Origin of the sequence: Pseudomonas sp. Pseu.R1 (assembly GCF_045764065.1) — a bacterium.
Classification (GTDB): Bacteria; Pseudomonadota; Gammaproteobacteria; order Pseudomonadales; family Pseudomonadaceae; genus Aquipseudomonas.
In genome coordinates this window covers 2458259-2512066 of sequence record NZ_JBJGEE020000001.1, presented here as the reverse complement: position 1 = coordinate 2512066, position 53808 = coordinate 2458259, and the positions used below count along the sequence as shown (strand labels likewise).

At 58.6% G+C, this 53808-nt stretch carries 59 protein-coding genes and 1 other RNA gene (1 of these 60 running past the window's edge); 38 read left to right on the top strand and 22 right to left on the bottom strand.

Features of this window, described 5'->3' with window-relative positions:
• Nucleotides 1–3 precede the first annotated feature (3 nt).
• Nucleotides 4–873 carry a MurR/RpiR family transcriptional regulator gene (locus tag ACI5GA_RS11570; RefSeq protein WP_421422821.1) on the bottom strand — a complete coding sequence of 290 codons (870 nt, stop codon included), beginning with the start codon at nucleotides 871–873 and terminating at the stop codon, nucleotides 4–6.
• A gap of 242 nt (nucleotides 874–1115) precedes the next feature.
• Between ACI5GA_RS11570 and zwf the strand changes: the two genes are divergently transcribed.
• Genes zwf through ACI5GA_RS11555 form a run of 3 tightly spaced genes read left to right on the top strand, consistent with a single transcriptional unit; the run spans nucleotide 1116 to nucleotide 3983 of the window.
• The gene (gene zwf / locus ACI5GA_RS11565) at nucleotides 1116–2585 is read left to right on the top strand and encodes a glucose-6-phosphate dehydrogenase (protein WP_404633657.1); all 1470 of its coding nucleotides are present in this window, start codon (nucleotides 1116–1118) and stop codon (nucleotides 2583–2585) included.
• Nucleotides 2572–3291, top strand: a complete 720-nt coding sequence (gene pgl, locus ACI5GA_RS11560; protein WP_421422819.1) for a 6-phosphogluconolactonase — start codon at nucleotides 2572–2574, stop codon at nucleotides 3289–3291. The genes zwf and pgl overlap by 14 nt, the downstream gene beginning before the upstream one ends.
• A gap of 32 nt (nucleotides 3292–3323) precedes the next feature.
• Complete coding sequence (locus ACI5GA_RS11555) at nucleotides 3324–3983, top strand: bifunctional 4-hydroxy-2-oxoglutarate aldolase/2-dehydro-3-deoxy-phosphogluconate aldolase (protein ID WP_404633653.1); 660 nt, start codon at nucleotides 3324–3326, stop codon at nucleotides 3981–3983.
• Nucleotides 3984–4327: 344 nt separating this feature from the next.
• On the opposite strand, the gene ACI5GA_RS11550 is transcribed toward ACI5GA_RS11555, so the two are convergent.
• On the bottom strand, nucleotides 4328–4591 hold the full coding sequence (locus tag ACI5GA_RS11550) for a DUF3820 family protein (protein WP_404633651.1): 264 nt from the start codon (nucleotides 4589–4591) through the stop codon (nucleotides 4328–4330).
• Nucleotides 4592–4822: 231 nt separating this feature from the next.
• Between ACI5GA_RS11550 and ACI5GA_RS11545 the strand changes: the two genes are divergently transcribed.
• Nucleotides 4823–5293: a PA2169 family four-helix-bundle protein gene (locus ACI5GA_RS11545; RefSeq protein ID WP_404633649.1), complete on the top strand. Its 471-nt coding sequence runs from the start codon at nucleotides 4823–4825 to the stop codon at nucleotides 5291–5293.
• Between the two features lie 42 nt (nucleotides 5294–5335).
• Here ACI5GA_RS11545 and ACI5GA_RS11540 read toward each other — a convergent pair whose 3' ends face one another.
• The 11 genes from ACI5GA_RS11540 to ACI5GA_RS11490 form a co-directional block, all read right to left on the bottom strand.
• Nucleotides 5336–6832: a sensor domain-containing diguanylate cyclase gene (locus ACI5GA_RS11540; RefSeq protein ID WP_421422818.1), complete on the bottom strand. Its 1497-nt coding sequence runs from the start codon at nucleotides 6830–6832 to the stop codon at nucleotides 5336–5338.
• 294 nt (nucleotides 6833–7126) lie between these two features.
• Nucleotides 7127–7399: an HPr family phosphocarrier protein gene (locus tag ACI5GA_RS11535; RefSeq protein ID WP_404633645.1), complete on the bottom strand. Its 273-nt coding sequence runs from the start codon at nucleotides 7397–7399 to the stop codon at nucleotides 7127–7129.
• Between the two features lie 16 nt (nucleotides 7400–7415).
• Nucleotides 7416–8273: an RNase adapter RapZ gene (gene rapZ, locus ACI5GA_RS11530; RefSeq protein WP_404633643.1), complete on the bottom strand. Its 858-nt coding sequence runs from the start codon at nucleotides 8271–8273 to the stop codon at nucleotides 7416–7418.
• A gap of 2 nt (nucleotides 8274–8275) precedes the next feature.
• Nucleotides 8276–8740 (bottom strand): PTS IIA-like nitrogen regulatory protein PtsN, encoded by a 465-nt coding sequence (gene ptsN, locus ACI5GA_RS11525; RefSeq protein WP_404633641.1) that lies wholly within the window; start codon nucleotides 8738–8740, stop codon nucleotides 8276–8278.
• Nucleotides 8741–8752: 12 nt separating this feature from the next.
• Nucleotides 8753–9061 (bottom strand): ribosome hibernation-promoting factor, HPF/YfiA family, encoded by a 309-nt coding sequence (gene hpf / locus ACI5GA_RS11520; protein ID WP_003377554.1) that lies wholly within the window; start codon nucleotides 9059–9061, stop codon nucleotides 8753–8755.
• Nucleotides 9062–9138: 77 nt separating this feature from the next.
• On the bottom strand, nucleotides 9139–10638 hold the full coding sequence (locus ACI5GA_RS11515; protein ID WP_404633638.1) for an RNA polymerase factor sigma-54: 1500 nt from the start codon (nucleotides 10636–10638) through the stop codon (nucleotides 9139–9141).
• Between the two features lie 186 nt (nucleotides 10639–10824).
• Nucleotides 10825–11550 carry an LPS export ABC transporter ATP-binding protein gene (gene lptB / locus ACI5GA_RS11510; RefSeq protein ID WP_404633636.1) on the bottom strand — a complete coding sequence of 242 codons (726 nt, stop codon included), beginning with the start codon at nucleotides 11548–11550 and terminating at the stop codon, nucleotides 10825–10827.
• Nucleotides 11550–12098: a lipopolysaccharide transport periplasmic protein LptA gene (gene lptA, locus ACI5GA_RS11505; RefSeq protein WP_404633634.1), complete on the bottom strand. Its 549-nt coding sequence runs from the start codon at nucleotides 12096–12098 to the stop codon at nucleotides 11550–11552. Before lptA ends, lptB begins: the two co-directional genes overlap by 1 nt.
• The gene (gene lptC / locus ACI5GA_RS11500; RefSeq protein WP_404633632.1) at nucleotides 12085–12657 is read right to left on the bottom strand and encodes an LPS export ABC transporter periplasmic protein LptC; all 573 of its coding nucleotides are present in this window, start codon (nucleotides 12655–12657) and stop codon (nucleotides 12085–12087) included. The genes lptA and lptC overlap by 14 nt, the downstream gene beginning before the upstream one ends.
• 10 nt (nucleotides 12658–12667) lie before the next feature.
• Nucleotides 12668–13189, bottom strand: a complete 522-nt coding sequence (locus tag ACI5GA_RS11495) for a KdsC family phosphatase (protein ID WP_404634337.1) — start codon at nucleotides 13187–13189, stop codon at nucleotides 12668–12670.
• A gap of 12 nt (nucleotides 13190–13201) precedes the next feature.
• On the bottom strand, nucleotides 13202–14176 hold the full coding sequence (locus ACI5GA_RS11490) for a KpsF/GutQ family sugar-phosphate isomerase (RefSeq protein WP_404633630.1): 975 nt from the start codon (nucleotides 14174–14176) through the stop codon (nucleotides 13202–13204).
• A gap of 312 nt (nucleotides 14177–14488) precedes the next feature.
• On the opposite strand from ACI5GA_RS11490, the gene ACI5GA_RS11485 reads away from it, so the two are divergent.
• The 10 genes from ACI5GA_RS11485 to hisC all read left to right on the top strand — a co-directional run bounded on the left by ACI5GA_RS11485 (nucleotide 14489) and on the right by hisC (nucleotide 22509).
• Nucleotides 14489–15298 (top strand): ATP-binding cassette domain-containing protein, encoded by an 810-nt coding sequence (locus tag ACI5GA_RS11485; protein ID WP_404633628.1) that lies wholly within the window; start codon nucleotides 14489–14491, stop codon nucleotides 15296–15298.
• Nucleotides 15298–16095, top strand: a complete 798-nt coding sequence (mlaE, locus tag ACI5GA_RS11480) for a lipid asymmetry maintenance ABC transporter permease subunit MlaE (RefSeq protein ID WP_404633626.1) — start codon at nucleotides 15298–15300, stop codon at nucleotides 16093–16095. Before ACI5GA_RS11485 ends, mlaE begins: the two co-directional genes overlap by 1 nt.
• A complete protein-coding gene (gene mlaD / locus ACI5GA_RS11475; RefSeq protein WP_404633624.1) occupies nucleotides 16095–16562 on the top strand; it encodes an outer membrane lipid asymmetry maintenance protein MlaD in 468 nt (155 codons plus the stop codon). The genes mlaE and mlaD overlap by 1 nt, the downstream gene beginning before the upstream one ends.
• An 11-nt stretch (nucleotides 16563–16573) precedes the next feature.
• Nucleotides 16574–17230: an MlaC/ttg2D family ABC transporter substrate-binding protein gene (locus ACI5GA_RS11470; RefSeq protein ID WP_404633622.1), complete on the top strand. Its 657-nt coding sequence runs from the start codon at nucleotides 16574–16576 to the stop codon at nucleotides 17228–17230.
• Entirely contained in the window at nucleotides 17227–17532 is a 306-nt protein-coding gene (locus ACI5GA_RS11465) for an STAS domain-containing protein (RefSeq protein ID WP_421422817.1), read from the top strand. Before ACI5GA_RS11470 ends, ACI5GA_RS11465 begins: the two co-directional genes overlap by 4 nt.
• A gap of 114 nt (nucleotides 17533–17646) precedes the next feature.
• Nucleotides 17647–17886, top strand: a complete 240-nt coding sequence (locus ACI5GA_RS11460) for a BolA family protein (protein WP_081565357.1) — start codon at nucleotides 17647–17649, stop codon at nucleotides 17884–17886.
• A gap of 23 nt (nucleotides 17887–17909) precedes the next feature.
• Nucleotides 17910–19175, top strand: a complete 1266-nt coding sequence (gene murA / locus ACI5GA_RS11455) for a UDP-N-acetylglucosamine 1-carboxyvinyltransferase (RefSeq protein WP_421422816.1) — start codon at nucleotides 17910–17912, stop codon at nucleotides 19173–19175.
• Between the two features lie 165 nt (nucleotides 19176–19340).
• Nucleotides 19341–19976 (top strand): ATP phosphoribosyltransferase, encoded by a 636-nt coding sequence (gene hisG / locus ACI5GA_RS11450; protein ID WP_404633616.1) that lies wholly within the window; start codon nucleotides 19341–19343, stop codon nucleotides 19974–19976.
• A 149-nt stretch (nucleotides 19977–20125) separates the two neighbouring features.
• Entirely contained in the window at nucleotides 20126–21454 is a 1329-nt protein-coding gene (gene hisD, locus ACI5GA_RS11445) for a histidinol dehydrogenase (RefSeq protein WP_421422815.1), read from the top strand.
• A gap of 2 nt (nucleotides 21455–21456) precedes the next feature.
• Nucleotides 21457–22509 carry a histidinol-phosphate transaminase gene (hisC, locus tag ACI5GA_RS11440; protein ID WP_421422814.1) on the top strand — a complete coding sequence of 351 codons (1053 nt, stop codon included), beginning with the start codon at nucleotides 21457–21459 and terminating at the stop codon, nucleotides 22507–22509.
• 174 nt (nucleotides 22510–22683) lie between these two features.
• Here hisC and algW read toward each other — a convergent pair whose 3' ends face one another.
• Nucleotides 22684–23844: a Do family serine endopeptidase AlgW gene (algW, locus tag ACI5GA_RS11435; protein ID WP_404633610.1), complete on the bottom strand. Its 1161-nt coding sequence runs from the start codon at nucleotides 23842–23844 to the stop codon at nucleotides 22684–22686.
• 101 nt (nucleotides 23845–23945) lie between these two features.
• On the opposite strand from algW, the gene ACI5GA_RS11430 reads away from it, so the two are divergent.
• From ACI5GA_RS11430 to ACI5GA_RS11415, 4 genes are all read left to right on the top strand, one after another.
• On the top strand, nucleotides 23946–24704 hold the full coding sequence (locus ACI5GA_RS11430; protein WP_421422813.1) for a Nif3-like dinuclear metal center hexameric protein: 759 nt from the start codon (nucleotides 23946–23948) through the stop codon (nucleotides 24702–24704).
• A gap of 374 nt (nucleotides 24705–25078) precedes the next feature.
• Complete coding sequence (gene cysD / locus ACI5GA_RS11425; protein WP_062384278.1) at nucleotides 25079–25996, top strand: sulfate adenylyltransferase subunit CysD; 918 nt, start codon at nucleotides 25079–25081, stop codon at nucleotides 25994–25996.
• 9 nt (nucleotides 25997–26005) lie between these two features.
• Nucleotides 26006–27904, top strand: a complete 1899-nt coding sequence (gene cysN, locus ACI5GA_RS11420) for a sulfate adenylyltransferase subunit CysN (protein ID WP_421422812.1) — start codon at nucleotides 26006–26008, stop codon at nucleotides 27902–27904.
• A 228-nt stretch (nucleotides 27905–28132) separates the two neighbouring features.
• Entirely contained in the window at nucleotides 28133–28615 is a 483-nt protein-coding gene (locus ACI5GA_RS11415) for a hypothetical protein (RefSeq protein WP_421422811.1), read from the top strand.
• A 6-nt stretch (nucleotides 28616–28621) separates the two neighbouring features.
• Here the strand turns inward: ACI5GA_RS11415 and ACI5GA_RS11410 are convergent, their stop codons facing one another.
• Entirely contained in the window at nucleotides 28622–28807 is a 186-nt protein-coding gene (locus ACI5GA_RS11410) for a hypothetical protein (protein WP_421422810.1), read from the bottom strand.
• A 157-nt stretch (nucleotides 28808–28964) separates the two neighbouring features.
• On the bottom strand, nucleotides 28965–29402 hold the full coding sequence (locus ACI5GA_RS11405; RefSeq protein ID WP_404633602.1) for a YhcB family protein: 438 nt from the start codon (nucleotides 29400–29402) through the stop codon (nucleotides 28965–28967).
• A 145-nt stretch (nucleotides 29403–29547) separates the two neighbouring features.
• Between ACI5GA_RS11405 and ACI5GA_RS11400 the strand changes: the two genes are divergently transcribed.
• The 3 genes from ACI5GA_RS11400 to zapE all read left to right on the top strand — a co-directional run bounded on the left by ACI5GA_RS11400 (nucleotide 29548) and on the right by zapE (nucleotide 32712).
• On the top strand, nucleotides 29548–30171 hold the full coding sequence (locus ACI5GA_RS11400; RefSeq protein WP_404634336.1) for an alpha/beta hydrolase: 624 nt from the start codon (nucleotides 29548–29550) through the stop codon (nucleotides 30169–30171).
• Between the two features lie 33 nt (nucleotides 30172–30204).
• Nucleotides 30205–31554, top strand: coding sequence for a tryptophan--tRNA ligase (locus tag ACI5GA_RS11395; RefSeq protein ID WP_421422809.1), 1350 nt, complete (start codon nucleotides 30205–30207; stop codon nucleotides 31552–31554).
• 63 nt (nucleotides 31555–31617) lie between these two features.
• The gene (zapE, locus tag ACI5GA_RS11390; RefSeq protein ID WP_404633598.1) at nucleotides 31618–32712 is read left to right on the top strand and encodes a cell division protein ZapE; all 1095 of its coding nucleotides are present in this window, start codon (nucleotides 31618–31620) and stop codon (nucleotides 32710–32712) included.
• A gap of 163 nt (nucleotides 32713–32875) precedes the next feature.
• Here the strand turns inward: zapE and ACI5GA_RS11385 are convergent, their stop codons facing one another.
• Nucleotides 32876–33772, bottom strand: coding sequence for a GlxA family transcriptional regulator (locus ACI5GA_RS11385; protein WP_421425470.1), 897 nt, complete (start codon nucleotides 33770–33772; stop codon nucleotides 32876–32878).
• Between the two features lie 245 nt (nucleotides 33773–34017).
• On the opposite strand from ACI5GA_RS11385, the gene ACI5GA_RS11380 reads away from it, so the two are divergent.
• A complete protein-coding gene (locus ACI5GA_RS11380) occupies nucleotides 34018–35154 on the top strand; it encodes an acyl-CoA dehydrogenase family protein (RefSeq protein ID WP_421422808.1) in 1137 nt (378 codons plus the stop codon).
• Between the two features lie 115 nt (nucleotides 35155–35269).
• On the opposite strand, the gene ACI5GA_RS11375 is transcribed toward ACI5GA_RS11380, so the two are convergent.
• Nucleotides 35270–36307 (bottom strand): NADP(H)-dependent aldo-keto reductase, encoded by a 1038-nt coding sequence (locus tag ACI5GA_RS11375; RefSeq protein WP_404633594.1) that lies wholly within the window; start codon nucleotides 36305–36307, stop codon nucleotides 35270–35272.
• Nucleotides 36308–36547: 240 nt separating this feature from the next.
• Here ACI5GA_RS11375 and rplM point away from each other — a divergent pair, with 240 nt between their 5' ends.
• The 7 genes from rplM (at nucleotide 36548) to ACI5GA_RS11340 (ending at nucleotide 41510) form a co-directional block, all read left to right on the top strand.
• Nucleotides 36548–36976: a 50S ribosomal protein L13 gene (gene rplM, locus ACI5GA_RS11370; protein WP_108236898.1), complete on the top strand. Its 429-nt coding sequence runs from the start codon at nucleotides 36548–36550 to the stop codon at nucleotides 36974–36976.
• A 14-nt stretch (nucleotides 36977–36990) separates the two neighbouring features.
• Nucleotides 36991–37383, top strand: coding sequence for a 30S ribosomal protein S9 (gene rpsI, locus ACI5GA_RS11365; RefSeq protein ID WP_108236899.1), 393 nt, complete (start codon nucleotides 36991–36993; stop codon nucleotides 37381–37383).
• A 260-nt stretch (nucleotides 37384–37643) separates the two neighbouring features.
• Entirely contained in the window at nucleotides 37644–38237 is a 594-nt protein-coding gene (gene petA, locus ACI5GA_RS11360; protein ID WP_404635728.1) for a ubiquinol-cytochrome c reductase iron-sulfur subunit, read from the top strand.
• Entirely contained in the window at nucleotides 38237–39448 is a 1212-nt protein-coding gene (locus tag ACI5GA_RS11355) for a cytochrome b (protein ID WP_421422807.1), read from the top strand. The genes petA and ACI5GA_RS11355 overlap by 1 nt, the downstream gene beginning before the upstream one ends.
• Complete coding sequence (locus tag ACI5GA_RS11350) at nucleotides 39448–40230, top strand: cytochrome c1 (protein ID WP_404635732.1); 783 nt, start codon at nucleotides 39448–39450, stop codon at nucleotides 40228–40230. Before ACI5GA_RS11355 ends, ACI5GA_RS11350 begins: the two co-directional genes overlap by 1 nt.
• Before the next feature lie 227 nt (nucleotides 40231–40457).
• Nucleotides 40458–41075 (top strand): glutathione S-transferase N-terminal domain-containing protein, encoded by a 618-nt coding sequence (locus ACI5GA_RS11345; RefSeq protein ID WP_421422806.1) that lies wholly within the window; start codon nucleotides 40458–40460, stop codon nucleotides 41073–41075.
• An 18-nt stretch (nucleotides 41076–41093) separates the two neighbouring features.
• The gene (locus tag ACI5GA_RS11340; RefSeq protein ID WP_421422805.1) at nucleotides 41094–41510 is read left to right on the top strand and encodes a ClpXP protease specificity-enhancing factor; all 417 of its coding nucleotides are present in this window, start codon (nucleotides 41094–41096) and stop codon (nucleotides 41508–41510) included.
• Between the two features lie 179 nt (nucleotides 41511–41689).
• Here the strand turns inward: ACI5GA_RS11340 and ACI5GA_RS11335 are convergent, their stop codons facing one another.
• The 4 genes from ACI5GA_RS11335 to ACI5GA_RS11320 form a co-directional block, all read right to left on the bottom strand.
• On the bottom strand, nucleotides 41690–42268 hold the full coding sequence (locus tag ACI5GA_RS11335) for a BON domain-containing protein (RefSeq protein ID WP_421422804.1): 579 nt from the start codon (nucleotides 42266–42268) through the stop codon (nucleotides 41690–41692).
• Nucleotides 42265–42858: a phosphoheptose isomerase gene (locus tag ACI5GA_RS11330; RefSeq protein ID WP_404635740.1), complete on the bottom strand. Its 594-nt coding sequence runs from the start codon at nucleotides 42856–42858 to the stop codon at nucleotides 42265–42267. Before ACI5GA_RS11330 ends, ACI5GA_RS11335 begins: the two co-directional genes overlap by 4 nt.
• A 156-nt stretch (nucleotides 42859–43014) precedes the next feature.
• Nucleotides 43015–43389: a YraN family protein gene (locus ACI5GA_RS11325; protein ID WP_404635742.1), complete on the bottom strand. Its 375-nt coding sequence runs from the start codon at nucleotides 43387–43389 to the stop codon at nucleotides 43015–43017.
• Nucleotides 43386–45200 (bottom strand): penicillin-binding protein activator, encoded by a 1815-nt coding sequence (locus tag ACI5GA_RS11320; RefSeq protein WP_404635744.1) that lies wholly within the window; start codon nucleotides 45198–45200, stop codon nucleotides 43386–43388. The genes ACI5GA_RS11325 and ACI5GA_RS11320 overlap by 4 nt, the downstream gene beginning before the upstream one ends.
• Before the next feature lie 210 nt (nucleotides 45201–45410).
• Between ACI5GA_RS11320 and rsmI the strand changes: the two genes are divergently transcribed.
• The 9 genes from rsmI to mraY form a co-directional block, all read left to right on the top strand.
• Complete coding sequence (rsmI, locus tag ACI5GA_RS11315) at nucleotides 45411–46316, top strand: 16S rRNA (cytidine(1402)-2'-O)-methyltransferase (protein ID WP_421422803.1); 906 nt, start codon at nucleotides 45411–45413, stop codon at nucleotides 46314–46316.
• An 87-nt stretch (nucleotides 46317–46403) separates the two neighbouring features.
• Nucleotides 46404–46761: RNase P RNA component class A (rnpB, locus tag ACI5GA_RS11310), an RNA gene on the top strand.
• Between the two features lie 309 nt (nucleotides 46762–47070).
• Nucleotides 47071–47526: a division/cell wall cluster transcriptional repressor MraZ gene (gene mraZ, locus ACI5GA_RS11305; protein WP_404635748.1), complete on the top strand. Its 456-nt coding sequence runs from the start codon at nucleotides 47071–47073 to the stop codon at nucleotides 47524–47526.
• Nucleotides 47523–48470: a 16S rRNA (cytosine(1402)-N(4))-methyltransferase RsmH gene (gene rsmH, locus ACI5GA_RS11300; protein ID WP_404635750.1), complete on the top strand. Its 948-nt coding sequence runs from the start codon at nucleotides 47523–47525 to the stop codon at nucleotides 48468–48470. Before mraZ ends, rsmH begins: the two co-directional genes overlap by 4 nt.
• Nucleotides 48467–48760 carry a cell division protein FtsL gene (ftsL, locus tag ACI5GA_RS11295; RefSeq protein ID WP_404635752.1) on the top strand — a complete coding sequence of 98 codons (294 nt, stop codon included), beginning with the start codon at nucleotides 48467–48469 and terminating at the stop codon, nucleotides 48758–48760. Before rsmH ends, ftsL begins: the two co-directional genes overlap by 4 nt.
• Nucleotides 48757–50505, top strand: coding sequence for a peptidoglycan D,D-transpeptidase FtsI family protein (locus tag ACI5GA_RS11290; protein WP_404635754.1), 1749 nt, complete (start codon nucleotides 48757–48759; stop codon nucleotides 50503–50505). Before ftsL ends, ACI5GA_RS11290 begins: the two co-directional genes overlap by 4 nt.
• Nucleotides 50505–51968 carry a UDP-N-acetylmuramoyl-L-alanyl-D-glutamate--2,6-diaminopimelate ligase gene (locus ACI5GA_RS11285; protein ID WP_421422802.1) on the top strand — a complete coding sequence of 488 codons (1464 nt, stop codon included), beginning with the start codon at nucleotides 50505–50507 and terminating at the stop codon, nucleotides 51966–51968. Before ACI5GA_RS11290 ends, ACI5GA_RS11285 begins: the two co-directional genes overlap by 1 nt.
• The gene (locus tag ACI5GA_RS11280; RefSeq protein WP_404635758.1) at nucleotides 51961–53331 is read left to right on the top strand and encodes a UDP-N-acetylmuramoyl-tripeptide--D-alanyl-D-alanine ligase; all 1371 of its coding nucleotides are present in this window, start codon (nucleotides 51961–51963) and stop codon (nucleotides 53329–53331) included. The genes ACI5GA_RS11285 and ACI5GA_RS11280 overlap by 8 nt, the downstream gene beginning before the upstream one ends.
• On the top strand, nucleotides 53331–53808 hold the 5' end (the start) of the coding sequence (gene mraY, locus ACI5GA_RS11275) for a phospho-N-acetylmuramoyl-pentapeptide-transferase (RefSeq protein WP_404635760.1). It continues 605 nt past the right edge of the window; the window shows 478 of its 1083 coding nt (coding positions 1–478); the start codon lies at nucleotides 53331–53333; its stop codon lies off the right edge, out of view. Before ACI5GA_RS11280 ends, mraY begins: the two co-directional genes overlap by 1 nt.

Here is a 53808-nt window from a genome sequence, read left to right as displayed (position 1 = left end):
TATTCAATCCAGCCCGTCATCCACCGGATACCGGCTGGCATTGAGGCTTTCCTTGATTTTGCGCAGATGCGGCTGGAAATCCACGCCTCGGCGCAGGGTCATGCCGGTGGCCAACACATCGAGCACCGTCAGTTGGATGATGCGTGACGTCATCGGCATATAAATGTCGGTGTCTTCCGGCAGCGGAATGTTCAGGCTCAGCGAACTGGCTTTGGCCAGCGGCGAGTTGGCGGCGGTCAGGCCGAGCACCGATGCGCCGTTCTCCCGCGCGATGCGTGCCACTTCCACCAGCTCGCGGGTGCGGCCGGTGTAGGAAATGATCACGAACAACTCGCCCGTGTGGGCCACCGACGCCAGCATGCGTTGCATCAGCACGTCAGCGTGGGCGGTCACCGCCAGATTGAAGCGGAAGAATTTATGCTGCGCATCCAGCGCGACAGGGGCCGAAGCGCCGAGGCCAAAGAAGTGGATCTGCCGGGCCTGAATCAACAGGTCGACGGCCTTGCTGATCAGATTTGGATCGAGCACCTGGCAAACACTGTCGAGGGATGCAATGGCGCTGGCGAAAATCTTGCGGGTGTAGGCTTCGGGATTGTCGTCGGCTTCCACCGCCCGACTGACATAAGCCGCACCACTGGCCAGGCTTTGCGCCAGTTGCAGTTTCAGCTCGGGATAGCCGCTGACATCGAACGAGCGGCAGAAGCGGTTGACAGTTGGCTCACTGACCTTGGCCGCCTGGGCGAGCGCCGCGATGCTGAAGCGCGTGGCTTGCTGAGGGTTGCTCAGAATGACCTCGGCGACCTTGCGCTCGGCCTTGTTCAGTTCTTCAAGACGGCTCTGGATCTGCTCCAGAAGATTGCGTACCCGTTCCATTCAAAGTCCTTCTTGTGACGCTGTAACAGGCTGATCTGTGAGGCAATGTGCAAACGGTTTGCAAAAGGTGCTCAACAGGGCCTTTAGCCTGTAGCAAAGGTGGCCTATCGTACTGGGGGCCTGTAGTGATCACCACTCTAATGTGCTTTTTGGGTAAATGTTGTGGTTATTACTACATTTGGCCTTGAGTAACGCCTTTAAAAAAGGTATTTGTAGCTTAACTTGATAAAAGAACCAACATTATGCTCTCGATTACGGTTGAACCGTGCACTTTCGCCTTGTTCGGCGCCTTGGGCGACCTGGCAGTGCGCAAGCTGTTCCCTGCGTTGTACCAGCTGGACCGTGCTGGACTGCTGCATGCCGAGACCCGAATTTTCGCTCTGGCCCGTGAAGCGGGCACGCCTGAAGAGCATCTGGCGTATATCGACAAGAGCCTGCGCCGTTTCGTCCCCGAATCGCAGCTTGAGCGTGAACATGTGGAGCGTTTTCAGGCGCGCCTGAGCTACCTGCACGTGGATTTTTTGAAGGGCGAAGACTACGCCGCGCTGGCCGAGAAAGTCGGCGATGCGCAAACCATGATCGCTTACTTCGCAACGCCCGCTTCGGTATATGGAGCGATTTGCGAGAATCTGGCGTTGGTCGGCCTGACCGATCGCACCCGGGCCGTGCTGGAAAAACCGATCGGCCATGATCTCGCATCGTCCCGTCGGGTCAACGATGCGGTGGCCAAATTCCTACCCGAGAATCGCGTTTATCGCATCGACCACTATCTGGGCAAAGACACCGTACAAAACCTCATCGCGCTGCGTTTCGCCAACAGCCTGTTCGAAACCCAATGGAACCAGAACTACATTTCCCACGTCGAGATTACTGTGGCGGAGAAAGTAGGGATCGAGGGCCGTTGGGGTTACTTCGATCAGGCTGGTCAGTTGCGCGACATGATCCAGAACCACCTGTTGCAACTACTGTGTCTGATTGCGATGGACCCGCCGAGCGACCTGTCCGCCGACAGCATCCGCGATGAAAAGGTAAAAGTGCTCAAGGCACTGGCACCGTTCACCCCGGAGCGCCTGGCGACCCAAGTGGTGCGTGGGCAATACATCGCCGGTTACAGCGAAGGCAAACCGGTACCCGGTTATCTGGAAGAGGAAAACTCCAACACCGCGAGCGACACCGAAACGTTCGTTGCCATTCGTGCCGACATCCGTAACTGGCGTTGGGCCGGGGTTCCGTTCTATCTGCGTACCGGCAAGCGCATGCCGCAAAAGCTGTCGCAGATCGTGATTCACTTCAAGGAACCGCCGCACTACATCTTCGCCCCGGAACAGCGAATGCAGATCAGCAACCGCCTGATCATCCGCCTGCAGCCTGATGAGGGTATCTCGCTGCAAGTGATGACCAAGGATCAGGGGCTGGACAAAGGCATGCAATTGCGCAGCAATCCTTTGCAACTGAGCTTCTCCGACGCATACCACAGCGCCCGAGTCCCGGACGCCTATGAGCGGTTGCTGTTGGAGGTCATGCGCGGCAATCAGAACCTGTTTGTCCGCAAAGATGAGATCGAGTATGCGTGGCAATGGTGCGACCAGTTGATCGCAGGCTGGAAGAAGGCGGGCGATGCGCCCAAGCCTTATGCGGCAGGCTCTTGGGGGCCGATGAGTTCCATTGCGCTCATTACTCGTGACGGGAGGTCCTGGTATGGCGATATGTGAACTTCAATTTCCGGCTGGCCTGAAAGCCAACGAATTCGATAACCCCGAACAACTGGCCAGCGCGCTGGCCGATCACGTGGCCGAGCGTCTGACGGCGGCCATTTCCAGCAATCCGCATGGCATCGCGACCTTGGCGGTGTCAGGTGGCAAGAGTCCGGTGGCGTTCTTCCAGGCATTGGCGCAAAGGCCGATCCAGTGGTCGAAAGTGGTTATCACGCTCGCCGACGAGCGCTGGGTGCCGACCGAGCACGCCGACAGCAACGCCGGTCTGCTCAAGCGCTTTCTGTTTCAAGGACCGGCGGCCGAAGCAGGTTTCTTCAGCCTGTATCGCCCGACGACGACCTTGGACGAAGCGGCAGCGGCTACGGATGAAGCGCTGAAAGAATTGCCGAAAATTGACGTGCTGATTCTGGGCATGGGCGATGACGGTCATACCGCGTCGCTGTTCCCGGGCAGCCCTAACCTCGCCGAGGCGCTGGATCTGAACAGCAACAAACGCTGTCTGCCGATGCTGGCCCCGAGTATCCCCCATCAGCGTCTAACCATGACGCGCTCCCTGTTGGCGTCGGCAACGACGCCAATCCTGTCCATTTCCGGGCAGGCAAAACTGGAAACACTGCGCACCGCGCTGGCAGGCGATGATCTTGCCGAAATGCCGGTTCGCGCGTTCCTCAATTCGTCTCTAGAGATTTACTGGTGCCCATAAGCGATGGATCAGCCGCCATGGAGAAAACCCAAATGACACAACCGTTGAACAGCATGGCGAGCAAAGTTGCCCAGATCGATGAACTCTGCGCGAAAGCGAAGATTCTGCCGGTCATCACCATTGCGCGTGAACAGGACGTGCTGCCGCTGGCCGATGCGCTGGCAGCAGGCGGCCTGACCGCGCTGGAAATTACCCTACGTTCCGAATTCGGCCTCAAGGCCATTCGCATGCTGCGCGACGCTCGTCCTGAGCTGTGCGTTGGCGCGGGCACTGTGCTGGATCGACACATGCTGAAGGCATCCGAAGAGGCCGGTTCGCAGTTCATAGTCACGCCTGGCAGCACGCAAGACCTGCTGGAAGCCGGTGCGCAGAGCGAATTGCCGCTGCTGCCGGGCGTTGCCAGTGCGTCGGAAATCATGATCGGTTACGCGCTGGGCTATCGTCGCTTCAAGCTGTTCCCGGCTGAAATCAGCGGCGGTGTTGGTGCGCTCAAGGCTTTGGGCGGTCCGTTCCCGGAAGTCCGCTTCTGCCCGACTGGCGGCGTCAGCGCGGCCAACCTGAAAAACTACATGGCGTTGCCGAACGTGATGTGCGTCGGCGGCACATGGATGATCGACAACGCCTGGGTCAAGAACGGTGACTGGGGGCGCATCACTGAGGCAACGGCCGAAGCGGTTGCGCTGTTCGGCTGACGCAGGCGTCAGGCGCCCCGTTTATTGATCTTCGACAGCTCCCGTTCATGCGTGAGCTGTTCTAATCGAGAGCATTGAATGCGTTCGAGCGCTGGGGCGCTGCTACAGGAGTCGTTGTTGCATGGCTGTTTAACGGTGTTCCTTTGGTCAGGAGCGCCGTTTTTTTTGCCTGATTTTCAGAAAAAACAGACGCTATAAATATGTACCGCACTCGACCTCAAGCGCTTTCGTATCTTTAGCACTCCTTTGTAGTTGTTTTTCCATGAAGCTCTTTGGCGGCACCGTATTCGTCTGCGGTTGCCGCTTTTTTTTGCCCGATTTTTGGTGGGCGCAGATCAACGCGTTCAGGTGAAGCGGATCGGTGTCTTCAGCGGGCTTTCGCGTAACGGCTCGCGAGGGCGTGTGCGCAACGGATCGAGGAGGGCGGACAGCCCGTTGTGGTCGATCTCGTGCATCAAGGCCAGCAAGCTGCCCAGTTCCCCGGCAGGAAATCCTTTGCGGGCGAACCAGTTCAAATAGTCACCGGGCAGGTCCGCCAGGAGGCGACCTTTGTATTTGCCGTAGGGCATTTCCCGGGTCACCAGCAGTTTGAGTTTTTCGGGATTCATGCCGACTCCGTTTATCGTTTTCAATGAACTTGGACGATACGTGCATTCTGCAAGTACGCCAATGCACTCATCATGCAGAACGCGAGGTTGAACATAATGTTGAATGTTGTAAGTCATTGAAAATAGGGTAGAAATATTTATCAGATTAACTGGCACGCACGCTGCAATAACAGTGTTATCGAGTGTGGACACATCAACCCTTCGATTAACCTGCCAGAAAGGAACTGCAAAATGACAGACATCAACAAAGAAGCGATTTCGGTCCTGAATGATCTGATCGAAACCAGTAAGGATGGCGAAAAAGGTTTTCACACCAGCGCCGAAGACCTGAAAAACCCAGAGATTAAAGCCTACTTCCTTTCTCGCGCTTCGGAATGCGCGTCGGCCGTGCGTGAGCTTCAAGCCGAAGTTCGTGCGCTCGGTGGCGATCCAGAAAATTCCTCCAGCGCTGCAGGTACTGTGCACCGTCTGTGGGTCGAGCTGAAATCGGCAGTCACTGGCAAAAGCGATGAAGCCGTGCTTAATGAAGTGGAACGTGGTGAAGACCATGCACTGAAAGCCTATAAAGAGGCTCAGCAAAAGGCTGTGGAAAAAGCATTTCCAACCAATGTGGTCAGCCTTATTCAGCGTCAATTGGCAGGTGTGCAAGCCAACCACGACAAAGTGAAGGCGCTGCGCGACTCTGTTCGCAGAGCGAGCTGATCGCCAGAGTGATCGAAAAACGCCAGCCTGACTGGCGTTTTTTTATGGGCGCGGTTCGACCCTGTTACGACCGTTTCGTTTGGCTTGGTACAACGCTGTGTCGGCATCGGCCAGCAGTTGCGGTTGCTTGTCTCCTGATCGTGGCCGCTGTGAGGCGACACCAATGCTCACTGTGACGGGATGAGTTTCGCTGGCATAGGGCGGCAGGGACCCTATGGCGATTCTGATCTTTTCTGCCAGTGCATAGGCGCCTCGCAGATCGGTTTCCGGCAATACGACCATGAATTCTTCTCCGCCATAGCGGGCCGCCAGATCGCCCGGGCGACGGATGTTGGCGGCCAGTGTTTTGGCTACATCGCGCAGCGCGACGTCGCCGCCGTGATGTCCGTGTCGGTCGTTGAATGTCTTGAAGTGATCCACATCGATCATCAGCAGCGAGAGCGGGGTGCCGGAGCGCACGCTACGCGCCCATTCTTGCCGTAGGACCATGTCCAGCCGACGACGGTTGGCAAGTCCTGTCAGGCCATCCGTTGCCGCCAGTTCGGCCAGCTCTCGTTCCGCCCGGTGCCGTAACTTCAATTGTTGGCCCAGCAGGTAGGACAGCCACAGGATGCCCAGGCACAACAGGCCGGTTGCGCTCGCTACCAGCAGCGCATTGCGCTTCCAGACCGCGTACACCTCGTCCCGCGACTGTGCGACCACCACGATCAGGGGTAGGTCGCCCACCCGCGAGAATGTGTAGAGCCTGCGTTCGCCATCCAGTTCCGAGACGGCGGTGAAGCTGCCGTTGACCTCCTTGAGAATGCGCTGGAAATTGGGTCGCTGACTGAAATCCTGCCCGATGAAGGTACGCTCGGTTTCCTCCGGTTCCCTGGCGAGCATTATGCCGTCGGCGTTGATCAGATTGATGGTGCCGTGCTGGCCGACGTCCAGTCCGCGAAACAGGCGGTTGAAATACGCCAGACGCATCGATGCGGCTACCACGCCGACGAACCTTCCGTCAGGCGAGGGGATCCGGCGGCTGAAGCTGATACACCAATCCTTGAACCCCCAGCGCGACTTGAAAGGGCCAGCAACCTGCAAGGCCAGAGAAGGGTTATCCCGGTGCCAGGCGAAACTGGCGCGGTCGGAGAAGTTGTCTTCGCGAGGGATGGCTGAAATTGAATCGGCAACGATGGTGCCGGTTTCGTCCAGCACCACCAGATCGCCTTTGTAAGGGGCAGCGGTTGAGCGGTCGAACAGCACCTGCTGACGTAACTGTGCGGAAATCGACATCACCTCCGGCTGCCGCCAAGTGGCGATCATGCCCTGAAGCGATGTGTCGTAGAGGTCTGCGCTGCGTTGCACGTCGGCGTCGATCAACTGCACCACGTTGTTCGCCGAACGCACCGCAGTATCGGTAGCGTTGCCGTACTCGCGAGCAAGCAGTGACGTGACGATCAGCACAATCGCCAACACCGCCAGTACGCTGCCGGTCATCAACATTTTTTCCGAGCGGGACCAAGCCCCGTGAAGCGCCAACGCTGCGGACAGTGTCATCGATCAACTCTGTGAAGGTACACCCGAAAACCCGTCACGCTTGAGTATGGACCTCAGTCGCCACTCAGGCTGATGAACGATTGAGAGTGGATGATGAGCAATGAGGTGTTTCAAAGCGGTGAATTAAAGATCCATCGCCGAGAATGATCAAGTCGGATGATTCCGAGGGTTGGGTGAGGGCGGGGGGATCTGGAGATTGTTGCGACCTTCCCCGACGGGCAGATCAAAAAACCAGAATTTTTCGAACTGACGAGCGCCGAGGACTTCAAGGGAATGCATTGGTAAGCGGGGCGATTACTCGCCCTCGTCAAACTTGTTGTTGATCAGCTCGATCAGACCTTCCAGTGCCGCATGTTCGTCGTCGCCTTCGGTCAGCAGGTGGATTTCGGTGCCTTTTCCGGCGGCGAGCATCATGACGGCCATGATGCTTTTGCCGTCGACCATGCTGTCGGGAGAGCGACCGACGCGGATCTGGCACGGGTATTTACCGGCAACGCCGACGAACTTGGCGGCCGCGCGGGCGTGCAAGCCCAGCTTGTTGATGATGGTGATCTGGTGAGCGGGCATCGCGTAAGGGGTCCTTTCAGCTGAGGTCGCGGTGGCGGACCTGAACATTCTTGAGCGATTGCTGCAGGACCTGACCCAGACGTTCGGTCAGGTAGACGGAGCGGTGATGCCCGCCAGTGCAGCCAATGGCAATGGTGACGTAAGCGCGGTTGCTGGCGGCGAAGCGCGGCAACCACTTGATCAGGTAGGAAGAGATGTCCTGAAACATCTCTTCGACATCCGGTTGCGCCGCCAGGTATTCGGCGACGGGTTGATCCAGCCCGGATTGCTCGCGCAGCTCCGGCTTCCAGTAAGGATTCGGCAGGCAGCGCACATCAAACACCAGATCTGCGTCCACCGGCATGCCGCGCTTGAACCCGAACGACTCGATCAGGAAAGCGGTGCCGGGTTCTGGCTTGTTCAGCAGCCGCAGTTTGAGCGTGTCACGCAACTGGTACAGATTCAGGTGGGTCGTGTCGATGGTCAGGTCGGCCAGATCGATGATCGGCCCCAACAGCGTCTTTTCGTCACGAATCGCTTCCGCCAGCGAGCGTGTGGCGGTGCTCAGCGGGTGGCGGCGACGGGTTTCCGAGAAGCGTTTGAGCAATGTGGACTCTTCGGCGTCCAGGAACAGCACATCACAGCGGATGTGCCGGGCGCGCACCTCTTCGAGCATGCGCGGAAAGCGAGTCAGATGACTGGGCAGATTGCGTGCGTCGATCGAAACCGCCAGCAGCGGCTCGGCCAGTTCGGTGTTGATCAGAGCGCGCTCGGCGAGTTCGGGCAGCAGGCCCGCCGGCAGGTTGTCGACGCAGTAAAAACCGCTGTCTTCGAGAACATCGAGGGCCGTGCTCTTGCCGGAGCCGGAGCGACCGCTGACGATGATCATGCGCATGATCAGTGGCCGTTCTGGACGTGAAGCACGACGTTGTAGAGCTCATCACTGCTTTTCGCCGCGCGCAGGCTGGCGCGGACATCCGCACGATCAAGCATGCTGGCGATTTGGCGCAGCAGCTCAAGATGAGCATCGGTAGCGGCTTCGGGCACCAGCAGCACAAACAACAGGTCCACCGGGGCGCCGTCAATCGCGTCGAAATCGACAGGGCGTTCAAGGTGCAATACCGCGCTCACTGGGGCAGTACAACCCTTGAGTCGGCAATGAGGAATCGCGATGCCATTGCCGAAACCGGTAGATCCCAGTTTTTCACGGGCAATGAGGCTTTCGTAGACAGTTTCCCAGTCGAATTCAGGCACTTGTTGCCCGATCATTCTGGCGATCTGTTCGAGTACGGCTTTTTTGCTGCCACCTGGCACGTTCACGAGGGAACGGCCAGGGGTCAGGATATTTTCAAGTCGAATCATGGATGGGGAGTATCAGCGAGCTGCCGCACCTTTGAGGATGCTTTGCTGCTTTTCCTTATGCTTGAGCAATTGTCTGTCGAGCTTGTCAGTGAGCAGGTCGATTGCCGCATACATGTCGTCATGCTCCGCATTGGCAACCACCTCTCCACCGTGGATATGCAGAGTGGCCTCGATCTTCTGTTTGAGTTTCTCGACGGCCATCGTCACTTGCACATTCGTAATCTTGTCAAAGTGCCCTTCGAGCTTTTTCAGCTTCAGCTCGACGTATTCGCGCAGGGGCTTGGTGACTTCCAGTTGGTGTCCACTGATGTTGACTTGCATACAGCTTCTCCTTCGTTGCCAGTGCATTAAGAGGCAGACCTTGGGGCCTGCCACTGGAACGCTGTGGCCTGTGACCTCTACATCAGCCGCTTGCGTTCGCTCGAAGGCGCTATCCCCAGGGATTCGCGGTACTTGGCGACCGTGCGGCGGGCCACTTGAATGCCTTGTGCCTCCAGTAAACCAGCGATCTTGCTGTCGCTCAACGGCTTTTTCTGATTTTCCGCAGCAACCAGTTTTTTGATGATCGCGCGGATCGCCGTGGACGAGCATTCGCCGCCTTCGGAGGTGCTGACGTGGCTGGAAAAGAAATACTTCAGTTCGTAAATGCCACGGGGCGTATGCATGAATTTTTGCGTGGTCACGCGGGAAATCGTCGATTCGTGCATGCCCACCGCTTCGGCGATGTCATGCAGAACCAGCGGTTTCATCGCCTCGTCGCCGTATTCAAGAAAGCCTCGCTGGTGCTCGACGATCTGGGTGGCGACCTTCATCAGCGTCTCGTTGCGGCTTTGCAGGCTCTTGATGAACCAACGCGCCTCTTGCAACTGATTGCGCATGAAGGTGTTGTCGGCGCTGGTATCGGCACGGCGCACGAAACCGGCGTACTGCGGATTCACACGCAGACGTGGCACCGCTTCCTGGTTGAGCTCGACCAGCCAGCGTTCGTTGTCCTTGCGCACGATGACATCCGGGACGACGTATTCGGCTTCAGTGGATTCGATCTGCGAGCCGGGGCGCGGGTTGAGACTCTGGACCAGTTCGATGACCTGGCGCAGGTCGTCTTCCTTGATCTTCATGCGGCGCATCAGTTGCGCGTAGTCGCGGCTACCGAGCAAATCGATGTAGTCGCTGACCAGACGCTGGGCTTCGGCGAGCCATTTGGTTTTCGCCGGAAGCTGACGCAGTTGCAGCAGCAGACACTCGCTCAGTGTGCGTGCGCCGACGCCAGCCGGTTCGAATTGCTGAATGCGGTGAAGGACCGCTTCGATTTCATCCAGCTCGATGTCGAGTTCGGGATCGAACGCATCCAGCAGTTCTTCGAGGGATTCGTCCAGGTAGCCCTGGTTGTTGATGCAGTCGATCAGCGTCACGGCAATCAGGCGATCCGTGTCAGACATCGGCGCCAGATTCAATTGCCACAGCAGGTGGCTTTGCAGGCTCTCGCCAGCGGACGTGCGGGTGGTGAAATCCCATTCATCGTCGTCGTTGCTGGGCAGGCTGCTGGCACTGGTCTGGTAGATGTCTTCCCAGGCGGTGTCGACGGGCAGCTCGTTGGGGATGCGCTCGCTGTCGCTCCATTCGCCGTCTTCGAGGTTGTCGACGGTGGGCGTGGATTCTTGGTAAGTCGGTTCCTGAACGTCAGCAGCAGGTTTTGTTTCGATGTTATCGGCCATCGGGTCGGCGTTATCGAAATCGTCGCCTTCTTCCTGGCGTTCCAGCATGGGGTTGGACTCCAGTGCCTCCTGGATTTCCTGTTGGAGATCCAGCGTCGACAGTTGGAGTAAGCGGATGGCCTGTTGCAGCTGCGGTGTCATCGTCAGCTGCTGGCCCATTCTCAAGACTAGCGAAGGTTTCATGGCAGGGGCTTAACACCTTATTCGCCGGCGCACTCGCGCCATCCACTACTAGGGCGCCGTGGCGCCAACTTAAGCAAATTATATGCCTGAAACCGGAGTGTTTGCCTAGGGTGTGATGGCAATTAATGCGAGGTTGGCGATGAGCCGCATGCCGCGTTCCGCCGTCAACCACTCGCCATCGCCCGCTTAGAGGCGGAACTCGTGGCCGAGGTACACTTCCTTCACCAACTGGTTGGCGAGGATGGTTTCAGCATCGCCTTCTGCGATCAGTTGCCCATCGTTGACGATGTAGGCGGTTTCGCAGATGTCGAGGGTCTCGCGGACGTTGTGGTCGGTGATCAGAACGCCGATGCCCTTTGCCTTGAGATGGTAGATGATCTGCTTGATGTCGCCCACGGAGATGGGGTCGACACCGGCGAACGGTTCGTCCAGCAGAATGAATTTGGGCGAGGTGGCCAGGGCGCGAGCGATTTCCACACGGCGACGCTCACCACCCGAAAGGCTCATGCCCAGGTTGTCGCGAATGTGCGTGATGTGGAATTCCTGAAGCAGGCTTTCCAGCTCCTTGCGACGTCCGGCGCGATCGAGGTCCTTGCGGGTTTCAAGGATGGCCATGATGTTGTCCGACACCGACAGCTTGCGGAAGATCGAAGCTTCTTGCGGCAGATAACCGATACCGGCACGGGCGCGGCCATGCATGGGCTGGTGGCTGACATCCTGATCGTCGATCAGCACGCGCCCCTGATCGGCCTGCACCAGGCCGACGATCATGTAGAAGCACGTCGTCTTGCCTGCGCCGTTGGGGCCTAGTAGACCGACGATCTGACCGCTGTCGATGGACAGGCTGACGTCACGTACGACCTGGCGAGCCTTATATGCCTTGGCCAGGTGTTGGGCTTTCAGCGTTGCCATTACTGGGCCTTCTGCTGGTCGGTTTTCTTTTTCGGCTGGATCACCATGTCGACGCGAGGGCGAGCTTCGGTGACCTTGCTGCCGGTGGCGCGGCCAGCACTGGCGAGTTTACGGACCGTGTCATAGACGATCTTCTCACCCTGCGTGGTGTTGTTGTCCTTGTCGACAACCTTGGCCTTGTCGATCAGCACAATGCGGTTTTGCGGCGCATGGTACTGGATCGTCACGCCCCAGCCCTGAACGGGTTTCGGGTCGCCAGCGGTTTGCAGCTGCTCGAAATAGGCCAGATTGCCTACCGAGGTCACAACGTCGATATCACCGGCCGGGGTACGGGTCATGGTCACCTTGTTGCCGGTCACCTTCATCGAACCCTGGGTAATGATCACGTTGCCGGTGTAGGTGGCGATGCCTTGTTTGTCATCCAGCTGAGCATCGTCGGCCTGAACACGGATAGGCTGATCCTGATCGTTCGGCAGAGCCCAGGCGCTCACGCTTCCCAGTGCTGCGCCCAAGCCGAGCAAAATAGGGAGGGTTTTAAGGAGCCTCATACTGTCCTCTTGCGTTCGATAGCAGGTGAATCCTGCTTTCTTTTAGATAGGCCTTCATACCCGTACCGGTGCTCACGCCGTTAAAGCCGTCGATTCTAACGGGTTGCGCGGTTTCCGCATATTGCTTCTGAGGGAAGACAGTCATGCGGGTGCTGGTGATGATCGTGGTGCGGTTCTTTTCGTCGGTGCGATTGATGCGGACATCGTCGATCAGCTCGACATGATCGCCTCCCGGCGACACTTCCGCACGCACGCTCTTGACGTGCCACGGGAATTCGGTGCCGCGATACATCACCAGAACGGGTGTCGTCATCAGGGTCACGTCGGTGGCCTTCAAGTGTTCGACCTTGTCGGACGTCAGGTCGTATTGCACCGAGCCGTCTTCAAGGTACTGGATGCTGTGGGCGTTCGTCGCATAGTAATCGATTGCGCTCTCGTCCACGGCCGCCTTGGGCTGATCCATGAAGCTTTCCGGGCTGATGTTCCAGTACCCGGCCGCTGCAAGCAGTGCGGCGAGTACACCGAAGATCAGAAATGTACGAATTCGTTTGCTCAGCATAAATGCACTTCTATAAGTAGGCGGCATGGGCCGCTTCGAGATTGCCCTGAGCGTTCAGGATCAACTCGCAAAACTCTCGGGCTGCACCTTCGCCACCACGTGCCTGGGTGACGCCGTGGGCGTGTTCGCGCACGAACCCTGCCGCGTTGGCGACAGCCATGCCCAGGCCCACCCGGCGAATCACCGGCAGATCCGGCAGATCGTCGCCCAGATAGGCGACCTGCTCGTAGCCCAGGTTCAATTGCTTGAGCAATTCGTCGAGTACGACCAGTTTGTCTTCGCGCCCCTGGTACAGGTGCGCGATGCCCAGATTTTTGGCGCGGCGCTCGACGACAGGCGTCTTGCGACCACTGATGATAGCGGTAGTCACGCCCGAATTGATCAGCATCTTGATGCCTTGACCGTCCAGCGTATTGAACGTCTTGAACTCGCTGCCATCTTCGAGAAAGTACAGACGGCCATCGGTCAGAACGCCATCAACGTCAAAGACCGCGAGTTTGATCTGTTTGCCGCGTTGCATCAGTTCGTTCATATCGCCACTCACTTACATGACTCCTGCGCGAAGAAGGTCACCGAGGTTGAAGGCGCCAATAGGGTGGTCGTTCTGGTCGACCACGATCAGTGCGCCAATCTTGTTGTCTTCCATGATTTTCAAAGCCTCGGCGGCCAGCATCTCCGGGCGTACGGTTTTTCCGTGCGCGGTCATCACGTCGTCGATGGAGGCCTGGCGAATGTCGATGTCGCGATCCAGCGTGCGGCGCAGGTCGCCGTCGGTAAAGATTCCGGCCAGTCGGCCATCTGCTTCAAGAATAGCGGTCATGCCCAGGCCCTTTCGGGTCATTTCCATCAGCGAGTCGCGCAGTGGGGTGCCGCGGGCGACCTTCGGCAGTTCGTCGCCGGTGTGCATGACGTGCTCGACCTTCAGCAGCAGCCGACGGCCCAGTGCGCCGCCCGGATGGGAGAATGCGAAATCTTCGGCGGTGAACCCGCGGGCATCGAGCAGTGCAACGGCCAGGGCGTCACCCATGACCAATGCTGCTGTGGTCGATGAGGTCGGTGCCAGATTCAACGGGCAGGCTTCTTTTTCCACGCGCGCGTTGAGGTTGACGTTGGCGGCCTTGGCCAGCGCTGATTCGGGATTGCCGGTAAGGCTGATGAGCTTGATGCCCAGACGCTTGATCAAAGGCAGCAGGGTGACGATTTCAGCGGTTGTGCCTGAGTTGGACAGGGCGAGAATGATGTCGTCGCCGGTAATCATGCCCATGTCGCCGTGGCTGGCTTCGGCAGGATGCACAAAGAAAGCGGGGGTGCCGGTGCTGGCCAGGGTGGCAGCGATTTTCTTGCCTATATGGCCGGATTTGCCCATGCCGACGACGACGACACGCCCCTTGCTGGCGAGAATCATCTCGCAGGCACTGACGAAGTCTGCGTCGATGTGCGCGAGCAGGCCTTCAACCGCTTCGATCTCAAGGCGGATGGTGCACTGTGCGGATTGAATCAGGTCGCGAGCGTTGGTCATGTCTGAAGAGGGTCGGTCGGGTGAAAAGGCGGCGATTATAGCGGCAATGTTGAAAAGCCTCACGCATCATCGCAGTTGTTTGTTTATAGAAACGGCAGTTCCTTCAGCTTCTGTGCAGTAACAGCCGCAACGTGTGCAGGAAATTTCCTGCTGCCTCGAAATATTTCTCTGAAGATACAACTGACCTGTTTGGCCCTTGGGCGGCGTGCGACAGCGGTGTTATAGTTCGCCGCTTGTTCGGCCCCTCCAGACAGTGTGTCGTTCGAAAAGGACGCGGCATCTGAGAGGCAGGCTGCATCGCAAGGAGTTTAGATGAGCGCCGATAACGCCTACGCGGTCGAGCTGAAGGGTGTGTCCTTCAAGCGCGGTACGCGCAGCATCTTCAATAATGTAGACATCCGCATACCCCGGGGCAAAGTCACCGGCATCATGGGGCCGTCGGGCAGTGGGAAAACCACTCTGCTGCGACTGATGGGTGCACAGCTGCGCCCGAGCAGCGGCGAGGTCTGGGTCAATGGCCAGAACCTGCCACAGCTGTCGCGCAGCGATTTGTTCGATGCACGCAAGCAGATGGGTGTCCTGTTTCAGAGCGGTGCGCTGTTCACCGATCTGGATGTTTTCGAAAACGTGGCATTTCCGCTGCGTGTGCATACCCAGTTGCCTGAAGACATGATTCGCGACATCGTCCTGCTCAAGTTGCAGGCCGTGGGGCTGCGTGGCGCTGTCGAGTTGATGCCGGACGAGCTGTCTGGCGGGATGAAGCGTCGCGTCGCACTGGCGCGAGCCATCGCGCTGGACCCGCAGATTTTGATGTACGACGAGCCTTTCGTGGGGCAGGACCCGATCGCCATGGGGGTTTTGGTGCGTCTGATCCGTTTGCTCAACGATGCGCTGGGTATCACCAGCGTCGTGGTGTCTCATGATCTGGCCGAGACCGCCAGCATTGCCGACTATCTCTACGTCGTCGGCGACGGTCAGGTACTGGGGCAGGGCACGCCGCAGGAACTGATGCAGTCGGATAACCCACGCATTCGGCAGTTCATGACAGGGGATCCAGACGGCCCCGTGCCTTTTCACTATCCGGCACCGGATTTTCGCGAAGATCTTTTGGGGAAGCGCTGATGCGCAGAAAGTCGTTGATGGATCGTGTTCGCCTGATGGGGCGATCCGCGATCGACATTGTTGCAGTTTTGGGGCGTTCGGGGCTTTTTCTGGTGCATGCTTTGCTCGGGCGAGGCGGTATCGGTGGTGGTTTCCAGTTGCTGGTTCGCCAGCTGTATTCGGTCGGCGTGATGTCGCTGGCGATTATCGTCGTGTCCGGGATTTTCATTGGCATGGTTCTGGCGCTACAGGGTTTCAGCATCCTCGCCAAATACGGTTCCGAACAGGCCGTCGGCCAGATGGTTGCGCTGACATTGCTGCGTGAACTGGGGCCTGTCGTGACAGCCTTGCTGTTTGCCGGTCGTGCCGGCTCGGCGCTGACTGCGGAAATCGGCAACATGAAATCCACCGAGCAGTTGTCCAGCCTTGAGATGATCGGTGTCGATCCGCTGAAATACATTGTTGCCCCGCGCCTGTGGGCAGGTTTCATTTCTCTGCCGGTGCTGGCCATCATTTTCAGTGTGGTCGGCATCTGGGGTGGTTCGTGGGTGGCCGTCGACTGGCTGGGTGTCTACGAAGGTTCGTTCTGGGCCAACATGCAGAACAGCGTTTCCTTCCCCAACGACGTCATTAACGGTGTCATCAAAAGCGTCGTCTTCGCTTTTGTGGTCACCTGGATTGCCGTATTCCAAGGTTATGACTGCGAACCCACCTCAGAGGGGATCAGTCGCGCCACGACCAAGACCGTGGTCTATGCCTCTTTGGCCGTACTGGGCCTGGACTTTATTTTGACCGCCTTGATGTTTGGAGACTTCTGATGCAAAACCGCGCCCTCGAAACCGGTGTCGGCCTGTTCCTGCTGGCCGGTATTCTGGCTTTGCTCCTGCTGGCCCTGCGCGTCAGTGGTCTGAGCGCCAGTACGACCACTGACAGCTATAAACTTTATGCAAACTTCGACAATATCGCCGGTTTGACTGTCAGAGCGAAGGTGACCATGGCCGGTGTGACCATCGGCAAGGTCACTGCGATCGATCTGGACCACGATACCTTCACAGGCCGTGTGACCATGGAAGTCGACAAGCGGGTCAACAACCTGCCGTCCGACTCCACCGCTTCGATCCTCACCGCAGGCTTGCTGGGCGAGAAATATGTCGGCATCAGCGTGGGTGGGGACGACAAGCTGCTGAAGGATGGCGGTACGATTCATGACACCCAGTCGTCGTTGGTACTTGAGGACCTGATCGGCAAATTCCTGCTCAATTCCGTGGGTAAAGACGCCAAATGAGGAGTTTTTTCATGATCTCGATTCTGCGCCGTGGCCTTCTGGTGCTGCTGGCTGCTCTGCCTCTGTTCGCCAATGCGGCGGCCACCATGTCGTCCGCGCATGACCTGGTGGACAACACCACCAAGCAATTGCTGGCGGACCTGGCAGCCAACAAGGAAACGTACAAAACCAATCCGCAGGCGTTCTACGATGCGCTCAATGGCATTGTCGGCCCCGTGATCGATGCCGACGGTATTTCCAAGAGCATCATGACCGTCAAGTATTCGCGCAACGCCACCCCGGCGCAGATGCAACGGTTTCAGGAAAACTTCAAGCGCAGCCTGATCCAGTTCTATGGCAATGCGTTGCTGGAGTACAACAACCAGGGCATCACCGTGGGTTCGGCCCGTGATGATGGCTCTGACCGCGCCTCTGTCGACATGTCCGTCAAGGGCAACAACGGCGCGGTTTACCCTGTGTCGTACACCCTTGTGAAGATCAACGACGACTGGAAAGTGCGTAACGTGATCATCAATGGCATCAACATTGGCAAGCTGTTCCGCGATCAGTTCGCCGACGCCATGCAGCGCAATGGCAACAACCTGGACAAGACCATCGATGGTTGGGCCGGTGAGGTCGCCAAGGCCAAGCAAGAGACCGAAAACTCGCCTGACAAGGTCGTCAAATGAGTGAGGCATGTGTCACGGCGGTAGGTGGCGGCGAGCTGAAACTGTTCGGTGTGCTCGATTACCGAACGGGGCCTGAGTTGCGTAAACAGGGGGCTGAGCTGATCAAATCCAGCGATTCGCCTTCTCTTGTGCTGGATTGCTCGGCGGTCGTGAAGTCCAGCAGCGTTGGGCTGGCTCTGCTGCTGGCGTTCATGCGCGATGCCACGGCGGCCGGTAAATCGGTGAGCGTTCGGGCATTGCCCGAAGACATGAAAGAAATCGCACAGGTATCGGGCGTCACCGAACTGTTCGAACAACATTGATTGCTGTCATCGATCAAGCCCCTCGTCCGTCTCCTGCAAAGCAGGGTTCGCAACGAGAGGGCTTTTTTGTATGATGGCCGACCCGCGCGCGTAGGGCGCCGATTGAGGTTAAGCATGCAGGCCGTAGAAGTTAAAAGCTTCCTTGAAGGTAAGCTGCCAGAGGTCCAGGTCGAAGTTGAAGGCGAAGGCTGCAACTTCCAGCTGAACGTGATCAGCGACGAACTGGCTACACTGAGTCCAGTCAAGCGCCAGCAGCAGATCTACACGCATTTGAACCCTTGGATCGCTGATGGCAGCATCCACGCGGTCACCATGAAATTTTTCAGCCGCGCGGCTTGGGCCGAGCGCACCTGAGCCAAATTGGCGTCGAGATCCCAATGGACAAACTGATTATTACTGGCGGCAGTCGTCTTGATGGCGAAATCCGCATCTCCGGGGCGAAAAACTCTGCCCTGCCGATTCTCGCAGCCACGTTGCTGGCTGACGGTCCTGTGACCGTCGCCAACTTGCCGCACCTGCACGACATCACCACCATGATCGAGCTGTTCGGTCGCATGGGTATCGAACCTATCATCGACGAAAAGCTCAGCGTTGAAATCGACCCGCGCACCATCAAGACCCTGGTCGCCCCGTACGAACTGGTGAAAACCATGCGTGCGTCGATTCTGGTACTGGGTCCGATGGTGGCGGGTTTCGGCGAGGCTGAAGTCGCACTGCCAGGCGGTTGCGCCATCGGCTCGCGTCCGGTCGATCTGCACATCCGTGGCCTTGAAGCCATGGGCGCGATCATTGAAGTCGAAGGCGGTTACATCAAGGCCAAGGCGCCGGAAGGCGGTCTGCGTGGTGCTCACTTCTTCTTCGATACCGTGAGCGTGACCGGTACAGAAAACATCATGATGGCTGCCGCTCTGGCCAAAGGCCGCAGCGTCCTGCAGAACGCCGCGCGCGAGCCGGAAGTCGTCGATCTGGCTAACTTCATCAATGCCATGGGCGGCAAAGTATCCGGTGCGGGCACCGACACCATCACCATCGAAGGCGTCGAGCGTCTTGGCAAGGCGACCTATCGCGTCATGCCTGACCGTATCGAGACCGGCACCTACCTGGTCGCTGCTGCCGTGACCGGTGGCCGCGTCAAGGTCAAGGACACCGATCCGACCATCCTGGAAGCCGTTCTCGAAAAGCTGCGTGAAGCCGGTGCAGAAATCACCACGGGTGAAGACTGGATCGAGCTGAACATGCACGGCAAGCGTCCAAAGGCCGTAAACCTGCGTACCGCTCCGTACCCGGCGTTCCCGACCGACATGCAGGCACAGTTCATTTCGCTGAACGCCATCGCCGAAGGCACGGGCGCGATCATCGAAACGATTTTCGAAAACCGCTTCATGCACGTCTACGAAATGCATCGTATGGGCGCGCAGATTCAGGTCGAGGGCAACACTGCCATCGTGACCGGCTGCGAGAAGCTCAAAGGCGCACCCGTCATGGCAACCGACCTGCGCGCTTCGGCCAGTCTGGTGCTGTCGGCGCTGGTGGCCCAGGGCGATACGCTGATCGACCGCATCTACCACATCGACCGTGGTTACGAGTGCATCGAAGAGAAGCTGCAAATGCTCGGCGCGAAGATTCGTCGCGTTCCGGGCTAACAGCCTCTGGCGCTTCGCGGCCTGCCCACAGTGGGTCGCGAGGTGACGCAATGAAAGTTTGACGTTTTGAATCGTTTCACTTCGAGCCAGGTTTCATCGGCTCGAAGGTTACCGGGCGCCGTTTGCGACCCGGCATGCGCCTGCTGATAAGGACTGACGTTTCCCATGTTGACCATCGCACTGTCCAAGGGCCGAATCCTTGACGACACCCTGCCGCTTCTCGCTGCTGCGGGCATCGTGCCGACCGAGAATCCGGACAAGAGCCGCAAGCTGATCATCCCGACGACCCAGGATGACGTGCGCCTGCTGATCGTCCGGGCGACCGATGTGCCGACCTATGTCGAGCATGGCGCAGCTGATCTGGGCGTTGCAGGCAAGGATGTGCTGATGGAGTACGGCGGTCAGGGCCTTTACGAGCCGCTGGATCTGCAAATTGCCAAATGCAAGTTGATGACGGCGGGTGCCGTCGGTGCAGCCGAGCCAAAGGGCCGACTGCGCGTGGCAACCAAGTTCGTCAACGTGGCCAAGCGTTACTACGCCGAGCAAGGTCGTCAGGTCGATATCATCAAGCTGTACGGTTCCATGGAGCTGGCACCCTTGGTGGGGTTGGCCGACAAGATCATCGACGTCGTCGACACCGGCAACACGCTGCGTGCCAACGGTCTTGAACCTCAGGAACTGATTGCAACCATCAGTTCGCGTCTGGTGGTGAATAAGGCATCGATGAAAATGCAGCACGCCCGTATTCAGTCGCTGATTGACACCCTGCGCACCGCGGTGGAGTCGCGACACCGCGGCTGACTGTTTCGCGCCATTTCAACCTGAAATGGCGCCCAGCTATCCGTGTCATAGCCAAATTTCTCAGGTGCCTGCGCGGATGGCTTGGTAGCTTAGGCTCCTGCCTTCGCATTCAGGCTCCTGAGAAAACGCCATTTATAGAGGCTCACGCTATGACCACTTCCAACACCATTCGCCGACTCGACGCTGCTGATCCGGATTTCGCTCGACATCTGGCTCATCTGCTGAGCTGGGAAAGTGTGTCCGACGATTCGGTCAACCAGCGTGTGCTCGACATCATCAAGAACGTACGCGAACGTGGTGATGCGGCCGTGGTGGAGTACACCCAACGCTTCGACGGGCTGGATGCCAAGTCGATGGCCGACTTGATTCTGCCGCGCGAGCGTCTGGAACTGGCGTTGACTCGCATCACACCTGTTCAGCGTCAGGCGCTGGAAAAAGCCGCTGAGCGTGTGCGCAGTTACCATGAGCGGCAGAAGCAGGATTCCTGGAGCTACACCGAAGCTGACGGCACGGTGCTGGGTCAGAAGGTCACGCCGCTGGATCGCGCAGGTCTGTACGTGCCGGGTGGCAAGGCGTCTTATCCGTCTTCGGTGCTCATGAACGCCATCCCGGCCAAAGTGGCAGGCGTTGGCGAGGTGGTGATGGTCGTGCCGACCCCGCGTGGCGAGGTCAACGAACTGGTGCTGGCGGCGGCCTGCATCGCCGGTGTCGACCGCGTGTTCACCATCGGTGGCGCTCAGGCGGTTGCGGCGTTGGCTTATGGCACTGAAAGCGTTCCGCAAGTCGATAAAGTTGTGGGTCCGGGCAACATCTATGTCGCCACTGCCAAGCGTCACGTGTTCGGTCAGGTCGGCATCGACATGATCGCAGGTCCTTCGGAAATTCTGGTGGTGTGTGATGGTCAGACGGACCCGGACTGGATTGCCATGGACCTGTTTTCCCAGGCTGAGCATGATGAGGACGCTCAGGCGATTCTGGTCAGCCCGAATGCCGAGTTCCTCGATCAGGTGGCCGCCAGCATCGCCAAACTGATGCCGACCATGGAGCGTGCGGAGATCATCAACACCTCGATCAATGGCCGTGGTGCGTTGATCAAGGTCGCCGACATGAACCAGGCCATCGAAGTGGCCAATCGTATTGCGCCTGAACACCTGGAGCTGTCCGTGGCAGATCCGCAAGCTTGGTTGCCGCAGATTCGCCACGCAGGCGCGATCTTCATGGGCCGTCACACCTCTGAGGCGCTGGGCGACTACTGCGCAGGCCCGAACCACGTCTTGCCGACCTCCGGCACGGCGCGTTTCTCCTCGCCACTGGGCGTGTATGACTTCCAGAAGCGTTCCTCGATCATCTTCTGCTCGGAGCAAGGTGCATCGGAGCTGGGCAAGACTGCATCGGTACTGGCTCGTGGTGAATCGTTGACCGCCCACGCCCGCAGCGCTGAATACCGAATCGTTGATAACCCACAAGAAGGCCAGTGAGCATGAGCAAGTTCTGGAGTCCGTTTGTCCGTGATCTCGTGCCTTACGTGCCGGGCGAACAACCGAAGCTGACCAAACTGGTCAAGCTGAACACCAACGAAAACCCTTATGGCCCGTCGCCGAAAGCCATCGAAGCTATGCGCGCCGAGGTCAACGACAATCTGCGTCTGTACCCGGATCCGAACAGCGACCTGCTGAAGCAGGCCGTCGCGCGCTACTACGGCGTCGAGACCAGCCATGTTTTTCTGGGTAATGGTTCCGATGAGGTGCTGGCCCACGCGTATCACGCGTTTTTCCTGCGGGAAAAACCGCTGCTGTTCCCGGACATCAGCTACAGCTTCTATCCGGTCTATTGCGGCCTGTATGGCGTCGAGTACGAAGCCGTTCCGCTGGACGCGCAGTTCCAGATTCGCGTTGAGGATTACAACCGTCCAAACGGCGGGATCATCTTCCCGAACCCCAATGCACCGACGGGCTGCCTGCTGGCACTCGAGGCGGTCGAGCAGATTCTTCAAGCCAACCCTGAGTCGGTGGTGATCGTCGATGAGGCTTACATCGATTTCGGTGGCGAAAGCGCGATTGCGCTGGTGGGGCGTTACCCGAACCTGCTGGTCACACAGACCCTGTCCAAGTCCCGTTCGCTGGCGGGGCTGCGTGTCGGGTTGGCCGTCGGTCATCCGGATCTGATCGAGGCGCTGGAACGGGTCAAGAACAGCTTCAACTCGTACCCGCTGGACCGTATGGCCATCGTCGGTGCAGCGGCAGCGTTCGACGATCGCGAATATTTCGAGAAGACTTGCAATCTGGTCATCGACAGCCGTGAAAAGCTGGTCGAGCAACTGGAAGGCAAAGGTTTTGAAGTGCTGCCGTCGGCGGCCAACTTCATCTTCGCTCGTCACCCGAAACACGACGCAGCGGGTCTGGCAGCCAAGGTGCGCGAGCAGGGCGTGATCGTGCGTCACTTCAAGCAGGAGCGCATTGCGCAATTCCTGCGCATCACCATCGGCACGCCGGAGCAGAATCAGGCGCTGGTGGAGGCGTTGGGCGAGTTGTAAGTCTTTCCGCCTTCCATAAAAAAACCGCCGAATTCGGCGGTTTTTTTATGGAAGAAATACTGGCGCACCTTGTGGGAGCCGCCTTGGTGGCGAAAGCGGTGTGTCGTCCAAAACGTCTGTGACTGAATTGACGCCTTCGCCAGCAAACCGGCTCCCACGGGTTTGTCGAGAGGCTCAATCCTCTGCCGCAGGCTGCGGCGTCTGCGGCGGACGCAGTCCCACCTCCGCCATCAGCTTCAATTCCTTGCCATTGCGCATGACCTGAATCGCGATCTTCTCCGACGGCTTGGTGCGCGCCACCTGATTCATCGATTTACGCCCATCGCCCGCAGGCTCGCCATTGATACTCAGGATCACGTCACCCAATTGAAGACCGGCCTTCTGCGCAGGCCCGTCGCGGAAAATACCGGCCACCACGATGCCAGGACGGTCTTTCAGGCCAAAGGATTCGGCCAGTTCTTGCGTCAGAGGCTGAACCTCGATCCCCAGCCAGCCACGAATCACCTGGCCGTGCTCGATGATCGACTTCATCACCTCCAGCGCCAGTTTGGTCGGGATCGCAAAACCGATGCCTTGCGAGCCGCCGGATTTGGAGAAAATCGCCGTGTTGATCCCGGTCAGGTTGCCGTTAGCATCTACCAGCGCGCCGCCCGAGTTGCCGGGGTTGATCGCGGCGTCGGTCTGGATGAAGTCCTCATAGGTGTTCAGGCCCAGTTGATTACGGCCTGTGGCGCTGATGATGCCCATGGTGACCGTCTGACCCACGCCGAATGGGTTACCGATCGCCAGCGCGACGTCACCGATGCGAATGCTGTCGGAGCTGCCAAGGGTAATGGAGGGCAGGTTTTTCAGGTCGATCTTCAACACGGCCAGGTCGGTTTCCGGATCGCTGCCGATCACTCGGGCGATGGTTTCGCGGCCATCCTTCAACGCCACGACGATCTGGTCAGCACCCGAGGTGACGTGGTTGTTGGTCAGCAGATAGCCTTCGGGGCTCATGATCACCGCCGAGCCGAGGCTGGATTCCATGCGCCGCTGTTTGGGCAGGTTGTCACCGAAGAAGCGGCGGAACTGCGGGTCTTCGAATAACGGGTGGTTGGGCTTGTTGTTGACCATCTTGGTCGTGTACAGGTTGGCCACCGCAGGCGCCGCGCTGCTCACCGCGTCGGCATAGGACACCGGCCCCGGTTGAATGAAGGCGGTTTGCGGGGCTTGTTGCAGGTTGACGTCCTGGCTGGGCAGGCCGACCCACTGTGGATAGCGCTGAATAATCAATAAAGCGATAAGCACACCAGCGAGCAACGGCCAGCCGAGAAAACGCAGCGCTTTGAACATTGAACAAGGTCCTGAAAGGAAAAACGCAGCGTACCTGCGCCATAATGGCGGGCATTATACGAGGACCAGCACGGTCTGAAATGCCTATTTAGGAGACTTTTATGGCTGTTTCTCTGAACACTCTCGTCGAGGAGGCGGACCGCTATCTGGGCAGCGCGCGGGTTCAGGATTACTGCCCCAATGGCCTTCAGGTCGAAGGGCGCCCGCACGTCAGTCGGATCATCTCCGGCGTCACGGCCAGTCAGGCGTTACTGGATGCGGCGGTCGATGCGGACGCCGATTTGATCCTGGTGCATCACGGCTATTTCTGGAAGGGCGAAGACGCGCGCATTACTGGCATGAAACAGCGCCGCCTGAAGACGTTGCTCAAGCACGACATCAGCTTGCTCGCCTACCATCTGCCCTTGGACCTGCATCCGGAGGTGGGCAATAACGTGCAACTGGCACGGCAACTGGACATTACCGTCGAAGGCCCGCTCGATCCCGAGAACCCGCGGGTGGTGGGGCTGGTTGGCTCGCTGTCGGAACCCATGACGCCGCGAGACTTCGCCCATCGGGTGCAGAGCGCGCTGGGGCGTGAACCGCTACTGATAGAGGGCAGTGGAATGATTCGCCGCGTGGGCTGGTGCACCGGAGGTGGACAGGGTTATATCGATCAGGCCGTATTTGCGGGCGTCGATCTGTACTTGAGCGGTGAGGTGTCGGAGCAGACCTTCCACAGCGCGCGGGAAAATGACATCAGCTTCATTGCCGCCGGGCATCACGCGACTGAGCGCTATGGCGTGCAGGCGCTGGGTGATTACCTGGCGAGGCGCTTTGCGTTGGAACATTTGTTCATTGATTGCCCGAATCCGATTTGAAATTGCCGCCCGCAACCGCCGATCCCCTCTGTGGGAGCCGGCTTGCTGGTGAAAGCGTTTTGTCATTCAACACATCGGTACCTGAGCTGACGCCTTCGCCAGCAAGCCGGCTCCCACAGCGATGCGCGTCGAGTATCGCATTTATGATCGGCGCTGATTCTGTGGGAGCCGCCTTGGTGGCGAATGCAGTTGACCAGTCAACATGGAATTTGCCGTGGAACAGAGGTGACCTTCATTCGTCCAAATCCTGAGCTATATGGTTATATCCTTTCGATCTATAAGCTCCACTGATTAGAATCAGGCCCCATGATAAAGTGCCTCGCTCGATAGAGCCCGCAGGCTCTCCATAAAAGTACGTTATCCCGTGAGTAACCATGGTCGACAAACTGACGCATCTGAAACAGCTGGAGGCGGAAAGCATCCACATCATCCGTGAGGTCGCCGCCGAGTTCGATAACCCGGTGATGCTGTACTCGATCGGCAAGGACTCCGCCGTGATGCTGCACCTGGCGCGCAAGGCGTTCTTTCCGGGCAAGCTGCCTTTCCCGGTGATGCACGTCGACACGCGTTGGAAATTCCAGGAGATGTACCGCTTCCGCGACAAGATGGTCGAGGAGATGGGCCTTGAGCTGATCACCCACATCAACCCGGAAGGCGTGGCGCAGGACATCAACCCGTTCACCCACGGCAGCTCCAAGCACACCGACATCATGAAAACCCAGGGCCTGAAACAGGCGCTGGACAAGCACGGTTTCGACGCCGCTTTCGGTGGTGCTCGCCGCGACGAAGAGAAATCCCGCGCTAAAGAACGCGTCTACTCCTTCCGCGACAGCAAACACCGTTGGGACCCGAAGAACCAGCGTCCCGAGTTGTGGAACGTGTACAACGGCAACGTCAACAAAGGCGAGTCGATCCGCGTATTCCCACTCTCCAACTGGACCGAGCTGGACATCTGGCAGTACATCTACCTTGAAGGCATCCCGATCGTCCCGCTGTATTTCGCCGCCGAACGCGAAGTCATCGAGAAGAACGGCACGCTGATCATGATCGATGACGACCGCATCCTCGAACACCTCACCGACGAGGAAAAGGCGCGCATCGTCAAGAAGAAAGTACGTTTCCGTACCCTGGGCTGCTACCCGTTGACGGGCGCTGTCGAGTCGGAGGCCGAAACCCTGACGGACATCATTCAGGAAATGCTCCTGACGCGAACTTCCGAGCGCCAAGGCCGAGTCATCGACCACGATGGTGCGGGCTCGATGGAAGATAAAAAACGTCAAGGTTATTTCTAAGGGGTTGTCATGTCGCATCAATCTGATTTGATCAGCGAGGACATCCTCGCCTATCTGGGCCAGCACGAGCGTAAAGAGATGCTGCGCTTTCTGACCTGTGGCAACGTCGACGACGGCAAGAGTACGTTGATCGGCCGCTTGCTGCACGATTCCAAAATGATCTACGAAGATCACCTGGAAGCCATCACTCGCGACTCCAAGAAGTCCGGTACCACGGGCGATGACGTCGACCTGGCGCTGCTGGTGGATGGTCTGCAAGCCGAGCGCGAGCAGGGCATCACCATCGATGTGGCCTACCGATATTTCTCGACGGCCAAACGCAAATTCATCATCGCCGATACCCCCGGCCATGAGCAGTACACCCGCAACATGGCCACCGGTGCTTCCACCTGTGACCTTGCGATCATTCTGGTCGACGCCCGTTATGGCGTGCAGACCCAGACCCGCCGCCACAGCTACATCGCCTCGCTGCTGGGCATCAAGCACATCGTGGTCGCCATCAACAAGATGGACCTCAATGGCTTCGACGAAACCACTTTCGAGCAGATCAAAGCGGATTATCTGAAGTTCGCCGAGCGTATTTCCCTGAAGCCGACGACCATGGAATTTGTTCCGATGTCGGCGCTCAAGGGCGACAACGTGGTGAACAAGAGCGAGCGTTCGCCGTGGTACACCGGCAAGTCGCTGATGGAAATCCTCGAAACCGTCGAGATTTCCAACGACCGCAACCTCGACGACCTGCGCTTCCCTGTGCAATACGTCAACCGTCCGAACCTGAACTTCCGTGGCTTCGCCGGTACGCTGGCCAGCGGCATCGTGCGCAAGGGTGACGAAGTCGTGGTGCTGCCATCAGGCAAGGGCAGTCGCGTGAAGTCCATCGTCACCTTCGAAGGTGAGCTGGAGCACGCAGGCCCCGGTCAGGCCGTGACCCTGACCATGGAAGACGAAATCGATATCTCCCGTGGCGACCTGTTGGTTCATGCCGACAACGTGCCGCAAGTGGCAGATGCGTTCGATGCCATGCTGGTGTGGATGGCCGAAGAGCCGATGCTGCCGGGCAAGAAGTACGACATCAAACGCGCTACGTCCTATGTGCCAGGCTCGATTGCCAGCATCACCCACCGGGTCGATGTGAACACTCTGGAAGAAGGCCCAGCCAGCGCGCTGCAACTGAACGAAATCGGCCGCGTGAAGGTCAGCCTCGACGCACCGATTGCGCTGGATGGCTATGACACCAACCGCACCACTGGCGCGTTCATTGTCATCGACCGTTTGACCAACGGCACCGTCGCGGCGGGCATGATCATCGCCAAGCCGGTTACGGCGGGCCATGACACCCATCATGGCGCGCTGGCCCACGTTTCGGTTGAAGAGCGCGCTCAGCGTTTCGGCCAGAAGCCCGCCACTGTGCTGTTCAGCGGCTTGTCGGGCGCGGGCAAGAGCACCCTGGCGTATGCCGTCGAGCGCAAGCTGTTCGACATGGGCCGTGCGGTGTTTGTCCTCGATGGCCAGAACCTGCGTCACGACCTGAACAAAGGTCTGCCACAGGATCGTGCAGGGCGTACCGAAAACTGGCGTCGTGCCGCGCATGTGGCGCGTCAGTTCAACGAAGCGGGCCTGCTGACCCTGGCCGCCTTCGTTGCGCCGGATGCGGCGGGTCGCTCGAACGCCAAGGCGCTGATCGGCGATGATCGCCTGATCACCGTTTACGTTCAGGCATCGCCGCAAGCGTGCCGGGAACGCGATCCTCAGGGCCTGTACGCGGCTGGCAAGGACAACATCCCCGGTGAGTCTTTCCCGTACGACGTGCCGCTGGACGCCGATCTGGTGATCGACACCCAGTCGTTGAACGTTGAAGACAGCGTCAAACAAGTGCTGGACCTGCTGCGGGCACGCGGCGCGATCTAAGCGTTGTATGACTCACAAGAAACCCGCCAGCAATGGCGGGTTTTTTGTTGGCCGCGATTTCGCTGCCATGACCATCCCTGTAGCAGCACGGCCTGCGGCCAGAATCAAAAGCAAGGAGGGACCCGCTCTAAAACTTTTTAAAAATTAGTACGGATATAAATATTTATATCAACTGTTGTACGTAACTCTGATTGAGTGAAGGCTCATTCGTTGACATAGATAAGTGCAATGAAAATCAATTATGTTCCATTCACCGGGAGCGGATCTTCGGTACTGCCACCCAATCAGATCATGACCCCAGGCCAGTTTTTGGTATCGCCAAATGGGCGATTCGTATTGGCGCTTCACGCTGACGGCAATTTAGTCATCAAGGATAATCATGTCATCGTGTGGGTGGCGAACCGCGAGCAGCCTTATAGCTCGACTTTGGCAGGAAATAGGCTCACCGATGTACGGTTCTTCGTCAGCAACAGTGGTTTTCTGTATGACGTACATGGCCGTCGCAAGTGGATCGCCGAAAGCAGCCACAGCCGAGATAAATCTTTATGGTTTCATAGCCATCTATCTATTCAAGATGACGGAAACCTTGTGATTTACGATAACCGAAATGGTGATCTGTGCTGGGCACGATTTGGTTTCGTACCCAGCAGGATAAAAAAGAAGGGTACTCAAGTTTGGGGACCGTACGGAGTTTATACTTGGCGTTTTTAATCGTGGTTAGTAGCCTATTTTGAGGCTGCCTTCACGCCCCTCACAGCGTGGATCTACCGAGCCAGTCGAGCACTTGTAATCGAGGTCCAGGTCGAACTTTCTGAGCTCGACGATATAGCAGTCTTTCACGCAATCGGCAGAGACGCAGCCTATCAGGGGCAAGCAGCAAAGCAGGGCAGTGATCGTTTTCATGGTGGCTCCAGTTTTTTGGAGATCCTATTAGGTCGCTTTACTGGCGCGTAGATGGCGGCGTCTGATAGACCCGTAGGATGTTTCTGTAAAGTCGAAACACACAAAAAAGCCCGCCCCTGATCACCTCAGGGGCGGGCTTTCTGTGACGCGTTCGTGCTTACTTCTTCAACCCATAATGCTCATCGAGCATACCCGGCGTGTTCGGCGCTTTTGGCGCGTAGTCTCGCGGCGGCTCGGCGGCGGTGCGCGGTGGGGTCAGGCGGTCGCGTGGGGTCTGCACCGAATCCGGATGCAGGGCGGCCAGCAGGCGTTGACGGGTGAGTTCGTCGGTGGCCAGGCGATTGGCGCTTTCAGCCAGATGTTCCTGGACTTCCTGATAGCTCTGAGTCAGCTTCTGGACCAGATTAGCCGTGCTGTTGAAGTGAGTGACCACCTCGTTCTGATATCTGTCGAAACGCTCCTGAACGTCATCCAGCTGGCGCTGAGTGCTGTTAGGCGCGGCATTGGGCAGCGCACGTGCCACGAAGAAACCGATGGCGACACCGGCAACCAGGGCAATAGTCGGCAGCAACCAAACTAAGAGCGAGTAATCCACGAGTCCTTCCTCTATAAACGGCTTTGCTTTACGTTAACGGCTCGAACCTGCGCTGTATAGCGGCGACGCGTCGCCGACATGCCAGCCACAGACAATCAGCTAGACGAGTCGACCCAATTGAAGGTCACGGAGTTCATTCTTGCTCATGCGTGAAACCCCTGTATTCATCGACGGCCCGGTGGGCCAACTCGAAGCCCTGTACCTTGACCTGGAAGGGGCCAAGGGCCTGGCGCTGATCTGCCATCCTAACCCGGTTCAGGGCGGCACGATGCTCAATAAAGTCATCTCGACCCTGCAACGTACCGCGCGGGACGCAGGATACATCACGTTGCGTTTCAATTACCGGGGCGTTGGTGAAAGTGCGGGCAGTTCGGACATGGGGCAGGGCGAGGTCGATGATGCCGAAGCGGCGGCTGCCTGGCTGCGTGACAAACACCCGGATCTGCCGATGACGCTGTTCGGCTTCTCATTCGGTGGTTTCGTGGCTGCGACACTCGGCGGACGTCTTGAAGCCAAGGGCGAAACCCTGAGTCACCTGTTCATGGTTGCACCGGCAGTGATGCGCATCGCAGACCCGAGCGCACTGCCACAAAACGGCCCGCTGACCCTGATCCAGCCAGAAACCGACGAAGTGGTGGACCCACAACGGGTATATGCCTGGTCTGACGCACTCTCGCGCCCCCATGAGCTGCTGAAAGTGGCAGAATGCGGACACTTTTTTCACGGCAAGCTGACCGATCTCAAGGATCTGGTCGTGCCGCGCCTTTGAATCGATCGCCGTACCCAGAATAAGCGACCCGCCATGACCACTCGTATCCTGACCGGTATCACCACCACCGGTACGCCCCATTTGGGCAACTATGCCGGTGCCATTCGCCCGGCCATCGTCGCCAGCCGCCAGAGCGACGCCGATTCGTTCTACTTCCTGGCCGACTATCATGCGCTGATCAAGTGCGATGACCCGTTGCGCATTCAGCGTTCGCGTCTGGAAATCGCCGCGACCTGGCTGGCTGCCGGTCTGGACGTAGACCGCGTCACTTTCTATCGCCAGTCTGACATCCCGGAAATTCCTGAGCTGACCTGGCTGCTGACTTGCGTTGCGGGCAAGGGCCTGCTCAATCGCGCCCATGCCTACAAGGCGTCGGTGGACAAGAACGTCGAAGCCGGTGAAGACCCGGATGCGGGCGTGACCATGGGCCTGTTCAGCTACCCGGTGCTGATGGCGGCGGACATTCTGATGTTCAACGCTCACCAAGTGCCGGTCGGTCGTGACCAGATTCAGCACGTCGAAATGGCCCGTGACATTGGCCAGCGCTTCAACCACTTGTTCGGTCAGGGCAAGGAATTTTTCGTCATGCCCGAAGCGTTGATCGAGGAGAGCGTGGCGACCCTGCCGGGCCTCGACGGTCGCAAGATGTCGAAGAGCTACGACAACACGATCCCGCTGTTCAGCAGCGCCAGGGAGATGAAGGACGCGATTTCGCGCATCGTCACCGATTCGCGTCTGCCGGGCGAAGCGAAAGATCCGGACAACTCGCACCTGTTCACTCTGTATCAGGCGTTCGCCACCAAAGCGCAGAGCGACGAGTTCCGCGCGGACCTTCTGCAAGGCCTGGGCTGGGGCGATGCTAAACAGCGTCTGTTCCAACTGCTGGACAGCGAATTGGGTGAAGCCCGCGAGAACTACCATCGTCTGATTGAACGTCCGGCCGATCTGGAGGACATTCTGCTGACCGGTGCGCAAAAAGCCCGTCGTATCGCCACGCCGTTCCTGGGCGAGTTGCGGGAGGCGGTGGGGCTGCGCTCCTTCCGCGAGACCACACAAGCCGTCGCCGCCACCAAGAAAAAAGCCGCCAAGGGTGCGCGCTTCGTCAGCTTCCGCGAGGACGACGGCAGCTTCCGCTTCCGCCTGCTGGCGGCGGACGGTGAGCAACTGCTGTTGTCGCGCACTTTTGCCGACGGCAAGGCGGCCGGGGCCGTGACCAAACAGTTGCAGCAAGGCGGCGCGCTGGACATTCGTTCGGAAGGCGAGGCATTCACGGTCTGGCTGGGCGGCGCCTGTGTGGCAGACAGCCCGGCGTTCGCCGACACGGCGGCCCGTGACGCTGCTATCGAAGCCCTGAAGCTGGCCTTGTCGCCACAACAGGATTAATTGCCATTACAACGGGCCATCGCTACAGTGGCGGCCCGTTTTTGTTACCTCGCTAACGAAATTATGACGCCTCTAGAAAGCTACCAGAACGACCTTAAGAAACCCGAGTTCTTCCATGACGCCGCTCAGGAAAACGCTGTGCGTCATCTGCAGCGTCTGTACGACGATCTGATCGCGGCCCATGAGAGCAAGCCAGGCCTGTTCGGCAAGCTGTTCGGCAAGAAAGAGGTCTCGGTGGTCAAGGGCCTGTATTTCTGGGGCGGGGTAGGCCGTGGCAAGACCTATCTGGTCGATACCTTCTTCGAAGCGCTGCCGTTCGAAGACAAGATGCGCACGCACTTCCACCGTTTCATGAAGCGCGTGCATGAGGAAATGAAGACCCTCAAAGGTGAGAAAGACCCGTTGAAGGCGATCGCCAAGCGCTTCGCTCAGGAAGCCCGAGTGATCTGCTTCGACGAATTCTTCGTGTCCGACATCACCGACGCCATGATCCTGGGCACGCTGATGGAAGAGCTGTTCAAGAACGGCGTGACGCTTGTCGCAACCTCGAACATCGTGCCGGACGGCCTGTATAAAGACGGCCTGCAACGCGCGCGCTTCCTGCCAGCGATTGCGCTGATCAAACAGAACACCGACATCGTCAACGTCGACAGCGGCGTGGACTATCGGCTGCGCCATCTGGAGCAAGCCGAGCTGTTCCACTTCCCGTTGAACGAAGCAGCCCACGAAAGCCTGCGCCAGAGCTTCCGTGCCCTGACGCCGGAATGCACCAAGGCCACCGAAAACGACGTGCTGATGATCGAGAATCGTCCGATCAAGGCGTTGCGCACCTGTGACGACGTGGCGTGGTTCGAATTCCGCGAGCTATGCGATGGCCCGCGTAGCCAGAACGACTACATCGAATTGGGCAAGATTTTCCACGCTGTGCTGCTCAGCGGCGTGGAGCAGATGAGTGTCACCACCGACGACATCGCCCGTCGTTTCATCAACATGGTCGACGAGTTCTACGACCGTAACGTGAAGCTGATCATCTCGGCGGAGGTCGAGTTGAAGGATCTGTATTCCGGTGGTCGCCTGAACTTCGAATTCCAGCGCACCTTGAGCCGGTTGCTGGAAATGCAGTCCCACGAGTTCCTGTCTCGCGCGCACAAGCCGTAACGCGCTGATCATTGTGGGAGCCGGCATGCTGGCGAAGACGAATTGTCAGTCGATATCGTGTCGGCTGACTCGACCTTTCGCCAGCAAGCCGGCTCCCACAGGATCGCTGTAGTGTCAGGCAGCTAATGAAAACGCCCCGAATTGTAGCGGGGCGTTTTTCATTTCAGGCGGCCTGCTGGAACTGCTGCCGATACTGGTTCGGCGACAATTCTGTGTGCTGGCGGAACAGGCGGGCAAAGAAGCTCGCGTCGTCGTAGCCGACTTCGTAACTGATGGTCTTGATGCTCTTGCGGGACCCCGACAGCAGTCCTTTGGCGGTCTCGATACGCAAGCGTTGCAGGTAATGCAGCGGCTTGTCCCCCGTGGCCGTCTGAAAGCGGCGCATGAAGTTGCGAATGCTCATGCCGTGCTCCCGCGCCACATCCTCAAAGCGAAACTTGTCAGCGAAGTGCTCTTCGAGCCAATGCTGAATCTGCAGAATGATCACGTCCTGGTGCAGTTTCTGCCCGCCGAAGCCCATACGGCCTGGCGAGTAGCTGCGTTGCACTTCATACAAAATGTCCCGCGCCACGGTCTGCGCCACGTTGGCGCCGCAGAAGCGTTCGATCAAGTAGATGTACAAGTCACAGGCTGAGATCGTCCCGCCTGCGCAATACAGATTGTCAGCGTCGGTCAGGTGCTTTTCCTGATTGAGCAGCACGTTGGGGAAGCGTTCAGCGAAGTCGTTGAAGAAGCGCCAGTAGGTGGTGGCCTCCTTGCCGTCGAGCAAGCCTGCTTCCGCCAGCCAGAACACGCCGCTGGCTTCGCCGCACAACACGGCGCCTCGGGCGTGCTGCTCGCGCAGCCACGGCAGGATTTGCGGATAGCGGGCGCGCAAGGTGTCGAAGTTATCGACGAAGGCAGGGAGGATGATGATATCGGCGTTTTCCAGCGCGCCATCGACCGGCAACATGACTTCACTGAAACTGCGCACCTGCTGGCCATCTGGGCTGACCAGTCGGGTTTCAAAGGCGGCTTTTAGGCCGTGGCCCAGCTGTTTGCCGTAGCGCAGGCTGGCCAGATGGAAGAAGTCCTTGGCCTGGGTCAGGGTGGAAGCGAAAATTCCATCGATCGCAAGGATGCTGACGCGCCGCAACGGCACGGTGTGTTGAGTAGACATAATCTGTTGTTCTTATAAGGGAAAGTGGTCAAGCAACGGCGTGATCGTCTTATTTTTTGTCGGATGTGTCCAGTGTCGTCGTTAAATCCCTCGGAATACGCTCTGTTCGCAACGATGTCCGACGATCCCTCACGACAAGGTGTCCCATGCTCCCAAGAACTCTTTTCAGCCCGGAACACGAGCTTTTCCGTGACAGTGTTCGCAAGTTTCTCGAACAGGAGGCCGCGCCTTTTCATGCTGCGTGGGAAAAGCAGGGGCATGTTGATCGCACGCTGTGGAACCGTGCGGGCGAGCAGGGCATGTTGTGTTCGCATCTGCCTGAAGCCTACGGTGGCATGGCGGCGGACTTCCTCTACACCACGGCGGTGATCGAAGAGATTTATCGGCTGGGCCTGACCGGTATCGGTTTTTCGCTGCACTCGGACATCGTCGCGCCCTATATCCTGCATTACGGCAGCGAAGCCCTGAAGCAGAAGTACCTGCCGAAGATGGTATCGGGTGAATTGGTCACGGCCATTGCGATGACCGAGCCGGGGGCGGGCTCGGACCTCCAGGGGGTGAAGACCACGGCCGTGCTGGACGGGGATGAGTACGTCATCAATGGCTCGAAAACCTTCATCACCAACGGCTTTCTCGCGGAGCTGGTGATCGTGGTCGCCAAAACCGACCCCAAAGCAGGCGCCAAAGGCACAAGCCTGTTTCTGGTGGAGGCGGGCACGCCGGGCTTCGAGAAGGGCAAGCGTCTGGAAAAGGTCGGGATGAAGGCGCAAGACACCTCCGAATTGTTTTTTCAGGACGTCCGTGTGCCGAAGGAGAATCTGTTGGGGCAGGCGGGCATGGGCTTCGCCTATTTGATGCAGGAATTGCCGCAAGAGCGATTGACCGTCGCCATTGGCGCCATTGCGTCGGCTGAAGCTGCGTTGCAATGGACGCTGGACTACACCCGCGAACGCAAGGCGTTTGGGCAGGCGATCGCCGATTTTCAGAACACCCGGTTCAAGCTGGCGGAGATCGCTACCGAAGTGCAGATCGGACGGGTGTTTGTCGATCGCTGTCTGGAGTTGCATCTGGAGGGCAAGCTGGATGTGCCGACGGCGGCGATGGCCAAATACTGGGCCACTGACCTGCAATGCAAGGTGCTCGACGAATGCGTGCAACTGCATGGTGGCTACGGCTTCATGTGGGAATACCCGATTGCACGGGCCTGGGCGGATGCACGGGTGCAGCGGATTTATGCGGGGACTAACGAGATTATGAAGGAGATCATTGCGCGCTCACTCTGAGCCGGACATGGACCCTGTAGGCGTGAGCTTGCTCGCGATAGCATCAATTCAGACGCCGCATTGGTGAATGACACACCGCAATCGCGAGCAAGCTCACTCCTACAAGAGGTATGCGTTACGGAGCAGGATTGGGCTGATCCTTGTGAATCGCCTCGATCCCCGCCAGCACTTCCTCGGACAGCACCAGCTCAGCGCTGGCCAGGTTGCTGTCCAGTTGCTCAAGCGTCGTGGCGCCAATGATGTTACTGGTCACGAACGCGCGGCTGGTGACGAACGCCAGCGCCATTTGCGCCGGGTCCAGGCCGTGTTCTCGGGCCAGTGCCACATAGCGGGCGCAGGCCGCTTCCGACTGCGGGTTGAAGTAGCGGGTGAAACGGCTGTACAGGCTCAGACGGCCTTTCGGTGGGCGAGCGCCGTTGGCGTATTTGCCTGACAGCAACCCGAACGCCATCGGCGAGTACGCCAACAGGCCGCACTGTTCGCGAATGGCGACTTCCGCCAAACCCACCTCAAAACTGCGGTTCAGCAGGTTGTACGGGTTCTGGATCGACACCGGGCGCACCAGGCCGTGAGTCTCTGATTCGGCCAGGTATTTCATCGTGCCCCAGGCGCTTTCGTTGGACAGGCCGACGTGGCGAATCTTGCCTGCCTTGACCTGTTCGTTCAGCGCTTCAAGGGTTTCCAGCAGTGGCGTGAATTGTTCGTCACTGTGGGTATAACCCAGTTTGCCGAAGAAGTTGGTGCTGCGTTCCGGCCAGTGCAGTTGATACAGGTCGATGTAATCGGTTTGCAGGCGCTTGAGGCTGGCGTCCACGGCGGCAACGATGTGATCGCGGTTGAATTTCAGTTGGGCGTCGCGGATATAGTCGATGCCGTTGCCGGGACCGGCGATCTTGCTGGCGAGAATCCAGTCGGCGCGGTCGCCGCTTTTCTTGAACCAGTTGCCAATGATGGTTTCGGTGGCGGCGTAGGTGTCTTTCTTCGGCGGGACTGGATACATCTCGGCGGTATCCATGAAATTGATGCCCGCTGCCTTGGCGCGTTCGATCTGGGCGAAGGCTTCGGACTCGGTGTTCTGCTCGCCCCAGGTCATGGTGCCGAGACAGATGGCGCTGACATTGAGGTCTGTTCTGCCCAGTTGGCGGTAATCCATACAGCTCTCCCGATCAAAAGACCCATAAAAGCAGGTTGAAATTTTTTTCGCAATCTGGATAATTCCGCAGCTCTTCGTCGTGGGAGTGATGCCCCGCGATACAAGACACCGCTGCGATCGAACGCGCTGACCCGAGCCCCCTATAGCGTTCGTGCCCGGCGGCCTTTGACTTGTCAAAGACCGTACTAACGAGTATGCTCCGCCGTCTATTTTTCAGGGCGGCCTTTGAGGCTATAAAGAATGAAAACTTTTACCGCTAAACCGGAAACAGTAAAGCGCGACTGGTACGTCGTCGACGCTGCTGGCCAGACCCTGGGTCGTTTGGCCACTGAAATCGCGAGCCGTCTGCGTGGCAAACACAAGCCGGAATATACTCCGCACGTCGACACTGGCGACTACATCGTCGTGATCAACGCTGAGCAAATCCGTGTTACTGGCGCCAAGACCTCCGACAAGATCTACTACTCTCACTCCGGTTTCCCGGGCGGGATCAAGTCGATCAACTTTGAAAAGCTGATCGCCAAAGCTCCTGAGCGCGTGATCGAGACCGCGGTCAAAGGCATGCTGCCTAAGAACCCGCTGGGTCGCGACATGTATCGTAAGCTGAAAGTCTATGCGGGCGCTGCTCACCCTCATACTGCTCAGCAGCCCCAAGAACTGAAGTTTTAACGGAATAGTTCATTATGTCGGCGACTCAAAATTACGGCACTGGCCGTCGCAAGACCGCAACCGCACGCGTTTTCCTGCGTCCGGGCACCGGTAACATCTCCATCAACAACCGCTCCCTGGACACGTTCTTCGGCCGCGAAACTGCACGCATGGTAGTTCGTCAGCCGCTGGAACTGACCGAGACCGTTGAAAAATTCGACATCTACGTCACCGTTATCGGCGGTGGTGTGAGTGGTCAAGCTGGCGCAATCCGCCACGGTATCACTCGCGCTCTGATGTCCTACGACGAAACCCTGCGCAGCGCTCTGCGTAAAGCAGGCTACGTCACTCGCGACGCTCGCGAAGTTGAACGTAAGAAGGTCGGTCTGCGTAAAGCGCGTAAGCGTCCGCAGTACTCGAAGCGTTAATTCGCTTTCGTTCAAAAAGAACGCTCAGTTTCCTCACGGAACTGGGCGTTTTTTTATGGGCGTCTATTATGGGTGATGACGACACGAATCATCGGTGGATGCCCCGATCTATAAGGCCTCCCGGTTTTCGCCAAATGGCAGTCCCCTTGATGGATCAAGGAGCGCTCTGATTGCCTTTGGCAGATGCATCGACAGCTAAAAAATAATACGAAGGGAAGCCTGACCAAGCAGGTTTCTAAAAGCTGATGGGAGAGGAAGGAATGAGCAATGACGGCGTGAATGCAGGCCGGCGTCGCTTCCTCGTCGCCGCCACATCTGTGGTGGGCGCTGCAGGGGCGGTCGGGGCTGCGGTCCCGTTCGTGGGGTCATGGTTTCCCAGTGCCAAGGCCAAAGCGGCTGGTGCACCCGTTAAGGTCAATATCAGCAAAATCGAGCCAGGCCAGCAGATGATCGCCGAGTGGCGCGGTCAGCCGGTCTTCATCGTCCATCGTACGCCGGAAATCCTCACCAATCTGGGCAAGATCACCGCTCAGCTCTCCGACCCAGAGTCCAAGAACTCTACTCAACCGACCTACGTCGATCCGGTGGTTCGATCAATCAAACCCGAGATGTTGCTGTTGATCGGCATTTGTACGCATCTGGGTTGTTCGCCCACGTTCCGCCCTGAAGTTGCCCCCGCTGATTTGGGTAAAGACTGGGTGGGTGGGTACTTCTGTCCTTGTCACGGCTCCCATTACGACCTGGCCGGGCGCGTCTACAAGGCGCAACCAGCACCTCTGAATTTGCCAGTGCCGCCGCATTCCTACGAGTCGGACTCAATCATCGTCATTGGTGTCGATCAGGAGAAAGCGTAATGAGCAAGTTCATGGACTGGATCGATGCGCGCTTCCCTGCCACTTCCATGTGGGAAGATCATCTCAGCAAGTATTACGCCCCCAAGAATTTCAACTTCTTCTATTTTTTCGGCTCGCTGGCGTTGCTGGTGCTGGTCAATCAGATCGTCACTGGCGTCTGGTTGACCATGAGTTACACGCCCTCGGCGGAGGAGGCGTTCGCGTCCGTCGAGTACATCATGCGGGACGTGGAGTACGGCTCGATCCTGCGTCTGTTGCATTCCACAGGGGCGTCGGCGTTTTTTATCGTCGTTTACCTTCACATGTTCCGCGGACTGCTCTACGGCTCGTATCAGAAGCCTCGCGAGCTGGTGTGGATCTTCGGTATGTTGATTTACCTGGCGCTGATGGCTGAAGCGTTCATGGGGTATCTGCTGCCGTGGGGGCAGATGTCGTACTGGGGCGCGCAGGTGATCATCTCCCTATTTGGCGCGATTCCCATCATCGGCAATGACCTGACCCAATGGATTCGCGGTGATTACCTGATTTCCGGCATTACCTTGAACCGCTTCTTCGCACTGCATGTGGTGGCGCTGCCGATCGTAATTCTCGGGTTGGTGGTGCTGCACGTACTGGCGCTGCACGAAGTCGGGTCCAACAACCCGGACGGCGTCGACATCAAGAAACTCAAGGACGAGAACGGCAAGCCGCTGGATGGTATCGCGTTCCATCCGTACTACACGGTCAAGGATATCGTCGGGGTCGTGGTGTTCCTGTTCATCTTCTGCTCGGTTGTCTTCTTCTTTCCGGAGATGGGCGGGTATTTCCTGGAAAAACCCAACTTCGAGCAGGCGAATGCCTTCAAGACGCCCGAGCACATTGCACCGGTCTGGTACTTCACCCCGTTCTACGCGATCCTGCGCGCGATTCCCGACAAGCTCATGGGGGTCATGGCGATGGGGGCGGCGATTGCCGTGCTGTTCGTGCTGCCGTGGCTGGACCGAAGCCCGGTCAAATCCATGCGCTACAAAGGTTGGCTCAGCCGAATCTGGTTGCTGCTGTTTTGTGTGGCCTTCGTGATTCTGGGGATTTTGGGTGTGCTGCCACCCAGCCCGGGGCGCGCGTTGCTGTCGCAGGTGTGTACGGCCGTGTATTTCGCCTACTTCATCCTGATGCCGTTCTACACGCGCATTGAGAAGACAAAACCGGTACCGGAAAGGGTGACGGGCTAATGAAAAGAATATTGGCGGTCTTACTGCTTGCAGCACTGCCTGTGCTGGCGATTGCAGATGAGCACGGCGGGCCTGAACTGGAAAGCGTCGACATTGACGTCGCCGACAAAGTGGCGATGCAGGACGGCGCGAGAACGTTCGTCAACTACTGCATGGGCTGTCACAGCGCCAAGTTCCAGCGCTATGAGCGGGTCGCGGATGATTTGGGTATTCCTCATGAGCTGATGCTCGAAAAACTGGTGTTCACCGGGGCCAAGATTGGTGATCACATGGTCGCTGGCATGCAGCCTGCCGATGCCAAGGTCTGGTTCGGCGCAGCCCCTCCCGACCTGACGCTGGTGGCGCGAGTACGAGGCACGGACTGGCTCTATGGGTATCTGCGCTCGTTCTATGAGGACCCTGCGCGCCCGTGGGGGGTGAACAACAAGGTTTTCCCGAACGTCGGCATGCCTAACGTGCTGGTCGGGCTTCAGGGGCGTCAGGTGATCGGCTGCAAGCAGGTGCAATGGGTCGAGCACGGCAAGAAACAGTTCGATCCACTGACCGGTGTGCCGCTGACCCACGAGGCCTGCGATCAATTGACCATCGTGCCCAAGACCGGCACGCTGACCGAAGAGCAGTTCGACGAGAAGGTGAAGAACCTGGTGACCTTCCTCGCGTATTCGGCGAACCCGGTCAAGCTGCAACACCAGCGCATCGGCACCTATGTGCTGCTGTATCTGGCGGTGTTGTTTATCTTTGCCTATCTGCTCAAGCGTGAATATTGGAAGGACGTGCATTAGCGGGGCAGTCGTGGCGAGGCAGACGGAACGCGCTCTGTAGAGTCTCATTCGGGTAATGGACGCAAAGCGGGTATAGTTGCGGGCGAAAGATTGCAGAATTTACTTCGCGTAAATGAGCTATCTTGTCGCCCGCATGAACACCCGCTGATCGTGGATGTTGCCGGAGGCGTCTTCAGGGCGCGTTCGTTTTTCTGCTTTTGCATATTTAACAAGCGAGGAGGATCGCCATGGGCGTGACCAATCGGTTGGCCTGTTACTCCGACCCCGCCGACCACTATTCCCACCGCGTGCGCATCGTGCTCGCCGAGAAAGGTGTCAGCGCCGAGATCATCGATGTCGTTGAAGGTCAGCACTCGGCCAAACTGAGCGAGGCGAACCCGTATGGCACGGTGCCGACGCTGGTCGATCGTGACCTGGCGCTATACGAGTCGACGGTGGTCATGGAATACCTGGATGAGCGTTATCCGCATCCGCCTTTACTGCCGGTTTACCCTGTGGCCCGAGCCAACAGCCGTCTGCTGATGCACCGCATTCAGCGCGACTGGTGCGCTTTGGTGGATGTCATTCTGGACTCGCGCAACAAAGACGCCGTACGAGCCCAGGCGCGCAAGGAACTGCGCGAAAGTCTGACCGGTGTCTCGCCACTGTTTGCGGAAAAGCCATTTTTCCTCAGTGACGAGCAGAGCCTGGTCGACTGCTGTCTATTGCCCATACTCTGGCGCCTGCCGGTTCTGGGTATCGAGTTGCCGCGGCCCGCCAAGCCGCTGCTTGATTATATGGAGCGCCAATTCGCTCGTGAGGCATTTCAGGCAAGTCTGTCTGCTGCCGAACGAGACATGCGCTAAGGCTTAAGGAACCGTTCGATGAACTCCAGTCGCCCCTACCTGATCCGTGCTCTGTACGAGTGGATCGTGGACAACGATTGCACGCCGCACATTCTGGTCAACGCCGAGTATCCGGCGGTACAAGTCCCGCAAGGCTTCGCCAATGATGGGCAAATCGTTCTCAACATTTCGCCAAGCGCCGTGCGCCATTTGCACATGGACAACGATGCGGTGAGCTTCGAAGGACGCTTTGGTGGTGTGCCGCACAGTCTGTACGTGCCTGTCGCCGCCGTCATGGGGATTTACGCCCGTGAGAACGGTCAGGGCATGGTCTTCGACCTGGAGCCGGCCGTGGATGACGATGAAGATCTGGATGTGGAAGATGATGATCTGCCACCACCGGATGACGAGCCACCGCGCCCGACCGGTCGGCCGAGTCTGAAAGTGGTCAAGTGATCATGACGTAGTAACGAAAAAGGCAATCCCGAGGGATCGCCTTTTTTGTGCCTGCCGTTGATCCCATGTGGGAGCGAATTCATTCGCGATGCGTTCGTACATTCGACAGAAATGCATCGGACCTGCCGGCCCTTTCGCGAATAAATTCGCTCCCACAGAGTAGGTTCGCAGTTATTTCGTTAATCGATGTACTCAAACAGCTTCACGATCTTCTGCACGCCGGACACGCCCTGAACCAGATTGGTTGCGCGGTTGGCTTCTGCCTGGGTCAGCAGGCCCATCAGATAGACGATACCGTTCTCGGTCACGACCTTGATGCGTGAGCCGGGAATGGCGCTGTCAGTCAGCATCTCGGTCTTGATCTTGCTGGTCAGCCACGAGTCGTTACTGCGGGCCAGGTAGGAGGACGGCTCGATCACTTGCAGTTCGTTGCTGACCTTCTTGACCTTCTGCACTTGGCTGGCAGTCTGTTCGGCCAACTGCTTGAGGTCGGCGCGCGGTGTCTGGCCTGCCAGCAGCACTACGCCGTTGAAGCTGGTCACGACGATGTGCGAGTTGCTGTCCAGGTCCGGGCTGGCTTTGGCGATGTTGACCGCGACCTTGGTTTCGATCAGAGAGTCGTCGATCTTGCTGCCCAGTGTGCGGGTGCCACGATCGTCATCGATTGGTGCTTCGCGGCTGGCATTGACCACCGAGCTGCATCCGCCGATGCCCAGGCAGAGGGTCAGGGCCAACAGGCTGAGACGTGTGGATATCATTCTTCACTCCCGAAAATTTGGCTGTCGATCAAATAGCACAGGCAGTGGATCACCAACAGGTGAACTTCCTGAATGCGCGCGGTGACTTTGGCTGGAACGCGGATTTCCACGTCCTCTGGCAGCAGCAGCGATGAGACGTCGCCGCCGTCGCGACCGGTCAGGGCCACTACAATCATTTCCCGATCGTGCGCGGCCTGAATGGCTTGAATGACGTTGGCCGAGTTGCCACTGGTCGAAATCGCCAGCAGCACGTCGCCGGGCTGACCCAGTGCGCGAATCTGCTTGGAGAAAATCTCGTTGTAGCTGTAATCGTTGGCGATCGAGGTGATCGTCGAGGTGTCGGTGGTCAGCGCGATGGCAGGCAGGCTGGGACGTTCACGTTCGAAGCGGTTCAGCAGCTCGGATGAGAAGTGCTGAGCATCGCCCGCTGAGCCACCGTTACCGCAGGCGAGAATCTTGCGCTCCGTGAGCAGGGCATCAACCATCACCTGACTGGCTTGCTCGATGTAAGGTGCAAGAACGTCCATCGCCTGCTGCTTGGTATCGATGCTGGCCTGAAAAAGCTGGCGAATTCGGGATTGCATGTCCATCTATGAAAACCTTAATAGGGGCGGCTGGTCGGTCGGCGTCTGAAACGGGTCATCGGCTTCCCGGCACAAAACTGTGCAGCCCGCAAAGCAAAGAGCAAAAAACGGTGTGAATGAGGTGTTTTGGCGAGCGTGGCATCGGCATGTATTCATCGGGGATCAGCCTTCGAACGCATGTTGCAGCCAGTTCAGCGCAGGCTCAGTGCCTGGGTCACCATTGATTGCCACGACATCGAAACGGCAGGGGGAATCAGACCATTTCAATTCACTCTGCAGAAACCATTGTGCGGCCAGGATGAGTTTTTCCTGCTTGCGAAAATCGACGCTCTCCAGTGCACCACCCCATCCGGCGTGGCGCCTATAGCGAACTTCGACGAATACTACTGTATCGCCGTCGAGCATGACCAGATCAAGCTCGCCGCGTTTGCACGACCAGTTTTGCGTGATCAATTGCAAACCGTGTTGTAGCAAGTGTCGCAGGGCGTAGGCCTCGGCCTCTTGCCCTGCGGTTTTTCGCGTACTGCCTGAGGTCAAGGCGCAGTGTCCGGCAGGCGCTGAACTTTGCCGTCAACGAATTGCGCCCAAGGCAGTTGGCGTTCGATGCGCTGACCCTGACCGATGGCCAGGCTGCCCGACAGGCCGTCGATACGGCTTTCAGGCAGGGTTTTCAGTTGGGTGAGGCGCGGCGCCAGGCGATAGGCATCAATGCCCATGGCGTACAGGCGGCCGAGGCTTCCCGCTGCTTGTGGCCATTGATTGGTCACTTGCTGGCGCAGTGGGTCGGTCGCGTTCAGCAGCCAAGGGGTTTCACAGAAGCGCACGCCAGCCAGATCGTTGTACATCGCTTGATCACCACTGTTGGTGAACAAATGAGAAGTCGCGTAGACCGGCACATCGCCCGCGTACTGGAACACCATGGTCGGTTTGATCTGCTGTGCCTGTTGCGGCGTGGCCGCCAGGAACATGAAGTCCACGTCCTGACGACGGCTCGGCTGGGCGGCCATCTGGGCGCCAGTGGTGCTTTGCAGGCGTTGGGCGCGGCCTTCGCTATTGCGCAGTTGGAACAGGTCGGCAACTTGTTGGGCCAGTGCCACCGGTTGATCGATGCGCTCGACACCCAGGAAGGTGCCGCCTTTGGCCTGCCAGCTCTGACGGAAAGCGTCGAGGACGCGGTCGCCCCATTCGCCTTTCGGCACCATGGCCACGGCGCTGCGCTTGCCATCCGCCCAGGCGCGACGGGCCACTTCGCGGGCTTCGTCTTCGGCTGCCAGACCAAACTGGAACAGTTCAGCCGGGCCTTGAGCGCTGGAGTCGCTGTAGTTCAGGGCCAGGGTCGTGATTGGCAATTGCGGGTGAGCGCTCAGCTGTTTGACCAGCGGCTTTTCCAGGGGGCCGACGACCATTTGCACGCCAGCCGCTTTGGCTTGGGCGTAGAACGCGTCCATCGACGTCACGCGGGAGCTGTCGAACACTTCAATGGCAGGTGGTTTCTGACCGGCCTGTTGCGCTTGGTAATGAGCGGCCATGAAGCCGTCGCGCAGGGCACGGGCAACGGAGGCCAGAGGGCCATCCTGTGGCAGCAGCAGGGCAATTTTCGTCAGCGGCTGGCTTTTCAGTTCGCGCAATTGAGCCAGGGACGTCGGCAGTTGACGCGCGGCTGGGTGCTGCGGGTTTTGGGCTTTCCAGTTGTCGATGGCCGCCTGCTGTTGTTCCAGCGTGCCAGCGCCTTTGACGGCGCGGGCCAAGCTCAGCCAGCCGCCCATGTCATCGTTGGCGGTGCTTTGAAGTTGTTCAGGCGGGAGTGCGGCAACCAGTGTCCAGATCGCGTCGTTGTTGGCGCTCAGGGCATCGCCTTGCAGCAACGGCCCCATGAAAACGCGTTCGCTGGCGGCGGCCAGGGTCTGACCATCGGCCTCGAAGGCGCGGGCGCGAACGGTGTAGGCGCGGGTTTGCAGATCGACAGGCATTTCGCCCAGATGCTGCATGCTTGGATGGTTGAGCGCCTGCAGTGCCGCTTTGGGCTGACTGCGACCCAGAGCCAGTTCGGCCGACAGGGTATTGGCGTAGATCTGCTTGTCAGTCTTGAGTTGGTCGATCTGGACCTGTTCAAGAATGCTGGCGGCACGGCTCGGGTTGTTCTGGCGTGCTGCAAGGTCTGCCGCGGTCAGGCGCAAGAGGGCGGCCTGGTCGGGCGTTTTGGCGGCAGCGGCTTGTTCGAGCAACTGCTCGATGCTGGCGTCAGGAGTGCGAGGCAGTTCGCCAAGACTGGAAGAGGGCGAACCGGCGCAAGCGGCCAACAAGGCAGCCAGGCAGAGGGCAGAGAACAGCCGCAGGCAAGCGATCATGTATGTGTTCCTGGTACTCAAGCAAATAAGCGTGGAATTGTACCCAAGCACTGGCCGGGGCGCGATGTTGTAGGCGTTAAAGCAGTGATATTGGTCGTACTGAAGCGTAATCGGACGCTTCGGTCAGTGGTTTTCCCGTTCTCGAAGGTGAAGGCATGACGCTTTGCTTCATTCTTCAAGCTCCCTGTTTGTTTCGCCTTAACCTGTACAATGCAGGCTTTGACTGATCATGAGGTGTGCGCTTTGACTGCTCCGGGTGCTTTGAATTCCACTACAGGCTCGCTTTATGTGGTGGCCACGCCAATTGGCAACCTGGATGACATGAGCGTGCGCGCGTTGAAAGTGTTGCGCGAGGTTTCGTTGATTGCGGCCGAAGATACCCGGCATTCATTACGACTCATGCAGCACTTTGGCATCTCCACGCCATTGGCGGCCTGCCACGAGCACAACGAACGTGACGAGGGCAGTCGCTTCATTGCGCGTCTGCAAGCGGGCGATGATGTGGCGCTGATTTCCGATGCAGGCACGCCATTGATTTCCGATCCGGGTTACCACCTGGTGCGTCAGGCTCGTGCGGCAGGGATTCAGGTCGTGCCCGTTCCGGGGGCCTGCGCGTTGATTGCAGCGCTGTCGGCGGCAGGCCTGCCCTCCGATCGTTTCATCTTTGAAGGTTTTCTTCCGGCTAAATCAGTGGGGCGCAAGGCGCGGCTCGAGCTGCTCAGAGAAGAGCCGCGCACGGTTATCTTCTATGAGGCGCCTCACCGGATCCTGGAATGCCTTCAGGACATGGAAGCGATCTTCGGTGCCGACAGGCCGGCCGTACTGGGGCGCGAGTTGACCAAAACCTTCGAAACCCTGAAGGGGTTGCCCTTGGGCGAGCTGCGAGCGTTCGTCGAGGGTGACAGCAATCAGCAGCGCGGAGAGTGCGTCGTGGTGGTCGCAGGATGGAGTGAGCCTGAAGGAGACGACGCGGTTGGTGCTGAGGCGCGGCGCGTGCTGGACCTGTTGCTGGAGGAAATGCCGCTCAAGCGTGCGGCGGCGCTGGCGGCCGAGATCACAGGTGTGCGCAAGAATCTGCTGTATCAGGTGGCGCTGGACAAGCAAAAGGGCGAGTGAGCAGTGCCCGTCAGCCTGTCGTTTAAATGAACGACAGGCTTATTAATGCTTGTTCTTGAGCCGACCAGTCAGTAACCTTGGCGGCGGAGAGTCGATTGGACAGTCGCTGCCTTTCATTGTTCCGCAATGAAGGGGGGAGGAAAGTCCGGGCTCCATAGGGCGGAGTGCCAGGTAACGCCTGGGGGGCGTGAGCCTACGGAAAGTGCCACAGAAAACAACCGCCTAAGCACTTCGGTGCCGGTAAGGGTGAAAAGGTGCGGTAAGAGCGCACCGCACGGCTGGTAACAGTTCGTGGCTAGGTAAACCCCACTCGGAGCAAGACCAAATAGGGTTCCAAGGCGTGGCCCGCGCTGGAACCGGGTAGGTTGCTAAAGATGTCCAGTGATGGCCATCGTAGAGGAATGACTGTCCTCGACAGAACCCGGCTTACAGATCGACTCTCCACTTTTCTCCACCTCCGCTTTTTTTCCTCGCATAACCCCTCGTCGTAATGTCGAAAAAATCTTAAACCTCACAAATCACTTTAACTTCGAAGCTCATCTTTTTGAGTTCCTTCGGATTTATCCGTAGGAACGATCCGATTTTTTTCAAAACTCCTCTATTACCCCTCGTAAATCTCCGTCCTGTAAGGGTTTTCCTTAAGAAGTTGCCTTGACGGTGTGGTGGGCGGATTCCTATAGTGTGCGCAAGTGGCGGAAAGTGGCGTGAAGTGGGTTTTTTGGACGCAAAACGATAATATTCGGAGAAAGCGCCTGTGTTCCGTGGTGCAAACGCAATCAATCTCGACGCAAAGGGCCGTCTCGCTATGCCGAGCCGGTACCGTGACGAGCTCGATTCGCGTAGCGCCGGCCAATTGATCGTGACCATTGATACCGTCGACCCATGCTTGTGCATCTATCCGCTCCCGGAATGGGAAGTGATCGAAGCCAAATTGCGTGAGCTCGCGACATTTCGTGAAGAAAACCGTCGCTTGCAGCGGTTGTTGATCGGTAATGCGGTGGATCTGGAACTCGATGGCAGTGGACGTTTTCTGGTGCCGCCACGTTTGCGCGAGTACGCCAAGCTCGACAAGCGAGTGATGCTGGTAGGCCAGCTCAACAAGTTTCAACTGTGGGATGAGGACGCCTGGAACGCACTTGCTGATGCGGACCTTGCGGCCATTCAAAAACCGGGCGCGATGCCTGATGAACTGCGTGATTTGATCCTGTGACTACGAATAGCGGCTTTACCCACATCACCGTACTGCTCGAAGAAGCCGTCGAGGCTCTCGCGGTGCGCGCTGATGGCTGCTATCTGGATGGCACGTTCGGGCGGGGCGGGCACAGCCGTCTTATATTGCAGAACCTCGGGCCGGATGGTCGACTTCTCGGATTCGATAAAGATCCTCAAGCGATTGCCACCGGGCAAGCGCTGGCGGCCGAAGACGGCCGCTTTGTCATTGTGCAGCGCAGTTTTGCCGAGTTGGGCTCCGAGGCTCTGGAGCGCGGGATTGCGGGGAAAATCAGCGGTATCCTGTTGGACCTCGGTGTGTCCTCGCCACAGCTTGACGACCCTGAGCGCGGCTTCAGTTTCATGAATGATGGCCCGCTGGACATGCGCATGGATCCGTCCCGGGGTGTCAGCGCCGCCGAGTTCGTCAACACCGCACCTGTCGAAGAAATCGCTCGCGTGTTCAAGGAATACGGCGAAGAGCGTTTCGCCAAGCGCATGGCTGCAGCCGTCGCAGCGCGCCGCGAAACCCAACCTTTCGAGCGCACGGGTGACCTGGCTGAAGTGCTGAAAGTCGCCAACCCTGCCTGGGAAAAAGGCAAAAATCCGGCGACGCGTGCCTTCCAGGGGCTGCGTATTCACGTCAATAACGAACTGGGTGACTTGGAAGCTGGCCTCGACGCCGCTCTTGAGGCGCTGGAAGTGGGTGGTCGTCTGGCGGTCATCAGCTTCCACTCGTTGGAAGATCGCATTGTCAAACTGTTCATGCGCAAGCTGGTGAAAGGCGAGGCGGATAATCTGCCGCGCAATCTGCCGGTGCGTCATCAGGCATTCGAGCCACGCATCAAACTGATCGGCAAGGCGCAATTCGCCTCCGACGAAGAAACCCGTGCCAACCCTCGCTCACGCAGTGCCGTGATGCGTGTTGCGGAGAAACTCCGGTGAGTCGCGGTTTCTTCAAGCCACTGCCCGGCGGCAGCTTCTTTATGATGCTGTTGTTTATCGCTGTCCTTGTGTCGGCCATCGCCGTGTCCTACAGCGCCCACTGGAACCGCCAGTTGCTCAACTCGCTGTATGCCGAACTCAGCGTGCGCGACAAGGCGCAGGCCGAGTGGGGGCGTCTGATTCTTGAACAGAGCACCTGGACCGCCCACAGCCGTATCGAAACACTGGCCACTGACCAGTTGAAAATGCACATCCCGAACGCTGCCGATATCCGGATGGTGTCGCCATGATGAAGCTTGAAGGCGCCCTCTATCCGTGGCGGTTCCGCGTCGTGGTCGGCTTGCTGTCGATCATGGTGTTGGCGATCTCCTATCGCATCGTCGACCTGCAAGTTATCGATCACCGCTTCCTGATCGAGCAGGGCGATGCGCGCAGCCTGCGTACCGTTTCGATTCCTGCCCACCGCGGTCTGATCACCGACCGTAACGGCGAGCCGCTGGCGGTCAGTACGCCGGTCACCACCATTTGGGCGAACCCGTCCGAAATGCAGGCAGACAAGAGCAAGTGGGGCGTGTTGGCGCAAGCGCTGGGGCAGGACCCGAAAGCGTTGGCCGATCGTCTGAACGAGCAGGCCTCCAAAGAATTCATTTATCTGGTTCGTGGCTTGACGCCGGAACAGGGGCAGTCGGTGCTCGACCTGAAGGTGCCGGGCGTCTACGGGAAGGAAGAGTTCCGTCGTTTCTATCCGGCCGGTGATGTCACCGCGCACATGGTGGGTTTCACTGACCTGGACGACCACGGTCGGGAAGGTGTGGAGCTGGCCTACGATGACTGGCTCGCCGGGGTGCCCGGTAAGCGGCAAGTCATCAAGGATCGGCGAGGCAGGCTGATCAAAGACCTGCAAGTTAAGAAAAACGCCAAGGCCGGGAAGACCTTGGCTTTGTCTATTGATCTGCGCCTGCAATATCTGGCAACCCGCGAGCTGCGCAACGCGATTCAGGAAAACGACGCCAAGGCGGGCAGCCTGGTGATCATGGACGTGAAGACCGGCGAAGTGCTGGCGATGGTCAATCAGCCAACCTACAACCCGAACAACCGTCGCACCATGGTACCTGCGGCGATGCGTAACCGCGCAATCATCGACGTGTTCGAGCCGGGCTCGACCATGAAACCGATCTCCATGACCGCAGCCCTGGACAGTGGCCGCTGGAAACCCAGCGACAAGGTCGAGGTGTATCCGGGCACCCTGCAAATCGGCAAATACACCATTCGCGACGTGACCAAGACTGAAGGCCCGATCCTTGACTTGACCGGCATTCTGATCAACTCCAGTAACGTCGGCATGAGTAAAGTGGCTTTCGATGTCGGTGGCGAAGCGATCTTCCGCGCCATGCAGCGTGTGGGTCTGGGGCAGTATACCGGCCTGGGCTTCCCGGGCGAGCGCGTGGGCAACCTGCCGAACTATCGCGAGTGGCGTAAAGCAGAGACCGCGACCCTGTCTTACGGCTACGGCCTGTCGGTGACCGCGTTGCAACTGGTTCACGCCTATTCGGCGCTGGCCAACAACGGCAAGATCGTTCCGCTGACGATTCTGAAGACGGACAAGCCGGCCGAGTCCACTCAGGCCATTCCGGAAGCCACTGCCAAAACCCTGCAGACCATGCTGCAGTCGGTGATCGAAGACCCGCGCGGCGTTTATCGTGCCCGCGTGCCGTCGTATCACGTGGCGGGCAAGTCGGGTACTGCACGTAAGACGTCGGTTGGCACCAAGGGCTACGCCGAAAACTCTTACCGCTCGCTGTTCGCAGGCTTCGGCCCGATGAGCAACCCGCGTTACGCCATCGTGGTGGTGATCGACGAGCCGAGTAAAGGCGGCTATTTCGGTGGTCTGGTGTCGGCGCCTGTGTTCAGCAAAGTCATGTCGGGCACGTTGCGTCTGATGAACGTGCGTCCGGACAACCTCGCGCCAGTTCCACCTGAACAGCAAGCCAACGCGGCGCCGCTGGTCGTGCCTGTTAAAGGAGGGCGCGGCTGATGTCCTTTAACCTGAACAAGATTTTCGCCCAGAGCGACCGTGATTTGTTGATCCGCGAACTGACCCTGGACAGCCGCAAGGTGCGCCCGGGCGACCTGTTCTTGGCGGTGCCGGGTCTGAAGGTCGATGGTCGTGATCACATCACTGACGCCATTGCGCATGGCGCAGCGGCAGTGGCTTATGAGGTCGAAGGCGCCAAAGTGCTGCCGATCACTGACATCCCGATGATTCCGGTCAAAGCGCTGGGCGCTCAACTGTCGGACATCGCCGGGCGCTTTTATGGCGACCCAAGTCGCAGCCTGAATATGGTCGGCGTCACCGGGACCAACGGTAAAACGAGCGTCACCCAGTTGATCGCACAGGCACTCGACTTGCTGGGCGAGCGTTGCGGCCTGATTGGCACTTTGGGCACCGGTTTCCATAACGAGTTGAAAAGCGGGATTCACACCACGCCCGATCCGATTTCCGTGCAGTCGACGATCTACGACCTGAAAAAAGCGGGAGCCAAGGCCATCGCCATGGAAGTCTCGTCCCATGGCCTGGATCAGGGGCGCGTGACTGCTTTGGCGTTCGACGTCGCGGTCATGACCAACCTGTCCCGTGATCATCTGGATTACCACGGCACGATGGAAGCTTACGGCGCGGCCAAGGCCAAGTTGTTCGCCTGGAATGACCTGCGTTGCCGCGTTGTCAATATCGACGATGCGTTCGGTCGCCAACTGGCCGCTCAGTCTCACGAGTCGCGGTTGATCACGTACAGCCAGGAAGACAGCAGCGCGTACCTGTTCTGCCGCGACGCGCGGTTCGATGACGACGGCGTGCGCGCCACACTGGTGACGCCGCAGGGCGATCACGTCTTGCGCAGCAGCCTGCTGGGGCGTTTCAACCTGAGCAATGTGTTGGCTGCCGTCGGCGCGCTGATGGGGCTGGACTACCCGCTGGACGAGATTCTGAACGTGTTGCCGTTGCTGGAAGGCCCGGTCGGACGCATGCAGCGTCTGGGCGGCGGCGCCCGTCCGCTGGTGGTCGTTGACTACGCTCACACCCCGGATGCGCTGGAAAAGGTTCTCCTTGCACTGCGTCCGCACGCAAAAGGTCAACTGACCTGCCTGTTCGGTTGCGGCGGTGATCGCGATCGCGGCAAGCGTCCGTTGATGGCAGAAGTGGTCGAGCGTCTGGCGGACAAGGTGCTGGTCACCGACGACAACCCTCGCACCGAAGACCCATCTGTCATTTTCGAGGACATTCGCGCCGGTTTCGCCGCTGTGGATAACGTCGCGTTCGTCGCCGGTCGTGGTCAGGCCATTGCGCAAATCATCGCGCAGGCTAACGCCGCCGACGTGATCGTGCTCGCGGGTAAGGGGCATGAGGATTACCAGGAAATCGATGGTCAGCGCCATCCGTTTTCTGATCTTGAGGAAGCCGCCAAGGCACTGGACGCATGGGAGGCTGCACATGATTAAGCCGCTTTCGTTCAGCGAATTGCTGTTGCCCCTCGACGCGCGTCGGGTGGGTGAGGACGTGAGTTTCAACGGCGTCAGTATCGACAGTCGTGCAATCGACGCAGGGCAGTTGTTCGTGGCGCTCACCGGTCCGCGTTTTGACGGCCACGATTATCTCGATCAAGTCGCGGCCAAAGGTGCCGTCGGCGCCTTGGTCGAGCGTGAAGTACCGGGCAGTGCCCTGCCACAACTGATCGTCGGGGATACCCGCAAGGCGCTGGCCCAATTGGGCGCGATGAATCGCAATGCGTTCGTCGACAAGCCGGTTGCCGCTATTACGGGTTCCAGCGGCAAGACCACGGTCAAGGAAATGCTCGCGAGCATACTGCGCACACGTGGCTCAGTATTGGCGACCAAAGGCAATCTGAATAACGAACTGGGCGTACCGCTGACGTTGTTGACGCTGTCGCCGGAGTTCGACGCAGCCGTGATCGAACTGGGCGCCAACCATGTGGGCGAAATCGCGCTGACCGTCAGCCTGACCAAACCGCATGTGTCGGTGTTGACCAATGCCGGGACCGCCCACGTCGGTGAGTTTGGCGGCCCTGACAAGATCGTCGAGGCCAAGGGTGAAATCATCGAAGGTCTGGACGCTCGCGGCACGGCGGTATTGAACCGTGACGACAAAGCGTTCGACATCTGGGCGACCCGTGCCGGTGCGCGCAAGGTTCTGAGTTTTTCGGTCAAGAGCAGCGAAGCGGACATCTACGCCAGTGATCTGGGTATCGATGCCCGTGGCTGTCCGGCCTTCACCCTGCACACCCCGGCTGGTTCCGCGCAGGTGCAACTGAATCTGCTGGGGGCTCATAACGTAGCGAACGCACTGGCTGCGGCGGCTGCCGCTCACGCGCTGGGCGTTTCGTTGCCAGGCATTGTCGCGGGTCTGAACAATGTTCAACCGGTCAAGGGGCGCACCGTTGCGCAACTGGCGACCAACGGCATCCGGGTGATCGACGACACTTATAACGCCAACCCGACGTCCGTGGCGGCAGCCACTGACATTTTGACCAGTTTCCCGGGCCGCAAAGTGCTGGTGCTGGGCGATATCGGCGAGTTGGGCGACTGGGCCGAGCAGGGCCATCGTGATGTTGGCACTTATGCTGCGGGCAAGGTCGACGCGCTGTATGCCGTCGGTCCGCTGATGGCCCATGCGGTCAAGGCTTTCGGGCAGGATGCCCGCCATTTTGCCAGTCAGGCCGACCTGATCGAGGCGCTGGGCGCTGAGCAAGATAAAAACACCACCATTTTGATCAAAGGTTCTCGCAGTGCCGCGATGGAAAACGTCGTCGCGGCTCTGTGTGGAGTCAGCTTGGAGAAACATTAATGCTGCTGCTGCTGGCCGAGTATCTGCAACAGTTCTATAAAGGCTTCGCGGTCTTCCAGTACCTGACCCTGCGCGGGATTCTTGGCGTGCTCACTGCATTGTCGCTCTCGCTGTGCTTCGGTCCCTGGATGATTCGTGCCCTGCAGAACAAGCAGATCGGCCAATCCGTCCGCAACGACGGTCCTCAATCCCACCTGTCCAAATCCGGCACCCCGACCATGGGTGGCGCTTTGATTCTTTCCGCTATCGGGGTTTCCACCCTGCTGTGGGCCGATCTGACCAACCGTTACGTGTGGGTCGTGCTGATCGTCACGCTGCTGTTCGGCGGCATCGGCTGGGTCGACGATTACCGCAAGGTCATCGAGAAAAACTCAAGAGGCTTGCCAAGCCGCTGGAAGTATTTCTGGCAGTCGGTCTTCGGTCTGGGTGCCGCAATCTTCCTTTATATGACTGCGCAGACGCCGGTCGAAACCACGC

What these genes read in the sequence shown, in the direction of transcription:
- ACI5GA_RS11535 (WP_404633645.1), bottom strand. Translation starts at nt 7,399, where the DNA reads ATGCCCGCTCACCAGATCACCATCATCAACAAGCTGGGCTTGCACGCC.
- ACI5GA_RS11460 (WP_081565357.1), top strand. Translation starts at nt 17,647, where the DNA reads ATGCAGGCCGTAGAAGTTAAAAGCTTCCTTGAAGGTAAGCTGCCAGAG.
- ACI5GA_RS11545 (WP_404633649.1), top strand. Translation starts at nt 4,823, where the DNA reads ATGACAGACATCAACAAAGAAGCGATTTCGGTCCTGAATGATCTGATC.
- lptA (WP_404633634.1), bottom strand. Translation starts at nt 12,098, where the DNA reads ATGAGGCTCCTTAAAACCCTCCCTATTTTGCTCGGCTTGGGCGCAGCA.
- ACI5GA_RS11470 (WP_404633622.1), top strand. Translation starts at nt 16,574, where the DNA reads ATGATCTCGATTCTGCGCCGTGGCCTTCTGGTGCTGCTGGCTGCTCTG.
- ACI5GA_RS11485 (WP_404633628.1), top strand. Translation starts at nt 14,489, where the DNA reads ATGAGCGCCGATAACGCCTACGCGGTCGAGCTGAAGGGTGTGTCCTTC.
- ACI5GA_RS11490 (WP_404633630.1), bottom strand. Translation starts at nt 14,176, where the DNA reads ATGACCAACGCTCGCGACCTGATTCAATCCGCACAGTGCACCATCCGC.
- ACI5GA_RS11280 (WP_404635758.1), top strand. Translation starts at nt 51,961, where the DNA reads ATGATTAAGCCGCTTTCGTTCAGCGAATTGCTGTTGCCCCTCGACGCG.
- ACI5GA_RS11290 (WP_404635754.1), top strand. Translation starts at nt 48,757, where the DNA reads ATGATGAAGCTTGAAGGCGCCCTCTATCCGTGGCGGTTCCGCGTCGTG.
- ACI5GA_RS11335 (WP_421422804.1), bottom strand. Translation starts at nt 42,268, where the DNA reads ATGATATCCACACGTCTCAGCCTGTTGGCCCTGACCCTCTGCCTGGGC.
- ACI5GA_RS11285 (WP_421422802.1), top strand. Translation starts at nt 50,505, where the DNA reads ATGTCCTTTAACCTGAACAAGATTTTCGCCCAGAGCGACCGTGATTTG.
- ACI5GA_RS11350 (WP_404635732.1), top strand. Translation starts at nt 39,448, where the DNA reads ATGAAAAGAATATTGGCGGTCTTACTGCTTGCAGCACTGCCTGTGCTG.
- pgl (WP_421422819.1), top strand. Translation starts at nt 2,572, where the DNA reads ATGGCGATATGTGAACTTCAATTTCCGGCTGGCCTGAAAGCCAACGAA.
- zapE (WP_404633598.1), top strand. Translation starts at nt 31,618, where the DNA reads ATGACGCCTCTAGAAAGCTACCAGAACGACCTTAAGAAACCCGAGTTC.
- hisG (WP_404633616.1), top strand. Translation starts at nt 19,341, where the DNA reads ATGTTGACCATCGCACTGTCCAAGGGCCGAATCCTTGACGACACCCTG.
- ACI5GA_RS11550 (WP_404633651.1), bottom strand. Translation starts at nt 4,591, where the DNA reads ATGAATCCCGAAAAACTCAAACTGCTGGTGACCCGGGAAATGCCCTAC.
- ACI5GA_RS11345 (WP_421422806.1), top strand. Translation starts at nt 40,458, where the DNA reads ATGGGCGTGACCAATCGGTTGGCCTGTTACTCCGACCCCGCCGACCAC.
- ACI5GA_RS11330 (WP_404635740.1), bottom strand. Translation starts at nt 42,858, where the DNA reads ATGGACATGCAATCCCGAATTCGCCAGCTTTTTCAGGCCAGCATCGAT.
- algW (WP_404633610.1), bottom strand. Translation starts at nt 23,844, where the DNA reads ATGTTCAAAGCGCTGCGTTTTCTCGGCTGGCCGTTGCTCGCTGGTGTG.
- hpf (WP_003377554.1), bottom strand. Translation starts at nt 9,061, where the DNA reads ATGCAAGTCAACATCAGTGGACACCAACTGGAAGTCACCAAGCCCCTG.
- rsmI (WP_421422803.1), top strand. Translation starts at nt 45,411, where the DNA reads ATGCAGGCTTTGACTGATCATGAGGTGTGCGCTTTGACTGCTCCGGGT.
- murA (WP_421422816.1), top strand. Translation starts at nt 17,910, where the DNA reads ATGGACAAACTGATTATTACTGGCGGCAGTCGTCTTGATGGCGAAATC.
- ACI5GA_RS11375 (WP_404633594.1), bottom strand. Translation starts at nt 36,307, where the DNA reads ATGGATTACCGCCAACTGGGCAGAACAGACCTCAATGTCAGCGCCATC.
- lptC (WP_404633632.1), bottom strand. Translation starts at nt 12,657, where the DNA reads ATGCTGAGCAAACGAATTCGTACATTTCTGATCTTCGGTGTACTCGCC.
- rapZ (WP_404633643.1), bottom strand. Translation starts at nt 8,273, where the DNA reads ATGCGCATGATCATCGTCAGCGGTCGCTCCGGCTCCGGCAAGAGCACG.
- ACI5GA_RS11380 (WP_421422808.1), top strand. Translation starts at nt 34,018, where the DNA reads ATGCTCCCAAGAACTCTTTTCAGCCCGGAACACGAGCTTTTCCGTGAC.
- hisC (WP_421422814.1), top strand. Translation starts at nt 21,457, where the DNA reads ATGAGCAAGTTCTGGAGTCCGTTTGTCCGTGATCTCGTGCCTTACGTG.
- ACI5GA_RS11555 (WP_404633653.1), top strand. Translation starts at nt 3,324, where the DNA reads ATGACACAACCGTTGAACAGCATGGCGAGCAAAGTTGCCCAGATCGAT.
- ACI5GA_RS11465 (WP_421422817.1), top strand. Translation starts at nt 17,227, where the DNA reads ATGAGTGAGGCATGTGTCACGGCGGTAGGTGGCGGCGAGCTGAAACTG.
- ACI5GA_RS11400 (WP_404634336.1), top strand. Translation starts at nt 29,548, where the DNA reads ATGCGTGAAACCCCTGTATTCATCGACGGCCCGGTGGGCCAACTCGAA.
- ACI5GA_RS11320 (WP_404635744.1), bottom strand. Translation starts at nt 45,200, where the DNA reads ATGATCGCTTGCCTGCGGCTGTTCTCTGCCCTCTGCCTGGCTGCCTTG.
- cysD (WP_062384278.1), top strand. Translation starts at nt 25,079, where the DNA reads ATGGTCGACAAACTGACGCATCTGAAACAGCTGGAGGCGGAAAGCATC.
- rplM (WP_108236898.1), top strand. Translation starts at nt 36,548, where the DNA reads ATGAAAACTTTTACCGCTAAACCGGAAACAGTAAAGCGCGACTGGTAC.
- ACI5GA_RS11410 (WP_421422810.1), bottom strand. Translation starts at nt 28,807, where the DNA reads ATGAAAACGATCACTGCCCTGCTTTGCTGCTTGCCCCTGATAGGCTGC.
- hisD (WP_421422815.1), top strand. Translation starts at nt 20,126, where the DNA reads ATGACCACTTCCAACACCATTCGCCGACTCGACGCTGCTGATCCGGAT.
- ptsN (WP_404633641.1), bottom strand. Translation starts at nt 8,740, where the DNA reads ATGATTCGACTTGAAAATATCCTGACCCCTGGCCGTTCCCTCGTGAAC.
- mlaD (WP_404633624.1), top strand. Translation starts at nt 16,095, where the DNA reads ATGCAAAACCGCGCCCTCGAAACCGGTGTCGGCCTGTTCCTGCTGGCC.
- ACI5GA_RS11355 (WP_421422807.1), top strand. Translation starts at nt 38,237, where the DNA reads ATGAGCAAGTTCATGGACTGGATCGATGCGCGCTTCCCTGCCACTTCC.
- ACI5GA_RS11540 (WP_421422818.1), bottom strand. Translation starts at nt 6,832, where the DNA reads ATGACACTGTCCGCAGCGTTGGCGCTTCACGGGGCTTGGTCCCGCTCG.
- lptB (WP_404633636.1), bottom strand. Translation starts at nt 11,550, where the DNA reads ATGGCAACGCTGAAAGCCCAACACCTGGCCAAGGCATATAAGGCTCGC.
- ACI5GA_RS11570 (WP_421422821.1), bottom strand. Translation starts at nt 873, where the DNA reads ATGGAACGGGTACGCAATCTTCTGGAGCAGATCCAGAGCCGTCTTGAA.
- ACI5GA_RS11495 (WP_404634337.1), bottom strand. Translation starts at nt 13,189, where the DNA reads ATGAACGAACTGATGCAACGCGGCAAACAGATCAAACTCGCGGTCTTT.
- ACI5GA_RS11430 (WP_421422813.1), top strand. Translation starts at nt 23,946, where the DNA reads ATGGCTGTTTCTCTGAACACTCTCGTCGAGGAGGCGGACCGCTATCTG.
- mlaE (WP_404633626.1), top strand. Translation starts at nt 15,298, where the DNA reads ATGCGCAGAAAGTCGTTGATGGATCGTGTTCGCCTGATGGGGCGATCC.
- ACI5GA_RS11415 (WP_421422811.1), top strand. Translation starts at nt 28,133, where the DNA reads ATGAAAATCAATTATGTTCCATTCACCGGGAGCGGATCTTCGGTACTG.
- zwf (WP_404633657.1), top strand. Translation starts at nt 1,116, where the DNA reads ATGCTCTCGATTACGGTTGAACCGTGCACTTTCGCCTTGTTCGGCGCC.
- cysN (WP_421422812.1), top strand. Translation starts at nt 26,006, where the DNA reads ATGTCGCATCAATCTGATTTGATCAGCGAGGACATCCTCGCCTATCTG.
- ACI5GA_RS11395 (WP_421422809.1), top strand. Translation starts at nt 30,205, where the DNA reads ATGACCACTCGTATCCTGACCGGTATCACCACCACCGGTACGCCCCAT.
- petA (WP_404635728.1), top strand. Translation starts at nt 37,644, where the DNA reads ATGAGCAATGACGGCGTGAATGCAGGCCGGCGTCGCTTCCTCGTCGCC.
- rpsI (WP_108236899.1), top strand. Translation starts at nt 36,991, where the DNA reads ATGTCGGCGACTCAAAATTACGGCACTGGCCGTCGCAAGACCGCAACC.
- ACI5GA_RS11340 (WP_421422805.1), top strand. Translation starts at nt 41,094, where the DNA reads ATGAACTCCAGTCGCCCCTACCTGATCCGTGCTCTGTACGAGTGGATC.
- ACI5GA_RS11515 (WP_404633638.1), bottom strand. Translation starts at nt 10,638, where the DNA reads ATGAAACCTTCGCTAGTCTTGAGAATGGGCCAGCAGCTGACGATGACA.